This window comes from Aliiroseovarius sediminis, assembly GCF_022678485.1.
Classification (GTDB): Bacteria; Pseudomonadota; Alphaproteobacteria; order Rhodobacterales; family Rhodobacteraceae; genus Aliiroseovarius; species Aliiroseovarius sediminis.
On record NZ_JALBYP010000025.1, the window covers coordinates 1 to 57,332 of the forward strand.

The following is a 57,332-nucleotide window of genomic DNA, read 5'->3' on the forward strand; positions in this document are numbered from 1 at the left end:
GCCCCCGGCACACCCGGCCTTTACGAACTGCGATACGTGTTGGAGACCGGCCGCCGCACCCTTGCGCGGGCATCCGTCGAAGTGGTGGAAAGCGAGGTCGGGATCCGCGGGCCTGCAAAGGTGCGCGCCGGAACGGATGTGGATGTGTCTTGGTCCAGCACGATCAACGGGCGTGATTTCATCACCATCGTGCCGGCAGGGGCCGAAGACAGCGCTGTTGCGGATCACAAACGGGCTGGCAGTGCCACCGAAACCCGTCTGAGGGCGCCCGATGATACGGGCCTTTATGAAATCCGCTATGTACTGGAGAATGGTCGCCGCATGCTGGCAAGCACCCCGCTGGAGGTGGTGGGAGAGGATGCGCCACTGGACGTTGGCGCAGGGCTGTCGGTGCCGAAGACCGCTGCGCCGGGCGAGACGATCACCGTGACATGGACTGGTGGTAGCGACAGCGCCGATCAGCGGATATCCCTTGCAGGAAAAGAGCAGGCGGATTTCGGTTGGATAGCTGTCTTTGCGATCGGAGAGGCAAAAACGATGGACATTATCATGTCCGAAAAACCTGGACTTTATGAAATTCGGTATCTCGATATTTCCGCTAAACAGGTGCTGGGTCGTGCAGTCGTGGAGGTGAAGTGATGCGTCGATTCATTGCCAAGCTGGCGATCTGCTGCGGGGTTGCATTTGCAGCCCCCCCGACATGGGCTGAAATCGACGGGCACGGTCCGGACGCATGGGCAGTCACCGGCGTTGCTGCTGATGACGTTTTGAATATGCGAATGGGGCCAGGGACGCAGTATATGGTAATTGACCACCTTGCGCCGGATGCGCGCGGGCTGGAACAAATCACCTGTGTGCCGCTGTTGATTCCGTCAATATATCACAGGCTGACCGATGAACAGCGCGCAAACCTGCCCCAGCGCTGGTGTCTGATGCGGACCGGCGATTTCAGCAAAGCAGGATGGGTCGCGCAACGCTTCTTGATGGAAGACGGGTTGGAGGAAATCACTGGTCCCGCTGGCGGATCCGACAGCGTAGGTGTCGTGCAAACCATTGGCGATGCGCTGATCGACGGCGCGGCGCATCTGGTGGGCGACCTGTACACCGCGTTTGAAGCGCAGCGCAGCACCGCTGACAACCCCTTCGCGCCAGACAATGCGAGCCGCTACTTCTTTTCCGATCTTGTACCAAGCCTGCGTGGGCATGGGGCTGATGTGCTTTATAATGGACAAGATTTTCAGGGCGAGGTCACACAGATCGCGCCCGATCCTAATCAGCCGATGTTGCGCGGCATGATCACCGTCAATGTTGATTTTACCAATTTCGGCTTGGCGCAGCGGGCTGTGTTCAACCTGCGCGCGGACATCTCGCAGCCCGATGCGCCCATGCGCATATTCCGCGTGCAGCATGGCGAATGGAGCTTCCCCCAATGAAATGAAAGTCCTTTGGGTTGGTGCTTGAGTGCAGCCCCTTGTCGAACTAGGGGCCTGCGCGTTTGACAAGGCGCTTTGGCGACAAAGTTTCAGGGCAGTTGGTGGTCCGTTGTTTGAAACTTTGCGGATTAATCTGTCCCTGACTGACCCCATTGCATCGGTTGTTGAAGAAATCCCCGTAAGCCCGGACAGTGCTCTTGTAAGCGCGGTTGACAGCTAATATTGGACGTTCAACCTCAATTGAAGCGCGGCCGAGTGTCGGGAAGAACACCTGATGAGCACAAAATCCATACCATTTCAAAATCGACGCCGCTGGCTTGCGGTGGCGTTTGCGTTTGCGCTTCTTGTCGTGTCGCTGCTGGTGGTTGGCTTCCCGTGGCTCAACCCGGACCCGCTGGGTATCTCTGGGTTGTTGTTTTTCATTGGGCTGTTGCTGTCGGGTGGGCGGGCGCTGTGGCAAGGGCCAAGCAGATGGATCGTCATGCTGCTGGGCGTTGCGTTAATCAGCTTCCCGTTTGTCGTGATTGCGCATGGTTTTGGCAGTGTCGACATCATGGCGTTTCTTTTTCATCTTGAGTTTGGCGTTGAAGGCGCGGGCATTCTGGAATTTCACAACGAAATCCTGATCGGAACGCTTTCGCTGGGATTGATCACGATGGCCACATACGCTTTGGCCACGCTTTTGCAGCGGCAGATATTACCGTATGCTGTGGTTAGTGCGCTGCTTCTGGCGCTGCATCCGCTGGTGCTTTACGCGGTCAGCCACGCGCAGGCCAGTACGCGCGATAGTGATCTGGCGCAACGGCTTGTCGCGGCGCCTGACTGGAACGGGCGCACGCCCGAAGCCGACCTTGTGGTGATCTATCTTGAGGGGCTTGACGCGGCCTATTTCAACCCTGATCGTTTCAACGATGCGCTGGCCCCGCTTGCGCCATTGCGAGACGAAGCGCTGAACCTGACCGCGATACGCGAGGTCGAGGCGACCGGCTGGACCGTGGCTGGTTTTGTCGCAAGTCAATGCGGACTGCCGTTGCTGCCAAAAGGGTTCCGCACCCACAACAATTATCGCGGTGTGGATGATTTTCTGGGTCACCACCGTTGCCTTGGCGATGTGTTGTCCAAAGCAGGCTATCAGCTTGAATTCCTGAAAGGCGGCGATACGCGGTTTGCCGGATTAGGCAGCTTTCTGCGCCAGCATGGCTTCGATAAGGTGATTGAATTTAGTTATTTCCGCGACACCTATCCGAAAAATATTCTGCAAAAGGCGCAAATAGATTGGGGGGTCGATGACCAACTTCTGTTTGCAGAGGCGCAGAAGCGTCAAGTCGCTCTTTTACAAAGCGATACGCCCTATGGTCTGTTTGTTCAGACGGTGACCACACACGGCGAAATTGTCCATGCCTCGCGCGAATGTATGGTGGACGGGCAGGCCGGTCAGACGCGCGATGTGGCGGGTGTGTTGCCGTGTTTTGGCAAACAGGTGCAACGGTTCGTGGATAATCTGCGCGCGCAACAGGGGGCGCGGCCCTTGAAGCTGGTGATCATGTCAGACCACCTGAACCATGATGACGGGCTAAAGGCCGAGCTGCCACTTGAAACCCGTGCCAATACCGTTTGGTTGATCGACCCCGAAACCCAGCCGCGCGCCATCGACCGCGAAGCCAGCATGATGGATGTCTATCCAACGCTGCTGGATTGGCTGGGGCTTGCGCCGGACGACGGTGGGGCCACGCGCGCCGGGCTTGGCGTTTCGCTATTTTCGCAGGTGCCGACGGTGGTCGAGGAAAAGGGATTTGAGCGTTTGAACGACGAGATTTACGCCAATCCCGAACTGGCAGATGCGATCTGGAACCAAGGTGCCACGGGCGGGACTGTCACAGACGGCAGTTAATCCGCATTTCGTAAAAGGCGCGGAAATTTTCCAAAATGGGGCTGTTTCCATACGTCAGATGGCGTTTGGGGCTGGCCGTCTGAGACGCCCTGCCAAGAGGGTCTCTTGCCCACAAGGCTTCGGATACGTTCTGATTTCCGGCCCCATTTATTTGACCTCATTTTCCTATGGATGTAGAACAAACAGTGAACATATATGGAATCAATGTGTCGTGTATGCGCTTGTTACGTCTTCAAAAGGATTTAGGCCGGAAGCGTCGTCAGCCCGGATCGGCGGCGCCAACCTTGTCGGAAATCTTTCCCGAACCTGCCGTCGACGCGGCTGCGATGGGGTATATGCTGGCGCGTTTGCCGCGCACGGATGCGCCGGTGCTGTGGGTGCAGGATCGTTTGTCGCGGCGCGAAGCCGGGCGTCCTTATCTTTCGGGGATCGGGGCATCGCGACCGATCATCATGGTCAATCTGTCGCGCCCCGCCGATGTGCTTTGGACGATGGAGGACGGGTTGCGCTGTCGCGCGCTTGCCGCTGTTATTGGCGAGGTGTGGGGCGATCCGCCCGCCCTCAACTTTACTGCCACGAAACGGCTTGTCTTGCGCTCGGAACTGGCGGGCGTGCCGTGTTGGTTGATCCGGCGTGCAGCCACACCAAACCTGAGTGCAGCACGGGATCGTTGGCGAATAGGGGCGCTGCCCTCAGCCACCAACCCTTACGACGCACGCGCACCCGGAAAACCGCGATGGGCGCTGGACCTGTTCCGCTCGCGTCAGGCGAAACCGGGCAAATGGGTGGCGGAATATGACCGGGCGACGGATCACCTCTGTCACACTGCCTCAGTTCGCGATGGAACGTTGGCAGAAGGTAAGGGAACGTCAAAGCAACGCGCCACCGGATGACATCCCCCTGATCCTTGCACGCGAAGGGCATCATGGTCCGGTGGTTCATGCCGCAAACCGCACCGCGCTTATGTCGGGCATCCGTGTTGGTGCGCGCGTCGTGGATATGCGTGCGATCTGTCCCGAATTGCATGTGGAATATGCCGACGAAGCCAGTGATCACGCGGCATTGGATCGCCTTACACTCTGGGCGCGACGTTGGTGCCCGTGGACCGTGCGCGATGGGGTCAACGGGTTGATTTTGGACACTACCGGATCAGATCATTTGTTTGGCGGTGAAGCCGCAATGTTGACCGAGATGGAAACTCAACTGTCTTTGCTGGGTCTGACATCGCGTTTGGCTGTTGCGCCAACTTGGGGTGCGGCTTGGGCGCTGGCGCGGTTCGGGCCGGTTCGGCCGATATGTGAGCCGGATCAGATACAGTCCAGACTGGCCCCTTTGCCCGTGGCAGGGCTGCGGTTAAGCGACGAGACTGTGCTGCTTTTGCAGCGTTTGGGCTTGAAAACCATCGGCGCATTAATGGAAGTGCCGCGCCTGCAACTGACCCGACGGTTTGTAAGGGCAGGGCTTGCGTCCAACCCTTTGATGCGTCTGGATCAAGCGATGGGCAAACTGGCCGAGCCGGTTTCCAGCGTCGATGCCAAGCCACGGTTTGTAGTGCAAAGCCGTCTGGCCGAGCCGGTTTTCGATCCAACACCTTATCTGCCGAAGCTGTGCGAGGATCTTTGCGACAGGCTTAGGCAGGCAGGTATGGGGTGTCGTCGTTTGCATTTGGCGGTTTACCGAACGGATGGGGATGTCAGCCATGTGGATATTGGCACCTCTGCCGGCACACATGATCCCGCGCATTTACACAGTCTTTTTCGTGACGAGGTTGAGCGGATAAACCCTGGATTCGGCTTTGATCTGATAGCACTTGAAGCATCCGAAGTTGAAGAAATGCAAGTTATTCAAAACCGTCTTGGCGGTGGCTCGGATGATGATTTGCATCTGACACAGTTGATAGATCGGCTAAGCGCAAAATTCGGACGCCAAGCCGTGTCACGCCCCGTGCTGCGGGAAAGCCATATACCGGAACGCGCCGAAATGCAGGCGCCTGCGCTTGCATCAGCGGCGCAAGCAGCGTCTTCGACTGTGAAAGAACGGCCGGTTCGTGTGCTGGATCACCCCGAAGAAATCCGTGTGCTTTATGCCGTGCCGGAAGGGCCGCCCACGCAGTTCATATGGCGCAGGCAGACACATCGGATCGCCCGTTATGCGGGCCCTGAACGGATCGCGCCAGAATGGTGGAAGGATCGCCCCGGCACCCGGCTTCGTGATTATTTCAAGGTCGAAGATCACAAGGGGCGGCGGATGTGGCTGTACCGCGAAGGGTTGCACACAGATGGGCGCGGCGGTGATCCACGTTGGTTTGTTCATGGATTTTTCGCATGATGAGACCGGCATATGCCTGAGATGGACAACCAGCACCCACGACGCACCCTGACGGGGGGCGGCTTCACGCCCAACGCCCGGGCGGATTTCGTCGAACTGGGCGTGACGACCTGTTTTTCCTTCTTGCGGGGGGCATCGGACGCGGTGGATCTGGCTGCATCCGCCTGGGCGCAGAACTATGACGCTTTGGGCTGTGCCGACTTGAACACGATGGCAGGTGTCGTGCGTTTTCACTCCGAAGCGTTGAAAGCCAATATTCGCCCGGTCATCGGGTGCAGATTGCAGCTTACGACTGACGAAGAATTCCTTGCCTACCCTCGCAATCGTGCAGCGTATGGGCGGCTATGCGCGCTGCTTTCCAAAGGAAAGATGCATACGCCGGATGGAACATGGCAGGCCAAAGGTCACTGTGACATCACATTGGATGATCTGGCAAACCACAGCGCCGATATTCAGCTTATCGCGATCCCCGGCATCGATCTGGAATATTTCAGCACCAACCTACGCCGCCTTAAACGCGCCTTGCCGACGCTGAAACATATCGCTGCAAGCTATCTGTATCGCGGAGACGACAGAATGCGGATCAACCGGCTGGATATGCTGGCAAAGGCGAATAAAATGACCATTCTGGCGACGAATGACGTGCATTATCACACACCGGATCGGCGCCCGTTGCAGGATGTGATGACCTGTATTTTGCACAAGACGACAATCGCCAAGGCAGGGTTTCTTCTAAACGCCAACGCCGAGCGACATTTGAAGTCACCTGCGCAAATGAAGATGCTTTTCGCCGACTGGCCCCATGCCATCCAGGCCACTCGACAGGTTGCGGATGCGTGTCATTTCGACTTGCGTGAATTATCCTATGAATATCCCAAGGAAACCGTGCCAAAAGGGCGCACGCCACAGGAATATCTGGAAGAATTGACATGGACAGGTGCGCAAAGACGCTATCCAGATGGTATTCCGAACAAGGTCAGAGCCGATCTTGCGAAGGAATTGGCTTTGATCGCCAAGCTCAGGATCCCGCAGTATTTTCTGACCATTCAGAATATCGTCAGTTTCGCACGGCATGATTGCACCCCACCCATCCTTTGTCAGGGGCGCGGATCTGCCGCTAATTCTGCTGTTTGTTATGTGCTTGGCATCACCGCCGTTGATCCTGCCCAGAATGACCTGCTTTTTGAACGGTTTATCAGCGAAGAACGGAAAGAGCCCCCGGATATTGACGTTGATTTCGAACATGAACGCCGTGAAGAGGTGATCCAGCACATCTATGACAAGTATGGCCGAAACCGCGCCGCGCTATGTGCCACGGTCATTCACTATCGCCCTCGCATGGCTGTGCGCGAGGTTGGCAAGGTCATGGGATTGTCAGAAGATATAACGACCGCATTAGCGAAAACCATATGGGGATCATGGGGGCGCGAAGTGGGCGCGAAAGAAGCCGCCGAAGCGGGTATTGACCTGAATGACCCCTTGATGTCGCGAACCATCAAACTGGCCGATCAAATGATTGGAATGCCCCGCCATCTTGGGCAGCATGTGGGGGGATTTATCCTGACGGAACATCCGCTAACCCAGACCGTGCCGATCGGCAACGGCGCGATGCCGGAGCGCAGTTTTGTTGAATGGGACAAGGATGACATCAACGAATTGCGCATCCTGAAAGTGGATGTCTTGGCGCTTGGAATGCTGACCTGTATCCGAAAAGCCTTTGACCTGATCGACGCGCATTACGGCAAAAAGCTGACACTGGCGAGCGTCGGACAAGGCGACGAAGCCGTCTATGACATGCTGTGCAAAGGCGACAGTCTGGGGGTGTTTCAGGTTGAAAGCCGGGCACAGATGAACATGCTGCCCCGTCTGAAGCCGCGCGAGTTCTATGACCTTGTCATTCAGGTGGCCATCGTGCGCCCTGGTCCCATCCAGGGGGATATGGTGCATCCTTACCTGCGCAGACGAAGCGGGAAAGAGCCTGAAGAATACCCCTCTCCGGGTTTTGGGCATGATCCGCAGGAGTTGGAGAAAGTTCTCAAACGTACCAAAGGCGTTCCAATTTTTCAGGAACAGGCGATGAAAATCGCGATGGTCGCGGCAGAATTCTCACCGGATGAGGCCAATCAGTTGCGCAAAGCCATGGCCACTTTCCGATCCCGCGGGACCATCGGCGCGCTAGAGGAAAAAATGGTCGGGCGCATGATCCGGCGGGGGTATGACCCAGAATTTGCGCGCCGTTGCTTTAATCAGATCAAAGGCTTTGGCGATTATGGTTTCCCTGAAAGCCATGCCGCCAGCTTTGCGCATCTGGTCTATGTCTCCAGTTGGATCAAATGCCATTACCCGGATGTTTTCTGCGCGGCCTTGCTGAACTCGCAGCCGATGGGGTTTTACGCCCCGGCCCAGATTGTGCGCGACGCGCGTGAACATGACACGACCATTCGCGCTGCCGATGTGAACTTCAGCAATTGGGATAATGTGTTGGAACCGGTCTGCCCCGGTGTCTTTGCCGTTCGTCTGGGGTTGCGGCAGGTCGATGGGGTCCGGCAAGGCATGGCACAACGGATCATAGACGCGCGAGACCAGCCATTCACCGATCTGGCCGATCTGAAAAAACGCGCTTGTGTCGATGCCAGAACCATAAGAAAGCTGGCCGCCGCGGATGCAATGCGTTCAATGACGCTGGACAGGCGACAGGCGCTTTGGGATGCGCGGGCTTTGCGGGATGCCCCCGACCTGCCCTTGTTTTACGAAGGACCGGACGAAGGCGAAGAAGTGCGGTTTGACCTGCCGCAGATGCCCGTCTGTGAACATGTTGTGGCAGATTATCAGACAACCCGGCTTTCCCTGAAAGCTCACCCGATGTCATTCCTGCGCAAAAGCATGCAGAAACAAGGGTATCGCGCGACGTCTGACCTTGAACAGATGCGCAATGGTCAGTCCGTGAAGCTGGCCGGCATCGTCTTGATCCGGCAGCGACCGGGAAGTGCCAAAGGCGTTTGTTTCATTACCTTGGAAGATGAAACGGGCGTTGCCAATCTAGTGGTCTGGCCAAAGGTGATGAAGACGTTTCGCAAGGTGATAATGGGTGCGCGGATTATTGATGTGCGCGGTATGGTGCAGCGGGATGAAGACGTCATCCATGTTGTTGCCCACGAATTAAAGGATCGCAGCGACGCTTTGGACCGGCTTGCAAATGATATGATGGCGCCCCCGCTGGCGCGGGCTGATGAAGTCAAAAATGCCTTAACAAACAGCACACATGGTCATCCTCGAAATGTGCGCGTGATCCCCAAATCGCGTGATTTTCATTAGCCATGCAGAAATCAAGTCACACTGCCGCACTTGGGTGATATGCGTCAGACAACCCAGCTTGCGGGAAGATAACTAGCCACGCCGTAAAGTGACAGCAGGCGAAGGCTCATAAAAAAACCTGCGCACGCTGGGCATTTGAGCAATCAGTGGGATTGTATCCGACTGGCTTGCCCAAAATAAAACTGGCAAATTCGACATTTAAAACCGCAAATTTGAAGTTGGAGCGCCCCAGCTCCTGTAACTCTTCAGTCATCCGGGGGCGGCCGTAGCTTTGCTGACTGAGAAGATGTTGGTCACGAATATCAGCCCGGATCACCATATCATCCATTGCCCGGCAGTCGTTGCTTGCAACGATGAGAGGGGGCTTTGGCTTGCATAGAAGATCGCCGCTTTTCTATCACTTCCCTCACCTCTCGCAGCCGACGGACCTCTTTGCAAATGCGTTCGTTGTCCCGTTCCACATCTTCATGAGGTCCCGACTTCAAATCATCATGCTGGTGCTTCTGAACCCACTTGTTCAGGGTCGAAAGCCCAACACCCAAATCAGCGGAAACCTGAGGGCATGTAAAGCCGCTGTTCGTGGCGACGCGCACCGCATCATGTCGAAACGCTTCAACGAATGGTTGGAAAATAATCCGCTGGTGAAATCTGTATTTGATTTAGGGTTTCATCTGCAGGGGTCAGTAGCTTGATGTCTGGACCAATTGGGGTTGAGGATACAAACATCCCATTCAGCGTCGCGGCCTGCCGGATCGCCATGACACCTTGCAAAGTCGGGTCATCAAAAGACGCAGCCACAACCCGACCGTTCATCAAGCCACGCATAATCGTGTGGCTGATATAGGTGGAAAGCAACAAGGGTTGCGGCAGATCGGTCCTGGTTGCACGCAACCCGATGGCGGCCTCAACAGCGGGAGCGCTGCCGATCAGATAATCAGCGTCAGGATGACGTTGAGCGCGGTTTCGACCAAGTTCAATTGTTGCCGAATGCCGGTATCTGCGCCGAACACGTCGAAAATTGTGACCGCGCTGTCGACAAGACCGTCGCGCAATCCTTTTTCAAGCGGTCCCGGCGGCCGCTGCCGGGGACCAAAGTGCGCCACAAAGCGCGAGGGCCACGATTAAACAGACCGCGGCTGCCCCGTAATGTCTTTTTATAAAACGAACGAGATTTGACACGCGGCTGATACAGATCCTTTCTGCCATGGCGGCGTTGGCCATCATGGTGGGTGTGGCTGCGATTGGCGTCAACCGCTACTTGGTGCGCACTCATGGTGATCTGATTCAGACCAGCCTGCCAGCGATGGAACTGGTGAGTCGGATAGGTGCATCAGTTGAGGTGGTTGGAACGCTTGCCACGGCTTTTGTTCAGGCGGACACGTGCGAAGATCTTGACCGCATTACTGTTGCCCTTCAGGCGACGGTGAAAAACATCGAAGCCGGTGCACAAGAGCTTGCAGCTATAAGCCCAATGCCGCCAGAGCCTGCGTTGGAAATACGGGCGGGCGTGATTGTCGCGCAGGTGGCAAGAAACGGTCACGAGGCGCTTCGGCTTGCCCGGCGACTTACAGAACAAACGCTAGAGATCGCGCGGGTCGGCGCACGGCTGGACGCCGTGATCGAGGCGGAAACCGACCTTGCCCGTCTCAGGATAACGTCGGGTATTATGGACATCTATTCGGAACTCAACGCAAACATGCGCCCGGCATTGGATGCGCTGATTATCCGATGGTGCGCAAATCCTATTTGGAAGGCTGGGAACCCGGCGGCACCAAACCGGAACTGCGCGGCAAGGAAGAATATGTCCGCGTCGATTGGGACACGGCTTGGAGCTTGGCCGCCAAAGCCCTGCTGGACACCGCCACAAACCACGGCAACGAAGCCATCTTCAGCTCGTCCTATGGCGGCTGGTCGAACGCTGGTTCGTTCCGCCCCAACGTGCTTCAGGGTCGTCCGATCAACCTGATCGGCGGTTGCACCAACACCGCTGGCGACTGGTCGGCCGGTGCCGGTCAGGTCCTTCTGCCCCGAGTGATCGACGATATGGAGGTCTATTCCGGCCAGACCGCTTGGGAAGTCATCCGCGACAATACCGAGGTCTTCGTGCTGGTCGGCTGTGACCCGATCAAGAACAACCGCGTCGAATATCGTGTGGCTGACCACGGCATGTACGGTCCTTGGGAACACATTCGCGATGCGGGCGTCAAGTTCATCTCGATCAACCCGCAGCGGACAGCATCGGACGAATACCTTGACGCCGAATGGCTTAAGATCGTTCCCAATACCGATACCGCGCTGTTCCTTGCCATGGCTTATCACGTTCTGGAAAACGGTCTTGAAGACCGCGAATACATGGACAGATACACCGTCGGCGCCGACAAGTGGATCGCTTATGTCAATGGCGAAGACGACGGCACGCCGAAAACACCGGCTTGGGCAGCAGCCATCACTGGCATTGATGAGGCCAAGATCAAGGAACTGGCCGAACGGCTTGCCACGTCTAACACGCAGGTTGCCGGCTCTTGGGCCATTCAGCGTACGCAGCACGGCGAAATGGCCTATTGGTCGCTTGTCAACTTTCAGGCTCTGACCGGCAAGATCGGCAAACCGGGCTCGGGCGTTGGCTTCTCGTGGCACTATGGCAACGACGGCATGCCGCAGGGCGGCAACCGCACACCGGTGGGCATGAGCCAAGGGCGCAACTTCGTCAAGAAGGTCGAAACCATCGTCAGTGTTGACGTCTGGCGGACGGCGGCAACCCGTTGGGTCGACATCGTTCTGCCAGCCGCCTCGACGCTGGAACAGGACGACATCACGTCGGGCGGGACCTACTCGAACGACAAGATCTATACGATGAAGAAGGTGATCGAGCCGGTTGGCGAAAGCCTGCCCGACTATGAAATCTTCGGAGGCCTCGCCGACAAACTGGGTCTCTGGATGCAGTTCACCGAAGGTGAAGACAAGATGTATCACATCAAGCTTGCCTACGAAGCTTCTGGCGCTGCACAAGAGGTGCCGTTCGAAGAATTCTGGGAAAAAGGCTATGCTCGGATGCCGGTGCCGGATGCGGCCCGCAAGTGGACCCGCCACGGCGCGTTTTACTAAGACCCCGAAGGCACACCGTTGCACACCGACTCCGGCAAGATCGAGATGTTCTCGGAAAGCATTTCGGGCATGGATATCGAGGATTGCCCCGGTATGCCGGTCTGGATGGAAAAACACGAGTATCTCGGCAACGCGAAAGAAGGGCAGCTGCATGTCGTCTCGCCTCACCCGTGGTACCGCCTGCACAGCCAGATGGACCAATCCGAGAAACTGCGTGGTCTCTATAAGATCCAGGGCCGCGAGCCGGTTCGGATCAACACCCAAGATGCTGCCGACCGCGGCATCGAAAATGGTGATCTGGTCGAACTTTACAACGATCGCGGCACCGTGATCGTCGGGGCTGTCATCAGCGATGACATCATGCCGGGTGTGGTCTCGCTCTATGAAGGGGCATGGCCGTCGCTTGACAGCAAGGGGCGTTGCAACTCGGGTCTGGTCAACTTCCTGACCTCGACGCAGCGGTCCTCGGGGCTGGCGCAGGCAACCACAGCGAACACCGTGCTGTGCGAGATGCGCAAATGTGAAGACGCCGAAGGTCCGAACATGGCCTATGAAAAACCGGCCATCATCGAGAACATGGAAATTGCAGCCATCGATGACGAAGCCGTTGGGGCCGAACGTCTGGAAGCGCTGACCGAGGCACTTTACGCCGACATGACCCCCGGTGAAAAAATGTTCTTCGAACGCTGCACCGTTTGCCACGCCCCGCGCGATGTGACGCACTAGACGAAGCAGCAATGGAAGGGCATGTGCCGTCCATGTTCGAACGGGCCGGTCTTGAACAAGGCGAACGAGATCTGGTCATGGATTACCTGATGAAGAACGCGGCCGACGCTGCGACCTGATTTGGCAAACAAAAACGAGAGGCCGGTATATCCGGCCTCTCACTCTGATCCCCCGACAGACAAATAAGAAGCGGCAGATACACCTCGTTCGTCTTGCCGGTGGCTGCGGTTGCGATAGCGTCTCGCCACCCTCCGACCTTATGAACGTTACCCAAGCTGCTATCCTTGCATTGGAACAAGTTTCGCAAATCGGGGATAACCATTCTGTTTTTCGGGAAAAATGCGCTGGGCCGGACCACCGCCAAAGCCATATTCCCCCCATGCCGGTAGCGTTGGCGCGTCAGGTCGACGTGGATGAGACCGAACTGGGAATTTCTCCGATGCCCCCAAGCCACCATCGCTGTCTTTGTTGGATATGCGCGCCGGATCATTGGTTGGTGTGCCCGCCGCACAGCACACGCAGGCTTTGTGCTGGGTGCCTTGGGACAGGCTATCCATCAACGCAGGTCAGCCCAGGATCAAATGGTGCATCTACTCGAAGCGCGAATGCAATGTTTACGATTAAGTATACCGAGCCATTGGTAGAGGCCAAAATCGCACGCTTTCGTTGGAAGCGTCGGGGGGGTCTAATGACAACACCTTGGCTGATACGATCAACAATGGCCTGTTCAAAGCTGCGGTCATCCACCGACGTGGTCCTTGGCGCAGCTTTGAGTCCGTTGAACACACTACCCTCCAAGGGATCGACTGGTTCAACAACCGCTGCCCTCTGGAACCTATCCGAAATACCCCGCCAGCAGAAGCCGACGCAAACTTCTACGCAGCTCTGGAACGATCAGACACCGCCGCTTAATGAACACAAATCCGCCTTCAACAAACTTGGCGCGGTTAAGTGTTGCAGGCGGCTGTCACCATCAAGATATTCTACGATGAATCCCTTGTTCTCCTTGTCGAGGTTTAGGTCGGCGGTCCATTCCGTTTGGCTTTCGAAGGTGCGCTAGATGGTCTCTTAGGCAAGGTTGCCTGTGGTGATGGTGGTGGTGCGTGCGCGTTGCAGTTGGTCGCGGTGGAGGCAGGCCTGCTCAACCAAGTTGCCGTGCCGCCCAGTTTGCTCAGGATGCGCACGTCTTCATTCGGCGAGGGGCCCACGACCTCGTCCGTTTCCTGTCCGAACTTGCGCATCTCGGCCATGACGATATAGGCAGACACCTCTGCGGCAGTGGTGCCTTGCCCTTGGTGACCCTATGCGGTCTTTCAGTTCAGTGGGTCAGGCGCTATTGATTGCGTTGGACTTATATCTGGTTGATGATGAAATCAGGCGTGATTGCTGACCGGCCGATGGCTGCGCCTGCGTCCATGCCAGCCAACAACCCGTGGTCCATCACCAGCGCCGTGGCAAAGCCCATGTGTCGTCCGCCCAGTACGTCGGTGTGCAGCGTGTCGCCCACCATTAAAACGCGGGCTGGGGGTAGGGCGGGGTCGTGGCGCGCCAGCGCCAGGTCGAAAATCTCGGGAAATGGTTTGCCCAGAAAACGTGGTGCAATGCCAGTGGCGTCCGCCAGTTGGTGCGCAAAGAAGCCCGGTTCGCGCGACAACCCGCCTTCGCGGGGGGCGACGATGTCAGGGTTCCCCACGATGACAGGGCGGGGACGCGCGCGCAGGGACGCGTCGAGCATCGCTTGCCGCGCATCGGTCCAGCCATCAGCGCCGATCAGCAAAAAGCCCTCGGCCGCATCATAGGCGGCGGGGTCATCGCCAAGAACATACGCGTCGATGCCGGTCAGGTCGTCGGTGCCGTTGGCGGCGTTCAGCATCATGCCCCACTTCAGCGGCGGTGCGTCGGCCAGATGGGCCAGCAGCGCTTCGCGGCTTGTGACGACCTCGGTGGGGCCGAAATCGAAACCCAGACGCTCGTAGCGCCCCATCATCCGCGACTTGGGATACCCGGCGGAATTAGACACTACCATGACCCGCTTGCCCATTGCGCGAAGGGCGGCGATCCTGTCTGCCGCGCCGTCAATCGGCGTCTCGCCTACGTTCAGAACGCCGTAAGCATCGAACAGGATCAGGTCGAACGGGGCCACAATGTTTTCCAGTGACAAGGCGATTTTGGGTTGTGTGTCGAACGTGGCGTCGGGCAGTCGGTGACGGACAGAAACATAAGCGTCAAACGCAGTGTCGGCGTCTGTTGTCATCATCTGATCCACGGCGCGCGCCCTTACAAGATGCGGCGGCGCAGGAAGGCCGACACGACCTCGCCCAGCACCACAAGCGCAAGGATAGCAAGCAGAACCATCGCCGCTTCGGGCCAGTTGAACGTATCAATCGCGCCCTGCAGGATGATGCCGATCCCGCCCGCGCCGACCAGGCCCAGCACGGTGGATTCGCGCAGGTTGATATCCCAGCGCAGGATTGCGACGGCCCAGAAGGTCGGCATGACTTGCGGGATGATCGCATAGACGATCACCTTGAAACGGGATGCGCCGGTGGCCTCAAGCGCCTCGACGGGGCGTTTGTCGATCTCTTCGATCGCCTCGCCCAGCAGCTTGCCGATAAAGCCGATGGACCGGAACATGATGGCCAGAATTCCGGCCACCACGCCGGGGCCGAAGATCGCCACGAACAGCAGCGCCCAGATGATCGTGTTCACCGAACGCGAGGTGACAAGGATCAACCGCCCCAGCCACAGGGTCGCGCGGTTGGGGGTGGTGTTCTGCGCCGCCAGATAAGCGACGGGCAGGGACACCACGACGCCAAGCGCCGTCGCAAACGTGGCGATGTTCACCGTTTCCAGCAGCACGCGCAGGATGGCGCCCAAATTGCTGGGGTCGGGCGGATACATCCGGCCCAGAAGGTCGCCCATCTGCTCGGGCGCGTCCCAGACCCAAACCCAGATCACATCAATTGAACCCAGCGCCCAAGCCAGCAGCAGAGCGCTGAGGGCGAAAGCCGCATATCGCTGCATTCGCTGCTTGAAGGTGAACCGCGACCAGTCCTCGCGCCCGAATTTTTCGGCAATCGTGCTCATCCGATGCGCTTTCTTATCATGCCGCTGACCCCTTCCGAGATCAGGATCGCACCCACTATGACAATGGTGATGGCCAGCGCGAAGTCATAGTCATAACGCCCGAAGGCGTTGGCAAGTGTCGCGCCAATCCCGCCCGCACCGACGATGCCCACCACCGCCGATGCGCGCAGGTTGGAATCAAGCTGATAGATCGACAGGCCGATCTGGCGCGGCATGATCTGCGGGAAGATCGCGTAGACTAAAGTCGAGAGATAGGGCGCACCGGCAGCGCGCATCGCCTCGACCTGGCCGAAGTCGATTTCCTCGATCCGTTCGGCCAGCATTTTGGCGACGAAGCCGATGGAGTAAACAATCAGGGTCAGCACGCCAGCGAAGGGGCCAAAGCCCACCGCCTTCACGAAGATGATCGCGACGATCACCGGGTGAAAGCTGCGCGCGATGATGATGATCGCCCGCCCAAGGTAATAGATCGGCAAGGGTGCGATATTGCGTGCGGCCATGAAGGCAATCGGGATCGACAATGCCACACCACCCGCCGTGGCCAGCAGCGCGATCTTGAGGCTTTCCAGAAACCCGTCGATCAACAGCCCGCTGCGTTCGAAACTGGGGGGGAAGGCGCCGCCGAAAATCCGCTTGGCCCGCCCCAAGCCGTCGGCGACCCGTTCCCAGTTGATCGGCATGCTGGCGCCCACCCAGACGATATAGGTGATCACACCAAGATAAACGGCCCAACGAAGCCAACGGTTGGCAATGAAGGGCGGTTTGCGCCATGTGTCGGGGGCATCGCTCATGACGCTTCTTTCATGTCCGTGCTGCGATCGGCATGGGGGCTGCCGGAATAGATTTGGTCCATTGCTTCTTGATCAAGGCTGTCGGGTTTGTCGTCGAAGATGATCCGGCCATAGCGCATCCCGACGATGCGGTCGGTGTAAATCTTGGCCTCATTCACGTTGTGGATGTTGATCAGCACTGGCAGTTTCAATTCGCCGGCCAGATCGCGCAGCAATCCCATGATCTGCTCGGACGTCTTGGGGTCCAGCGACGCGGTCGGTTCGTCCGCCAGCAGGATTTCGGGGTCTTGCATCAGTGCCCGTACCACGCCGACGCGTTGCCGTTCACCGCCTGACAGCTCATCCGCGCGCTTGTCCGCGTAATGGGCGATGCCGACCCGCTCCATCAACTCAAAGGCGCGGCGAATGTCTTTCTTAGGATAGCGCCGCATAACCGCCGCCCAAGTCGAGATATAGCCCAGCCGTCCTGACTGCACGTTCTCCATCACCGTCAACCGATCAACCAGATTGAAGCTCTGGAACACCATCCCGATCTTGCGCCGGGCGGCACGTAGCTCGCGGCCTTGCAGGGTGGTCAGTTCGGTTCCGTTCAACACGATACTGCCCGAGGTCGGCTCCACCAGTCGGTTGATGCAGCGCAGAAGCGTTGACTTTCCTGCTCCCGACGAGCCGATGATGGACACGACGCTTTCGCCCTCGATCGTCAGGTCGAGGTTTTTCAGAACCGGGTCGCCCTTGCCGTAGCGTTTGACCAGGTCGGTGATTTTCAACATATGCTGACTCCTTGATGGGGCCGATACCATTGCACCGGCCCCGGACATGCAGGTCTTATTCCGCCGCGAGGCCTTCGGGCGTGTATTCGACGCCATTTGCCCGTTGAATTTGGCGGATCACTTTCCACTGGTCCTTATAGGTGATCGGAATGAACTTGCTGACGCCAGTAAATTCCTCGCCCAAGGCCGTGCCTGCGAAATCGAAGCTGAAGAAGGCTTCTTCGATCTTCTCTTTCAACTCCGGTGCCAGATCGTGGGCATAGCCATAGGACGTCGTCGGGAAGGGGTCGCTTTCCCACACGATGCGCACATCTTCGGGGTCATAAAGCCCGCGTTCGGCCATCCGGTCGACAACCTCGGATGCCACCGGGGCCGCGTCATAGTCACCTGCCACGACGCCCAGCATCGACTGGTCATGCGACCCGGAATAGGTCACTTCGTAGTCCTGATCGGGCACAACGCCAAGATCGGGGAACAGGGCGCGCGGCGCAAGGTTACCCGAGTTCGACGTGGGCGAGGTGTGCGCGATGCGCTTGCCCGCCATATCCGGGACTTCTTTGATATCGCTGTCGGCTTGCGTGTAGATTTGCAGCTTGTAACCAAACTGCCCGTCATCCCCGCCCATGATCGCAAAGGGCACCGCACCGGCAAGGTTTACGGCAAACGGCGTGGGGCCAGTGGAAAAGCCTGCGATATGCAGACGGCCCGAGCGCATCGCTTCGACCTCGGCCGAGTTTGACTGCACGGCGAAGAACTGCACGTCCTTGCCGGTCACTTCCTCAAGATGTTCGATGAACGGGTTCCAGATGTCTTCGTAAATCGCCGGGTCTTCCACCGGCGTATAGGCGAAGACGAGCGTGTCGGGATTTTTCAGCGCGCTTTCGTCCGCCGGCGCGTCGGCGACCAGATCGCCGTCTGCATCCGTGTATTGGCTGTCCAGCGCCGCCATTTCGTCCTGCGCCATCGCCGCGCTTGCGACCAAGGCGGCCGCCGCCAGCAACGATGTTCCCAATGCTGTTTGTTTGTGCATTTTTATTCCTCCCAGTTTGTCGTGTCTGGGCCCGGCTCGCCGGGCTCAGTCGCAAGCGATGACACCACCGATATTTGCGATATGCAAGATAAATTCTCTGGAAATTTTGGAAATCCAAAGTAAACCTATGGCTGGACTGGCTACGATGGCGATACCTTGGGAGCGGCAGACCCTTGACCAAGCGGCGATATAAGAAGCAGGAGCGACACGACCAGATTCTGCTGGAGCTGAAGTTGAAACCCCATGTCCGGGTCGCAGAACTGGCCAGACAATTCGGTGTAACCACCGAAACAGTGCGTCGCGATATCGAGGATCTGGGGCGTGAAGGCCTGGTGCAACGCGCCCATGGAGGTGCGTCTGCGCATCATGCGGGCGCGCATCGTGACCTTGACGAACGCCGCCATGAACGTGTTGCCGAACGCGAACGCCTGGGGCGCTTTGCAGCTTCGCTCGTGGCGGACGGTGCGTCGATCATGGTGGATGCAGGCGCTACGACGATGGAGTTTGCGCGGTTTCTGGCCTTCGCGCAAACCCGCGTGACGGTAGTCACCAACAGTTTGCAAGTGGCGATGATTCTAGGGCAAAGCCCCGCATCGACCGTACGTCTGGCACCGGGTGATTATTTGCCGCGCGAGGCTGCCGTTATCGGCACCGAAACGGGTGACTATCTGGCGGGCTACAATGTCGACGCCTGCTTTATCGGCGCCGCTGGGCTAAGCGAGGCGGGCGTAACCGAAGCGGTTGCCGGATTCGCTGCGGTCAAACGCGCCATGATGGGCCAAAGCGCGAAGTGTCATTTCCTGATGGATGCCAGCAAATTCGGCCTGACCCATATGGAACGAGTGGCGAAGCTTGATGCTGTGGGCACCCTGATCAGCGACCAAAGACCGGCTATGTCTCTAGCCGATGCGCTTCAAGCGCGTGGCGTTCGCATGCTGGTTGCGTGACCCGATTGATTTACCAGCACCACGCGTGGTCATTGCGGTAACGGGCTGATCTTGCGCGACCCGTCTCGCCGCAGTTGACAGGTGCCTTTGAAAATGGCTACCGATAAGGGGATGGTTCCCAAACCGGATTGCCGGCGCGGGATTTAAAGGGAACACGGTGCGGTGTGCATATGCACCCAAGTCCGTGACTGCCCCCGCAACTGTAAGCGGTGAGCCGATACGAAGAGCGCCACTGGGCCAAATAGTCCGGGAAGGTTCGTATTCGGCACGGACCCGCAAGTCAGGAGACCTGCCATCGCAACCCAACTTAACCCGGGCGGGGAGTCCGGCATGGAGCATTGTGATGACTGACCGGCCCCGCCGCGAAACCTCAGATTTCCTGCGCCTCCTCACCCCATGCGCGGAGGGCGCCATGCATCTTCATCGAATTCTTCACCAGCTTCACTGTAGCCATCCCGACAAGGGCAGGGCGACCGAACTGGGGCAGCTTGGCTTCATTGAATGGCTAAGTCTTTTGCCGGGCGACAGTGACTTTCACCGCTGCGCTATGGTGGCACATGCTCAGGCCGCGCCGCTGCGACGCGCATCGGTTTCGGTCGCGGTGTTCTGCGATCTGTTGACCGAGGCGACACGGATGCCACCCACACCGCTGCGCTTGAACCTGCCCAAACCGCACCGACGCGGGGGGGCGAAGGCGCGGCGGCAGCTTCATTGATCCATGATCATCAAGCCGCAACGGCCTTGATGCGAGTCACCAAGTATCATGAACGATATCCTGAAAGGAATGTTTCGGCGGGGCTTTCCCCGTCGAACCAACATACACATGAAGAAATTTCCGCCTGAGCGTATCATCTGCCTGACCGAAGAAACGGTTGAAACCCTATATCTGCTAGGCCAGCAAGACCGCATCGTTGGCGTGTCAGGCTATGCCGTGCGCCCCGAAGGTGTTCGGCGTGAAAAGCCGCGGGTATCGGCCTTTACATCGGCCGATATTCCGAAGATTCTGGCGTTGGAACCCGACCTTGTCCTGACTTTCTCGGACCTGCAAGCCGACATTGCCGCCGATCTTCTGCGCGCAGGCGTTGCCGTCATGGGCTATAACCAGCGCGATCTTGCGGGTATCCTTGCGATGATCCGGCATCTGGGCGCAATGGTGGGGCAGGGCGTGCGTGCCGACAAACTGGCCGATCATTATGAACAGCGTCTGGCGGGCATCGCAGCGCGCGCGGATGGCAAGCCGCGTCCGAAAGTCTATTTCGAGGAATGGAACGATCCTATGATCACCGGCATCAAATGGGTGTCCGAGTTGATCGAGATCGCAGGCGGTCACGAGGCCTTCCCCGATTTAGTCGGCGAAGGGGCCGCCCGTGATCGCATTGTCAATTCGGATCAGGTGATTGCCGCCGCGCCGGATGTGATTCTTGCCTCGTGGTGCGGCAAGAAGGTCCGGCCAGAAAAAATCTCGGCCCGCCCCGGCTGGGAGGCAATTCCTGCGGTGCGCGACGACCGGATTATCGAGATCAAGTCCTCGATAATCCTGCAGCCCGGCCCGGCCGCCCTGGGTGATGGGTTGGACGCGATTGTGGCTGCGCTGGCGTAACCTGAGCACCCTTGCGCAAAGCGACCGGACAGCGCACGAAGCAGGGCGGCCAAGTTTTGCGGATCGCTTGTTCTGTTGTGCCCCGCAAATCAGCCTGCTTCAACGTCAGGACGTTGACCAGACCAGAGTTGCAGCGCCCCTTGCCGTCATAGGTCAGCGCTGCCCCTTTCACTGGTTGGGATCATTCTGCCGACCTAATAGGGACCGCTGGCATAGCAGGTCCGCAGGGCGTCTACCCATCGTTTCCGGCATAATCGCGCAGCATCTGCACATCGTCGATGATCGCGCGGCTTTTGTCGATTTTCACACCGAAGGTGCCCAGTCGGGAAAACGCACGCGACAGGCTTTCCGGCTTCATACCCAGACGTCCGGCGATCAGCACCTTGTCATAAGGTAGTTTGATCGAGCAATCTTGCGGCGACCCATCACACAGGCCCAACAGAAACTCAGCCACGCGCTGCGGTGCGGTCTTGGCTTTGAGCTGTTCAAGCTGTGTGACCAATCCATGCAAGTGCGTGAAGGTCGAGGACAGGATCGAAAGCGCGACTTCGGGGTCCTGCTTCACGATCTGAACCAGAACGTTGGTTGGAATGTGCATGATTTCGCAGCCAGTGGCGGCTTCGGCGGACACGGGGTAGGGCAGCTTGCGCAGAGCGACGGCTTCGCCAAAGCTTTCGCCGCGGGTGAAAACGCTGACAACCGCTTCGGTGCCACCGCGGGTCATGCGGTAAAGTTTGACCCACCCGTCCAGCACGATGTGGATTGCGTCGGCGGGGTCTTCCTGCATGAACAGGGTTTCACCACGCTCGTAATGCCGCCATGTGGCTTGCGACAGGATCGCATCCACATGCACGTCGGGCAGGGCGCGCATCAAAAGAGAATTGCGCGCAAGTATCTTGTATTTCTCATGTGGCACTTTGTGTTCCCTTAAACTGGCACCACGTCCGCAGCGGGCTAACCTGTTCCGGCGCGCATAATACCTGCCCTGCTCGTTGTCGTCCACCGGCTGCGTGAATCTGCCACGCTCAGTTCTTGTCTGGTGGTTGGTCGCTGTTGTTGCGTACTTCTGAGACGCGGCCCGCCAATTGTTGTTCCCAGATTTTCACCATTTCTTTGACTCGCTTCATGTAAGCTTCGTTTTCAAAGGTGGGTGTGTCCATATTGTGCAGCTCGGCCAGTTCCAGCATGACTTCGCGATCCGAGATGTCGAATTCGGATACAATGCGTTCAGCCGCAATCCGGCTGTAGCCAAGAGCCTCGAACGCGGATCGTGTGGCGCGTAATGAGCTGTCATAGGTTTCACGGATGACATCGCGACAGCCAACTGACCAAAGGTCATAGACATGATCACGGTCGATCGCGCGGGCGATGACATGCACGTGGGGGTGATGTTCGCATACATAGCGGGTCAGCTTGGTGATCGCGCTTCTTTCGTTGATTGCGACGACAAGGACTTTCGCATCCTCAATGCCTGCCGCATTCAAGACCTCGGGGCGGGTGGGGTCGCCGTAATGCACGGTGATCCCATATTGACGCAGAAGTTTCAGGTGATCGGACGAATAATCAAGCACGGTCGTATCATGTCCGGCGGCCCGTAATCCCCGGTTGATGATGCCGCCAAAGCGACCGTGGCCTGCGACGATGATCGGGGTGTGGGATGCGATCGTGTCCGCCTCGGGTTTGTCGTCTTTCAAATATCGCGGTGCGATAACGCGGTCGTAAAGAATGAACAGCGCCGGGGTCATCAGCATAGACAGGGCCACCACCAACAGAAGGATATCCGCGATATCCTTCGGGATGACGGCGTTGGATACCGTAAAGGTCAACAGCACGAAACCGAATTCGCCCGCCTGCGCCAACCCCAAAGCAAACAGCCACTTGTCGCCCCGCCGCAGCCGAAACGCGCGCCCCAACACCACCAGAATGATGGCCTTCAGTGCAATCAGGCAAAGTGTCAGCCCCAGCACCAGCACGATGTTCTGACTTAGAAGGCCGAAGTCGATGCTGGCACCAACCGTGATGAAGAATATGCCCAGAAAGATATCCTTTAACGGGTCAATATCGGCTTCCAATTGGTGTCGGTAAGAGCTGCGCGCCATAACCACCCCCGCCAAAAAGGTGCCCAAGGCGGGCGTCAAGCCGACCATTGTCATCAAAATCGCAATACCAAGCACCATCATCAGGGCGGTGGTCACGAACAGCTCGGGCAACCGGGCGCGAGCCACGAAGTGAAAGACCGGCGTGGTCAGATAGGTGCCAGAGACGACCACCGCCGCAATCGCTCCCAGTGTGACCATAGCGGTCTGCCACCCGTTCAACCCGTCGACCAGACTCAGATTGTGCCCGCCCAAACCACTGTCGACTGCGGCGGTAACGTCGGCGGTGGTCGGCGGTACGGTTTGAGCCAATTCAGGCACTGCCAGAAGGGGGATCAGCGCCAGAATGGGAATGACCGAAATGTCCTGCATCAACAGGACCGAGAAGCTGGCTTGCCCCCCGTCAGATTTAAGCAACCCTTTCTCGCGTAAGGTCTGATTAACGATCGCGGTCGAGGAAAGGGCCAACACCAATCCGATTGCCAATCCGACGCGCCATTGCAGCCCAAAGGCCAAGGCGACGGCCATTATGACCAAAGTCGTCACGATGACCTGTAAGCCGCCCAATAAGAAAATGCGGGTGCGCAGCGCCCAAAGCGTCTTTGGGTCCATGCCCAATCCGATAATGAACAACATCATGACCACGCCGAACTCGGCAAAATGCTGCAAAGCGACCACATCCGTACCCAGCCAATGCAGAATGGGGCTGATTGCGATCCCCGCGATCAGATATCCCAGCACCGAGCCAAGCCCGTACCTCGATGCAATCGGCACTGCCAAGACCCCAGCCAGAAACAGAGTGAAGGCGATCAACATGAACTCAGCGGTCATGGAGGCTCCTGTTTATGTCTACAATGAAAGGTGGCCCTCGCCATGCTGTTGCGATTGCCATGAAAACGACCAACCGTGTGTAACCCCGATTCCGGACGTGTCTTATTATGAAAATGCGCCGTATCCAGCGGACATTGAAACGCGTGCAGCCCGTGGGGTCAATAGAACGCGCACGCTGCTTTTTACCACGCATTTCATACGCTGCAAACCTTGCCATACCTGCACATTTTTTCCATTTGGCCCTTGCCCCGCCTATTTGAGATAGCTAAACGGGTCGACGGAGACGTGGCCGAGTGGTCGAAGGCGCTCCCCTGCTAAGGGAGTAGGCCCGGAAGGGTCTCGAGGGTTCGAATCCCTTCGTCTCCGCCACTTATTTTGGCTAAAGCGCTTAGATGGAATATCAAATTTGTAGTGCTTCGATTTAGGGTGCATTGTAAGGTGCCAAATTGAGCAAAGCGCTCGGTTTTGACCTAGGTTTGAGTATTGCAGCTTAGACTGATACGTTTGACAATTAAGTGGGCGAACCTTTCAATCCTGATGTTGATCCGGTGTTTGGTTTGGCAAAAAAGCATCTGTCACAGCGGATTTTCACTGCGCCTTCGGGAATGCAAAGTTTTTTGAGGCGGAAGCAACCGTTGGATTATCTTTGGTTCAATGGCGACATAAGCCGAACCGGCAACTCTAAACACTTCATACAAGCGGTTTGTCCATCTTGATTAGAGTTTTCGGTTATTTCCTGTGCCGGTCTTTCCCATTTGTTACCCGGTTAAGCGACCACAAAGGGCTTGCGATATGGCATAGGCGGAAGTGGGTAACCGTCGGTCACTCCTTCAGGCACTTCGTGACTGTGTTTCGCGGCAAACCGGTTGCCGACGCCACAGAAAGGATGCGGCGACCCTTCCGCGCTATCCAACGGCGGATCTTCGATACACTTTCTATCAATATCACCTGTTCTTTCCGCCGCGCTCTTCGGCGCGGATGCTAACGTGGCAGGTGGGTTAATTTCACTTGCTCATAACCCACCCAAGTGGGTCAATTTTGCATGCTGATTCAGACAATGCACTGTAGGGGCCAGAACGGACTCCGTTGCGGTTCAATCTATCCAAATCTAACACGCCAAGTTTTGGAAAATTAAAGCATATCCAGGCCCATACGTATTTCCATTGTCAGACCAGACGAGACGAAGCCACAGGGGTGGGCATCCCATCTGGCGGGCAGGAGCGTCGAGAAAACACTGGATGCGCATCATCAGGATTTTTACTACCGTGCAACCTTAGAGCAGTGGCTTGCGCAATCGGCACCGTGCGAAGCTGATCGGGGAGCGCCGACAGCTCGGTTCGTGAGACCGGTCTGAGTTGCTCAGCACCAAGTTTGACGTGTGAGACAGCGTCACATGACAAGCGGAGAAATGTCTCAAGCGCGGCTGCTATCCGGTCGTTCGTCGCTTCTGTTCTTGGCCGCGCCGTATGCAGTGACAGACACGGGCCAAACCGAACCGCCTCGCCATGATGGAGCACGAGGGCAAGCGTATCAATTGAAACTGCCGCTTAATCTTTTGCATCCATCATGTGCCGCCGTCCTGACCCATACCAACATCAAATCCTAAGGCTGTGAGAAAGACAGCACCAACGGCGGCTGTCGCCAAACCGAAAGAGGGTTGTCCAGCTAGGGGACCCTATAGCTCTCCCCAAGACTGCTCAGATCGGCGAACCGCCAAACGCCTACGAATGAAATTCACGGATCGATCTGGGATTAAGCGCCACTTACCGTCTACTCGGTGTAACTCCTGCGGAGCGCTCAGCGATACTCAAGCACAGCTCTGTTGCTTTGGCCATGTCCTGCACAGAGACCCATTCGAGCGGTCCATGTATGTTTTGCATGCCGGTGAACAAGTTAGGGCAGGGCACCCCTAGTTCGGTCAAACGCGAGCCGTCGGTTCCGCCTCGGATCGGGACGGAAATCTCTGCTATATCAAGTTCAGCAAGTGCTTCGCGTGCAAGGTTTACCGGCGTCATATCATCTTCCAGCCAGTACCTCATGTTGCGGTACTGCGGGGTGATCTGACAGTCGATCTTCGCTCGTGGCTCGGTGGCGGCGATTGTGTCACAAACCTGACGCAAGAGGGCACCTTTGGCGTTTAACCCGTCCATTTCGAAATCACGCAGGATGAAGCGGACAACCATCTCGTCAGCGTTTCCCTTCATATCGACGGCATGGATGAAGCCTTGACGGCCATCCGTGGTCTCAGGCGTCTGCGTCGATTTGGGCAGCGTGTCGACGATTTTAGAGGCAAGATAAATGGCATTGACCAACTGGTCTTTTGCGTTGCCAGGATGAATGGAAACGCCTTTCACTGTGACGACAGCGAAATCGGCCGAGAATGTTTCGTACACAATTTCCCCGACTTCTTTTCCATCGAAGGTGTATGCGAAATCCACGCCCAGATCGGCTGGCAGCCGGTCGTCCACTCCCCGACCGATTTCCTCGTCCGGGGTGAAAGCCAAACGCAGAGTGGGCCGCTGGATGTCAGGGTTGTTCAGTAGATGTCGCGCTGCGGTCATAATGATGGCTATGCCCGCTTTATCGTCGGCTCCCAAAAGCGTCAGCCCCGACGCTGTCACAATGTCGTCTCCGATCTTTTCGCGTAAATAGGGGAATTCCTCGGGTGTAAGCGCCAGATCAGGATCGTCTGGAAATGTTATTGTGCCGCCATCGTAGCGCTCGAGCACCCTGGGTTTTACACCGGTGGCATTGAATTGCGGAGCTGTATCGACATGCGCAAGAAATCCCACACATGGCCCATCAACAGTTCCGGGTATCGTTGCGATCACAGTGCCATAGGTGGTTTTGAACACGTCTTTTGCACCGATCTCGACCAGCTCTTTTTGTAACAGGTCCAGCATGTCATGTTGGCAGTCTGTAGATGGCGCGGACGCACCGTCTTGATCAGACTGACTGTCAATTGCGCAGTAGCGGATTAAGCGGTCTCTCAACTCGATGTCGAATGCGGACATTTGGGCTCCTCAACGGCTAAGCCGTCTGCTGTTGAATTGCGGGTTTATCAGATCGTCCGGTCAGTCGTTTCCCAAGGGATGAAAACACGCAACTGACGTTTTACCGTTGCTCTCGGACAAGGATGGAACCTCTGTCCGGCATCGCTCGGATGCGTATGCACATCGAGCTGCGAACGAACATCCAGGGGGCGGGTTCAATGGATCGGGCAGTTCGGTGTCTTTGGCTTCGGGCGCCTTCAGGGCGCGTCCCACCACTGGGGCGCTGTCGGCCAGAAGCTTCGTGTAAGGATGACGTGGCGCGCGAAATATGTCTTTGGCCGGACCGATTTCGACAACGGATCCGAAATATAGCACCGCGATTCGATCACTGACAGCTTCAACGACCGCAAGGTCATGACTGATGAAAAGATACGTCAAATCGAATTCAGACTTCAAATCCGCCAAGAGATTAAGGACCTGGGCCTGTATCGATACGTCGAGGGCTGATACCGGTTCGTCGAGTATGAGTATGCGTGCATTGGCCGCGAGCGCCCTTGCGATACCTATCCGTTGTGCCTGTCCGCCTGAGAATTCGTGGGGATAGCGGTCCAAGAATTCTTCGCGCAGATTTACACTGGCGAAAATCTCGGCAATGCGCTTGTTTCGCTCGGGCTTGTCCATGCCGTGGAGTCGCTTAAGTGGCGCCTCCATGATCTGGCGGATTGTCTTGCGCGGATTGAGCGATGAAATCGGATCTTGAAATACGTATTGGATGCGCTTGCCAAAGTCCGCCGGGTCTGCGTTGTCCAGCGCTGCTCCTTCGATTTCGATCTGCCCGGTCGTCGGGTTCAACAACCCGACAAGCATACGAGCAAGTGTGGATTTTCCGCAGCCGGATTCGCCCACAATACCAAGAGTATCTCCGTGTTCGACCGTTAGAGTAATGGGATGTACGGCCTTTACCGATCCCGTGGGACCACCGAAAAGAGTGCCGCCCAGGTAGAATGTTTTAGAGAGATCCGTGAGTTTCAAAGCGGCGGTCATTCAGCGGCCTCCTGTAGGGGTGTCACCGGATGCAGACACCGCACCGCGCGGTCGCCTTTGCGTTCGAGTGCGATCTCTCCGGTGCGGCAATCGGCCTGCACACGTTCACAACGATCTGCAAATGCGCACCCGTCCGGCAGTTTGTCGACCACTGGCGGCAGTCCGGGGATCGCTTCAAGACGTCGTTTGCCTTCGCCCAATTGGGGAACGCAAGCCATGAGGCGCGTGGTATATGGGTGGGTAGGCTTGTCGAGGATTGAGGCGGTCGGCCCTTCTTCTACAATGCGTCCCGCGTACATGACCGCGACGCGGTCGCACAGCTGCGCAACAACGCCAAAGTCGTGAGTGATAAAGACAATCGCCAACCCCCGCGAGCGACGAAGGTCATCCAACATCGCAAGGATCTGGGCCTGCACCGTCACGTCGAGAGCGGTTGTCGGTTCATCGGCAATGATGATGTCGGGATCGTTTGCCAGTGCCATGGCGATACCAACGCGTTGGCGCATACCGCCGGACATCTCGTGAGGATAATCCGAAATACGCTTGGCTGCATTCGGCATACGGACCGCTTCGAGAAGCTCGATGGCTTTTTTCTGCCCTTCTTCTTTTCCAATCGGCCGGTGGGCCCGGATCGCCTCGATCAACTGTTCACCCACGCGATAGAGCGGATGCAGCGTCGCAAGCGGATCCTGAAAGATATACGCCACGTTTTTGCCACGCATATCCCGTAGGCGACGATAGGGAGCTCCGATGAGGTCTTCGCCGTCATAGCGCACGGCACCGCCGCTGATGACACCGGGTGGAGAGGCAACCAACCCCATGACAGATAACGCGGTGACTGATTTTCCGGAACCAGATTCTCCGATGATGCCAAGGCATTCGCCCCTTTTGACATGCAGCGAAACACCACCAACGGCGCGGTAAACGCGATCTTTCACATGGAACTGGGTCTGCAAGTTCTGCAACTCCAACAGCCCGTCGCCGGTTGCTGCGGGAACTGGGCCGTCGCGCTTGACCATCGTCGCGGCCATGGGCCGCGAGAGGGCACCGGACTTCAGACGCGGGTCAAGAGCGTCCCGAACCCCGTCGCCCAGAAGATTGATGGACATGACGATAATCAGGATCATCACCCCCGGAACGATGGAGGTATGTGGATTGGTGATCAATGCCGAGCGGGCCTCACCCAGCATCGAACCAAGATCGGCCTGCGGCGGCTGGCTGCCGAGCCCGAGGAACGACAGACCGGCGGTTTCCAGGATCATCCAGCCGATCGTGGTCGACATGGCGATCACGATGACGGGAATCACGTTGGGCAGGATTTCGGTCAGGATGATCCGCGTATCCGAAAGCCCGGCGAGCCGCGCCGCATCCACGAATTCCTTATGCGCGATACCGACTGTGATCCCGCGTATGTTGCGGGCGAAGAAAGGGACATTCACAGCAGCGACGGCCACCAGTGCGTTGAAAAGGCCGGGTCCAAGAGCGGCGACAATTGCCAGCGCCAGAAGAATGTATGGGAACGCCATCAGCATATCGACACCGCGCATGATGACGTTGTCCGTGCGGCCCCCGTAATACCCGGCGATAATGCCGATGGTGGCCCCAAGGGTCGCGGCCACAATGGCCGCTGCGAATCCAACAGCGAGACTCAGTTGCGTACCCCAGAGAAGGCGGCTGAGAAGATCGCGACCAAGGTGATCGGTCCCGAGAATCGCGCCTTCCGAGAAGGGCAGTTTGAAGCGGTTGGCTGTGTTGGTGACATCGGGGTCAGCAAGCGGCAGGATTGGTGTAATCAGCACCAGAAAGACAACCAGCATCAGAACGATGCCACCAGCCAGCGCCAGACGATTGCGGGCGAGAAGTTTTAGAAACACCTTCATGTCTTGATCCTTGGATCGAGCAGACTCTGCGCAACATCGACGGCGATGTTGAACAAAACGTAGCAGGCCGCGACAAAGACGACACCGCCCTGCACCAGCAGAATGTCGCGTTTGAGGATTGCATCGACAAGCATTCGGCCGACACCCGGCCATTGAAAGACGATCTCGATATAGACCGCGCCCGACAGCACGAAGCCCGCCTGGATACCGAGAACAGGAATGATCGACACCATCGCCGCCTTGAGTGCATGGCGCCAGATGACACCACGCTCGTGAACGCCCTTGGCACGGGCCGTACGGATAAAGTCTTGCCGCAGAACCTCGAGCATCGCAGAGCGCGACAGGCGCGCGATGACGCCGGTGGCAACCACTGCCATGGCAATCGCAGGCAGTGTCAGGTGGCTGATCAGAGCACCAAGGTTACGGTCGCCGTAGATCGGCCACATGCCTGAGACAGGAAAGGCCCGCAAGTTCACGGCAAAGAGCAGAATCATCATCATGCCGAGGAAAAAGGACGGGATCGAGATGCCAAGCAGGACGACAAAAGTGATGGCCTTGTCGGCCGCCCCGTATTGATTGGCGGCAGAGATAACGCCAGCAACAATACCGAAAACAGAACACAGCAGAAAAGCGGTGCCGGCCAGGATCAAAGTTGCATTGAAACGCTCAAGAACTTCGTCGATGACGGGGCGGTTCAGGGCAAAGGATGTTCCGAAGTCTCCTTGCAACATATTGCCGAGCCAGATGAAATACTGCTGCACCAGCGACTTGTCGAGGCCAAGCTCGCGGTTCAGCTTTTCGACGTTTTCGGGCGTTGCATAAGACCCAAGGATAGCGGTCGCCGGATCGCCAGGGATCATCGCCATTATAAGAAAGACGATAACCGTGATCCCCAAAAGTACGGGAATCGCCGACAACAAGCGCTTCAGGATGTATCCGGTCATCAATTGCTCCGTATGTTGATAGGGGCGGGAGGGAGAGCCCGTGGCTCTTCCCTCTCTGGACGGATCAGTTCTTCACGACATCGTCGAGAAGCAGGAAGAAGGACGGCTGAAGCGAGAAACCTTCGACGCGGTCACTGGTCACCGCATTCTGTTTCCAGTTGGCCACGAACACCCAGGGCGCATCTTCCTGCACAATGGTCTGCATCTCCTTATAAAGTGCCGCACGTTCGTTCTGATCCGTGGCAGCACGAGCCGCTTCAAGAAGCTCATCCACCTTCGCGTTGGAATAATAGCCCGAGTTGAAACCGCCTTGATCCGGCCATGCGGATGTTCTCAGCGTAAGAAACGGCAGCGTATCGGGATCATTTGTCATCCACGCCATCTGCGCCATATCGGCCTTGCCTTCGAGCCCCGGATTCACGTTGCCAAGAAATGTGTTCCACTCATAAGTCTCGATTTTCACGTCGAACCCGACCGCTTCCAGATCGGCCTGCATCGCCGTGCCCATCGCAATCGGGTCCAGCATGCCCGAGCCACCTTCGGTCACATAAAACGTCAGCTCTGCGCCCTCCATACCGGCTTCGGCAATCAGTTCGCGTGCCTTGTCGGGATCGTACGGATAGGGCTCCAGATCAGGATTGTAGGCCCAGGCAAAGGCCGGCGGTGTGGGGCCTGCGGCAACCTCGGCTGTGCCTTCAAGCACGTCGTTGACGATGGCTTCCTTGTTGATGGCGTAGTTTGCCGCTTGACGGACGCGGACATCCGCGAAGGGGCCTTCTTTTGCGTTCAGTATTAGAAACCACACATGCGGCCCGGCCTGTTCATGAACGGTGTAGGCGTCGCCCTGGAACTCGCTCAGGGCGACAGGTGGAACCTCGACTATCAGGTCGATACCGCCCGCGAGCATCTCTGCCGTGCGGGTATTGGCGTCAGTGATCGGCCGGAAAACGACGGCTTGAAGCGACGGGGCGCCGTCCCAATAGTCAGGGTTCGCCTCGACGATCACGGCTTCGCTAGAGCGCCATTCGGCGAACTTGAACGGACCCGTGCCAGACGGATTACGACCGAATTCCGCGCCATGCTTTTCGACGGCAGCTGGCGAGACGATCAAGCCCGTTGGATACGCGAGGTTCGACAGGAACGGTGCATAAGGCGCATTAAGCGTGAATTTGATGGTAAAGTCGTCAACGACCTCTACGTTCTCTACTGCGGAAAAGAAGAACGACAGCGGAAACGGTCCGGTATCATAGAACGGGTGGTTTTCATCCAGCATTCTGTCGAAGTTGAATTTGACCGCGTCGGCGTCAAAGGTGCTGCCATCATGGAATGTTACGCCTTCACGAAGTGTAAAGATGTACTCTTTGCCGTCTGCGCTGACATCCCAACCGGTCGCCAAGGCAGGCTCAACTTCAAGCGTGCCGTCCTTGTAACGAACAAGACCGTCATAGACGTTCATCAGTATTCTGAAATCGTTGACCGCCGTCACCGCCGCAGGATCAAGCGCTTTCGGCTCGGCAATTTGGCCGACAATCAGAACACCCGGCGGGGTCTGCGCGACGGCACCGGATATACCGCCAAGTGCAAGAGTCAGTGCTGTGCCAGCGGCTATAAGCCCCCGGCGAGTAAAAGAATGAAGCGACATGTGCTTTACCTCCGCGCTGTTTTTTGGCATCTATTTATCATGATAAATTCCATCAGGCCAAATTTTCATGATAAATTCAAGTCTGAATAATAGGAGTTGCTCGCGTGACCATCTCAATCTTGGCATTTGACGAAAATACAAACACTTACGGTGGGGCGGCGGCGACCGGAAGCCTTTGTGTCGGAGGCTGGGTTTTGCGTGGAAATGCCGAATCAGGTCTCAGTGCTTCTCAGGGATCGCTGCCATCCACATTTTGGGGAGATGATGTTCTCGCGCTCATGAAGGACGGAGCAGCCGCGGACACAGCGGTTAATGCCGTCACGGGAGCAGACACTGGTCGGGATGAAAGGCAACTGTCGGCACTGGATAAAACCGGCGGAACGGCTGCCTTTACAGGAGCCGCAAGTATTCAGGTTGCGGGCGTTCGCCAGGCGCGCCACGCCATTGTCGCCGGTAACCTACTGGAGTCCGAAGCGGTGCTGGATGCGTGTCTCGCCGGATTTCTCAAATCCGAGCAACCTTTCGATGTGCGCCTGCTGAGCGCGCTTGATGCAGCCGCGAAGGCCGGGGGTGACAGCCGGGGTCTTTTGTCCGCTGCGCTCCTTGTTGTCAGGCCAGACGCCGCGCCGCTCAGCCTTCGCATCGATCATTCGAATAATCCACTTGTCGATCTGCATGCGCTGCACCGCAAAGCGACGACCGGGGCCTACGCAAACTGGGCGGCCCATGTACCCACGCTGAATGACCCGTTTCGGGCCGAGCCCTATTTAGAGAAAACCGACCAGCCAGTGTAGTCGGCGATCCGCTCGGCCGTCCACGTCTCGACTTTTGAATTTCTGTAATGGTCAGGCCCGGGAGGTCAGGCAGCGATTGATGCTTGCTCAGGCACGGTGATCAAAATACCGCTGCTGCCGCCACTTTCGCCAGACACGCCCACACGATACGCGTATTTTCTCGATCCGTTGTAGTGCCACAGGTCGTCATCAATGCTGCGATCCGGCGCGCACAAAGCCGGAAAAGTCCGACAACGCGACACTTGGCGGACGCACGGTCAGCATGGTGTTGGTTGTCACCAGCGCATCTGCATTGATGAATGGATTGAGCGGGCGCCCGGCCTTCTGTTCAAGCAAAGCCATGCTGTCAGACGCCGTTTGCGCGGGATTCACATTCGCCAATTCGGGGGATGTAGGACGCCACGTTTCCCAAGTGTTGACTGGAATGTGCCTCCTCGACGAGGCCTTCCAATACGGACTTCAATTTTTTCTTCATTCAGAGACAAACCGCTTCATCACCACCGCTTCCTGATCTTGCATTAGACGGCGCGCCATAAGCATGTGTTCTTTCATGATTCTGCGCGCACTTTCGCAATCGCCCGAACGCAGCGCCGATATCAGATTGCTTTGATGCCGATACCCTTGCCGCCAAAGCTCGTCGTTGGGTTCTGTGTAAAGACGCTGATACACCGTCAGGTCTGCAAGGATTTGGGTCATGAAATCCACAAAGAAACCAAGAAGCGCGTTCTCTCCGAATTCAGCAAGCCGGGCGTGGAATTTCAAAGAGGCAACATGCTGCTTCCTTTCTTCGGTGGCGTCCTTGGCGGGAGCGTCGTAGCTTGCCATGATCGCTTCCAGTTCCCCCAGTTGATCTTCCGTGAGCCTCCCGGCGAGAGACGCTGCAAGTTCCGGCTCGATAAGGATACGTATCTGATAGATGTCGTTGATCGAAATCTGCTTGAAGTAAAAATAATTGGCCAGCAGCGCATATGCCCGTTCCGCGCTCACCTCGCCCACGAAACTGCCACCGCCCGGACCGGTCTTGGTTACAACCAGTCCTTGAGCCTGCAAGAGCCGCATCGCCTCGCGGATCGTGCCTTTGGACATACCGAAACGCTTGATCAATTCGGTCTCGCCGGGCAAACGGTCGCCGGGCTGTAATCCCTTTTCGACGACCCAATCCTTGATGGCTTCAGCGACCCGGACAGGACGCGAACGCTTGGATGTAGCAATGGTATGGTTCTGTGACATCAAATTCCTTTGCCAAGTGGCTCGCTTGAGTTTATCCAAAGGAAGCAATTTATCATTATAAATTCAAGGGTGATCATGACGGACGGAGAGTTGGCGCAAGCACGCCTGCACGAAATCGCAGAAGCATCGCTGGAAGGACCGGGTGTTACACGGCTTCCTTGGACAAGGGAACACCGCGACGCAAATAGATTAATTGGTATCTGGATGAAAGATGCGGGTCTGGACGTTTCGCTCGATGCGGCGGGAACGTTGGTGGGACGCTCCCCAAACGCGGGCTCCAAGCCACTCATCCTGCTCGGGTCTCATCAGGACAGCGTGCGTCAAGGAGGACGCTACGACGGCATCATGGGCATCGCCCTTGCGTGTCTTGTTGCACGCCGCTTTCGGGATCGATGGAGCGACCTTCCCGTCGCAATCAGTGTTCTTGCCTTCGCCGATGAAGAGGGTGTCCGCTTTCCGACTGCGCTCATCGGTCCGCGCGCGCTGGCAGGCACGCTTGATCCGTCTGTATTCGAACTGGCAGACGTCGACGGCATCCGCATGTCTGACGCGATGCGCGACTTTGGTCTTGAGAGCGAACGTGCCAGCGCTCTGGCCATGCGAACTCCTCCGGTCAAAGCCTATCTGGAATGTCATATCGAACAAGGACCGATCCTTGAGGACAATGCACTTCCTGTTGGGGTCGTGACAGGGATTTGCGGCATCACGCGCATCGCAGTCACCTTCGCGGGTGAAACCGGGCATGCCGGCACGGTTCCCATGTCCGGACGTCGCGACGCCCTTGTGGGAGCAGCGCAGTTTGTTGACGAGGTCAACCGAACTGTGTCGAATCTTAGCGATCTTCGTGCGACAGTGGGCCAGTTTGATGTTCGCCCAAATGTCGTGAACGCGATTCCGAACGAGGTGCGCCTGACGCTTGAGATACGCGGAACTGATGATGTGAACAGGGCGTCTTTCAAACAGGAGATGCACCAAGTCGCCTCTCGTATCGCAAACACCGCTGATTTGAACCTGATTTGGACGCCCACCTATGACCAGCCAGCGATCGCATGCGACGCTGCGTTGCGCAGAGCGTTGGCTGCCGGAGTTCGACAGACGGGCCATCGCGTACTGGAGCTACCATCCGGGGCGACCCACGATAGCTCTGCCATGGCAGACCTCTGTCCGGTTGGGATGTTGTTTGTTCGGTGTCGGAACGGGGTCAGCCACCGACCTGACGAATTCGCCTCGGCTGACGACATGGCAGTTGCTATTGATGTCTGTGAGACAGCAATTAGGGGCATCGCCGATCAGACAGAGTGAACCGCCCCGGGTTTACCGGCGAGGGTTTGGTTCAATAGTTAGGCTGCTTTTTTCGGCGTGACGTATCCAATGGCGCTGTGGGGGCGGTCAGTGTTGGACCAGTCGACCCATTTCAGGGTTTCCCAAGCGACCTGGCCAACGGACTTCCAGGGGCCGAGGAAGTTGATGACCTTGGTCTTGAAGAGGCCAATGATGCTTTCGGCGAGGGCATTGTCGTAGGAACCCCCGACATTGCCTACCGAGGTATCGATCCCGGCCTCGGCCATCCGCTGTGTTTCGATATCTTGATGACCCGCGCGCTAACCTTATCGGATCGGTCGATGATCGCATTGGAAGAGCTCACGCTCGTCGAAAGTGGCCATATCAAGAAATGGGCTTGCCTTAGCTGTCTGGGCGGATGCGGGGAAGTTATCAGTTTTTCGCTTAGCCCAAACCAGCGACCGCGATGGCGGGTCACCGATGACGTCTGGTCCCGCCCCACTGTGAATCCCGCTATCCCCCAGAAGAACGCATGTGGATGTCATTTCTGGATCAAGAATAGGGAAATAAACTGGTGTCGGGCGGGCGCGGATCAGGGCGGTTCTGTTGCAATTATCGCGCGAAGGACTAGTGGATATCGTGCCCAACAGAGGCGCGCAGGTTGCCGCGCCCGACGTGCAAGAGGCGCGGGATGTGTTTTTTCTGCGCGCAACGGTCGAAGTGCGGATCGCCGAGCAATTATCAGGCAATCTGGACCATTCCGGCGCCGCGGCCTTGCGTGATATCATCCAGCGCGAACGCACGGCCATCGCAGAGGGACGCCTGGCGGATGTGATCCGCCTTTCAGGACTGTTTCACCAAAAACTGGCGGAACTTAATGGATCCAGCGTGTTGCAAAACATCCTGCGGGATTTAATTTCGCGAAGCTCTCTAATAACAGCAGTCTATCGCGACAGTGGATATTTCAACTGCGGTCCGGACGAACATGCTGCGATCGTCGATGCGCTAATGCGTGGAGACAAAGAAGAGGCGTTGCATCTTGTGACGGCGCACATCGAACATCTGCGTGCCGATCTGAACCTCAGCACAGAACAGCAACCTTCCCGGAATCTGCGCGACATTTTCGAATTATAACGGTTGGCAAGGATGCGTAGGCGCGCAGGAATGCCCTCCATCCCGACCCAAGGTCTTTTGCCGGACTTTTGTCCATCAAAGTCTGGCAAATCCAAATCGGCGACGGCAGATGTCAGCCCGTTTTGGTCAAAGCCAGAGATAGCAAGGTAAACGGTAGCTTGTCATATTTGACCCGATCCTGAGCGTCCTGTTCGGCCTCAATCTATTTGCTTGGCAGTGATACGAGCTCCACTGGAAAATCAGCCTCGGTTAATTGTAAGCATATCGATGCGCCCACCTTCCAACCTCATGTCTGACCTGCGATGCTGTGCCCGATAGAGATTGGTGCGGGAGTTCCCCGATGGCGACTACGGGGGAGCTTCTCATGGACTACAGAATGGACATGTCGAGCACCGGGCAGCGGCGCTGGTCGGATGAGATCAACGCAAGGATCGTGGCTGAGAGTTGGAAGCCGGGTGTGACCGTGAATGCAGTTGCGGTGCGGTATCGGCTTCGGGCAAACCTATTGTCGAAATGGCGCAGTCGGGCACGTGATGGTTGGTTGGTTTTGCCGGCGGGCGATGACGACGGCTTTAATTTCGCACCAATTGTGGTCTCGGATCGTGGCGGCGGTGCCATGTGCCAGCGGTTTCTGCGCAGCCGACGAAGCCTGACGCGTCGTCCTGGGCGGCCATAAAGACTGCGATAGGTCGCTTGGCAATCAGGCTCGATGGCACGGCCAGTTCTGCGGCTGCGGTATCATGCACAAGATTGGTGAGGATCGCAGCGAACGGCTGGACATCGTCCCGGCCCAGTTGCGGATGATCGTCACCGTGCGCCCGAAAGATGCCTGCCGGATCTGCACCGATAGAAGTCACCATCGCCTGCCGGTCAGTGGGTCAGCAAATATGCCGACCATCTGCCATTGTAACGCCAGAGCCAGATCCTGGCTCTGGCGGGCCTTGGTTGTGATGACGACGCTGGTGCGCTTGTAGAGCTTGCTCAGAAGGTGGAATAGCAGCGCGCCGCCGGATGGGCTGAACGGCAGATAGACAAGCTCGTTCAAAATGACCAAGTCGATCTTGATGAGCATCTAACTGGTGATAGGCAATCGCCTCAGTCAAGCTGAAAGCTCTTGTCGCACGATATTTGCACCCGCGCTCAATGCGGTTAACTTGCCCCTGGCCACGCTGCGGGACAGGGGCGCCATGCCGCAATTGGTGCAAGGATAAAGCTTGTCGGCATCCACGAATTGAAGCGCTTTTCTCAAGATGTCGGCGACGTCTTCGGGCGTTTCAATGGTATCGGTGGCCACATCAATGGCCCCCACCATCACCTTTTTCCCGCGGAGAAGCTCGATTAGATCCATGGGAACGCGGGAGTGCTGACATTCCAGTGAGATCATGTCGATGGTGGATTTTTGCAGTTTGGGAAAAACGCTTTCGTATTGCCGCCATTCCGCACCCAGGGAATCCTTCCAATCCGTATTGGCCTTGATGCCGTAGCCATAGCAGATGTGAACAGCCGTTTCGCATTTCAGGCCTTCGGCCGCCTTTTCCAAGGCCGCGATTCCCCAGTCGTTCACCTCGTCAAAGAAAACGTTGAATGCCGGCTCGTCGAATTGGATGATATCCACGCCCGCCGCTTCCAGTTCTTTGGCCTCTTGGTTCAGGATCTTTGCAAATTCCCAAGCCAGCTTTTCCCGGCTTTTGTAGTGGTCGTCGTAAAGCGTGTCGATCATGGTCATCGGACCGGGCAGCGCCCATTTGATGGGCTGATCAGTTTGCGCACGCAAGAACTTTGCATCCTCCACGAACACCGGCCTTTGGCGGGACACCGCGCCGACGACTGTCGGGACGCTGGCATCATAACGGTCGCGGATCCTGACGGTCTCGCGTTTTTCAAAATCGACACCGCTGAGGTTCTCGATAAATGTGGTGACGAAATGCTGGCGCGTCTGCTCGCCATCACTGACGATGTCGATGCCGGAATTCTGCTGATCGTGCAAAACCACGCGCAGCGCGTCCTGCTTGCCTTCGATCAATTCCTCCCCTTCCAGTTTCCAGGGCGACCAGAGGGTTTCGGGCTGTGCTAGCCAGGATGGTTTTGGCAGGCTTCCGGCGGTCGAAGTGGGCAACAATCTGTTCATGATGGGGTAACCTTGCATTTCTTGCTGATCAGGCAGCGTGTTGGGTGGACCATTCTTCAAGAATGTCCCGGTAGGGTTTTATGAGTTTTTCTTCAGCGAATTTGCCCTGTTCGGCAGCCAGCCGACCACGTTCTTCCCGATCATAGACGATTTGGGGCAACGAATAATCCAGATGCTTCAAGCTGGGCTGATAGCACTTCCCCGCGAGGGAATTCGCATTGTAGATTTCGGGCCGATAGATCCGTTGAAATGTCTCCATCGTGCTGATCGTGCCAATAAGCTCCAGGGTGGAGTAATCGTTGAGAAGATCGCCGGTGAAATAAAACGCCAAGGGCGCAACGCTGTTTTCGGGCATGAAATAGCGAACCCGTAAACCCATCTTTTCAAAATACTGATCCGTCGCGGAAAATTCATCTTGCCGGTATTCTACTCCCAAAATCGGATGCTCGTTTTCGGTTCGGTAATACGTTTTGCTGCTCGAAACACTCAGGCAGATAACGGGAGGTTTTTTGAAATGTTCCTTGTACCTGGCTGAGTTCACGAAACGCTTGAACAGGTTTCCATGAAGTTCGCCGAAATCCTTGGGTGCGCTGAACTGGGGCCGCCCCTCGTTATGCTGGGGCAGCAGGACGCTGAAATCGTAATCCCGCACATAGGACGAAAAGTTATTGCCCGCGATACCGTCTATGCGTGTGTTGTTTTTGCGGTCCAGGATGGTCGGCTTCAACATTTCGATCAAAGGAAACGCATCCGCGCGGCGTCCATCGCCGATGCTGATTTCGGCGGTGATGATGTCAAGCTCGACGGTGTAGCGATCGGCGTTTGGATTGTCCCAATGCGCCAGCGCGTTGAAGCGGTTGTTGATCATCGTGAACGTGTTGCGCAAGTTCTCTTGTCGACGATTTCCTCTGGCCAGATTGGCAAAGTTCGTCGTGGCGCGTGTGCTATCCGAAGGGTGATAATCTTCGTCGAAACGGATGCTTTTGATCGCGTATGCGAGGTCTCTTTTCATTTTGACATGCCTTCTGAGCGGCTTGAACAGACAAGCCGTGAAAACCAAATAACTCCCCGCGACCAAAGTCGCGAAGCGGCGATGTCACCTTGCGGATTGGCCGCTCCCGACGCGCCCACCGCGGCCGGAACAGGTGATTGATCCAGGCAGGTTTCCTGACTTGCGGATATTCGCCTTGTCCGGCCATTCCGGCGCGAACTTCGCGCCAGTAGCATGCCGGACAAGCGTTCCGCCTACAGTTGCGGGGGCAGTTCCGGATTCGGCGACAGCCTAACCGTATTCCCTTTCACCCGGGGTTTTCCCCGGCACCTTGATCTGCCCGCAAAGTCGGCCGGAATGGTCCTCATGTCAACGCAACCGAAGCGTGGAAATATTCATGTTAAATATGAGGTTAGCGAGGGTTTGGTGGAAATGACCGCGTCACGATCATTTCGTCTTCACCTCTTGATTGTTTTGTCCGATAGATCGACTGCCGCCTAAAAATCCCAGTCTTCGTCTTCGGTCGCGACCGCTTTGCCGATGACATAGGACGACCCGCTGCCCGAGAAGAAATCATGATTTTCACTGTCGGGCGACAATGCGGCAAGGATCGCAGGGTTCACTTCGCAGGATTGTGCGGGGAACAGCGCCTCATACCCCAGGTTTTGCAGCGCCTTGTTGGCGTTGTAATGCAGGAACGCCTTCACGTCTTCGGTCAGGCCAAGATCGTCGTAAAGCTCGGCCGTGTAATGCGCCTCGAGGTCGTAGAGGTCGAACATCAACGAAAAGGCGAATTCCTTAAGATCGGCGCGCTTGGGTTCGGGCAAATGTTCAATTGCGCGCTGGAACTTGTAGCCGATGTAATAGCCGTGGATCGCCTCGTCGCGGATAATCAGACGGATCAGGTCGGCGGTGTTGGTCAGCTTGGCGCGGCTGGACCAATACATCGGCAGGTAAAAGCCGGAGTAGAACAGGAAGCTTTCCAGAAACACCGATGCGATCTTGCGTTTGTAAGGGTCGGCAGTGGCGTTGTATTCCTGCAAGATCAAGCGGGACTTGGCCTGAAGATGTGGGTTTTCTTCGGACCAGCGGAACGCCTCGTCCACCTCTTTGGTCGAACACAGCGTCGAAAAGATCGAGGAGTAGGAGCGCGCATGCACCGCCTCCATGAACGCGATATTTGTCAGCACCGCCTCTTCGTGCGGGGTCTGCGCGTCGGGCAACAACGAAGGGGCGCCGACAGTGTTCTGAATTGTGTCGAGCAGCGTTAGCCCGGTCAAGACGCGGATGGTCAGGGTGCGTTCCGCATCGGTCAGCGTGGCCCAGCTTTGCACATCGTTGGACAGTGGCACCTTTTCGGGCAGCCAGAAATTGACGGTCAGGCGGTTCCAGACCTCAAGATCCTTGTCGTCCTGAATGCGGTTCCAGTTGATGGCGCGGGGCACGGCGGTGGTATGGGGCAAGTCTTTCATGTCAATTCTCACAATGTGCAGGAAACGCAGCCTTCAACCTCGGTTCCCTCAAGGGCACTCTGGCGCAGGCGGATATAATAGATGGTTTTGATGCCCTTCTTCCACGCGTAGATCTGCGCGCGGTTGATATCGCGGGTGGTGGCCTCGGCTGGAAAGAAAAGGGTCAGCGACAGTCCCTGATCGACATGTTCCGTTGCCGCCGCATAAGTGTCGATGATCGGCTCATAACCAATCTCGTAGGCATCGCGGTAGAAGTCCAGATTGTCGTTGTCCATGAACGGGGCGGGATAATAGACGCGACCGATCTTGCCCTCTTTTCGGATCTCGATCTTGCTGACGATGGGGTGGATCGACGAGGTCGAATTGTTGATGTAGCTGATCGAGCCTGTGGGCGGGACGGCCTGAAGGTTCCGGTTATACAGCCCGTGTTTCATCACGCTGTGGCGCAGTTTCGACCAATCGTCGCGGGTGGGCAGGCGCATGTCCTTGAACAGCGCCTTGACCGCATCGCTTTCCGGCAGCCAGTCGCGCGTCGTATACCGCACGAAAAAACTGCCATCGGCATATTTTGAGTCCTCGAAGCCCTTGAAACTTTCTTTGCGCTCTTGGGCAAGCAGGTTTGACGCACGGATCGCATGATAGGCGACGGCGGCAAAGTAGACTGAGGTGAATTCAATCCCCTCTGGGCTGCCATACTGGATGCGTTCCCGCGCCAGATAGCCATGCAGGTTCATTTGCCCCAGCCCGATCGCGTGGCTTTCATCATTGCCCTTGCGCACCGACGGGACCGAGTCGATGGCGGACATTTCCGACACTGCCGTCAACACGCGAATGGCGGTTTCCACTGTGGCGCCAAAGTCGGGACCATCCATCGTCTTGGCGATATTGAGCGATCCGAGATTGCAGGAAATATCGGTGCCCATGACGTCATAGCTCAGATCGTCGTGAAAGGTGCTGGCCTTGTTCACCTGCAGGATTTCTGAACACAGATTGGACATGGCGATGCGCCCGGCGATGGGGTTTGCGCGGTTCACGGTGTCTTCGAACATGATGTAGGGATAGCCGCTCTCGAACTGGATTTCGGCCAGGGTCTGAAAGAACGCGCGCGCGTTGATCTTGGTCTTGCGGATGCGCTTGTCGTCGACCATTTCAGCGTATTTCTCCGTGACGGAAATATCCGAAAACGGGGCGCCGTAGACATGCTCGACGTCATGCGGCGAGAACAGATACATATCCTCGTTTTTGCGCGCCAACTCAAAAGTAATGTCGGGAATCACCACCCCAAGGCTCAGCGTTTTGATGCGGATCTTCTCATCTGCGTTTTCGCGTTTGGTATCGAGAAACCGCAGAATATCAGGGTGATGCGCGTTAAGATAAACCGCCCCCGCGCCCTGTCGCGCGCCCAGTTGGTTAGCGTAGGAAAACGAATCCTCCAGAAGTTTCATCACCGGAATGACACCGGATGACTGGTTTTCGATCCCCTTGATCGGCGCGCCGTGTTCGCGGATGTTGGTCAGCATCAATGCCACACCGCCGCCGCGTTTTGACAGCTGCAGCGCCGAATTGATACCGCGTCCGATGCTTTCCATGTTGTCCTCAAGCCGCAGCAAAAAGCACGAGATCAGCTCGCCCCGGCTTTGCTTGCCCGCGTTGAGGAACGTGGGCGTTGCGGGCTGGAAACGACCCGACAGAATCTCATCCATGAACGCCATCGCTTGGCGCTGATCCCCGCGCGCCAACGTCAGCGCGACCATGACGACCCGGTCCTCATAACGTTCCAGAAACCGTTTCCCGTCGCGGGTTTTCAGCGTGTAGGAGGTGTAATATTTGAACGCGCCAAGGAATGTGGGAAAGCGGAATTTGCGCGCAAAGGCGGCCTTCCAGATCTGGTGCAGAAAGGCGCGTGGATAGGCCTCCAGAACAGCGGCCTCATAATATCCCTCGTCCACCAGATAGCCCAGTTTTTCATCCAGCGAATGAAAGAACACGGTATTCTGGTTCACATGTTGCAGGAAATACTGCCGCGCGGCCATGCGGTCGGCGTCAAAACGGATGTGGCCTGTTTCGTCATAAAGGTTCAGCATCGCGTTCAGCGCATGGTAATCCAACGCGGCGTCTATGCCATTATCGAGCATTCGGTTCTCCAGAATTTGTCCAGCCCGGCACGGATGCAGGCAATGTCGGTTTCCGTTCCGGCCATCTCAAAACGATAGAGCACCGGAACGTTGCATTTGGCGGCGATGACATCGCCCGACAGCGCAAAAGTTGCGCCAAAGTTGCGGTTTCCCGCACCGATCACACCACGAAGCAAGGCGCGGGTGGGCGGATCGTTGAGAAAGCGGATCACCTGTTTGGGCACGGCCCCGCGGCCCGCACCGTCAGCGAATGTCGGGCAGATCAGAACGTATGGGCGGGCAGGGGCTGGCATGGGATCTGCGGGGCGCACCGGAATGCGGTCTGCCTGGATCCCCAGTGCCGCAACCAGACGCGCTGTATTGCCCGAAACCGACGAATAATAGATCAGCCCAGCCATGGCTCAGGCCAACTGGCCGATCATATCGGGGCGAAAACCGGCCCAATGGGCATCACCTGCCACAACGACCGGAACCTGCCGGTAGCCCATATTGGTGACTTCCTGCATGGCGTTTGGATCCTCTGTCAGGTCAACGATGCGGTAATCCAGCCCCCGTTTGTCCAAAGCGCGGGTGGTGGCAGTGCATTGTACGCAAGCAGGTTTCGAATAAACGGTGATGGTCATGCCCTTGTCCTTTTGTTGTGCAGCAAAGGAATTAGGGGGCGCGCAGGATCTTGACCCGGTCAGGGGCATGAGCACAAACACGTCCCCGGACCCTCCGTCCGCGGTTGTCGTATCGTGCTTGGGCAGGTCTCCTGACTTGCGGCTCAATCGCTCTGGCCCGCCTTCCCGACGCGGCTGCGTCAGTGGATAAGGGCCAGAACTTGCCGCTTACAGTTGCGGGGGCAGCGCCGGGTTTGCACCGGCTTCCCTCTTAGCCTGCGACTCGCGCCACAGGAACCAAAGCAACTACATATTGGGGCGTTCAGGCTGAAGGTGTCAATATGCGGTTTTTCAAGTTGTGCTGTATTTTCGATTTCAGGCGAAATCATGTCGCGATTGATCCATCGGCTGAACGCATTCGGCCTATTATGGGGGCCAAGGTGCGGGCCATTGGTCCGATAATTGGGAAGCTGGTGAAAACCCGGCGCTGCCCCCGCAACGGTAACGGAGCATACGGGCGCGAAAATATTACCACTGGGGGAGAGGACCCTTGGGAAGGTATCGCGCTTTGATTGCAAGATCACTCCACAGCCCGGAAACCAGCCTTGTTCGATACGTCAAACCGCGGGTGGCGGGATGGGCGCTGGTATTGGTCTGCGGTTCCTCACCCCACCGCGGCCGGGCCTGGCTGCTCTGCTGTCACTCGCCCCAACCAACGCCGCGGGGCGCGGCAGGAGACACGGAAATGACAAACGCATCTCTGACAGAGCTGTTGACGCGGCGCGTGCCGGGCCATGCGCTGGAACAGGGCTTCTATACGGATCCTTTGATATTCCAGACCGATCTGAAAACGATATTCTATCGCGACTGGCTGTTCGCAATTCCGGCCTGCGAGCTGGAAAAACCCGGCAGCTATGTCACCCATCAGGTCGGGGAATATGGCATCATCATTGTACGCGGTGCGGATCAGGCGATCAGGGCGTTTCACAACACCTGCCGTCACCGTGGGTCGATCCTGTGCAAGGCGGCCAAAGGCAATGCGCCCAAGCTGGTTTGCCCCTATCACCAATGGACCTATGAACTGGATGGCAAGCTGCTCTGGGCGCGGGACATGGGGCCGGATTTTGATCCCTCGACGCATGGGTTGCGAACCGTCCATTGCCGCGAATTGGCGGGGCTGGTTTACATCTGTTTGGCCGATGAGGCGCCTGATTTCGACACCTTCGCTGATCTGGCGCGCCCCTATCTGAAGCCTCATGACCTGACCAACGCCAAAGTCGCCGTCGAGACCACCATCGTCGAAAACGGCAACTGGAAATTGGTCTGGGAGAATAACCGCGAATGTTATCACTGCGGCGCCAACCACCCCGGTCTGTGCCGCGCCTTTCCCGAAGATCCGGTTGTGACCGCCGGGGATGTGGCGTCGACCCCACCACATATCCAGGAACACTGTATCCGGATGGAGGAGCAGGGCCTGCCATCGCGGTTTCAAATGGCTGCGGATTATCAGTATCGCCTTGCCCGGATGCCGCTGCTGCCGGGGGCGAAAAGCCTGACCATGGACCTGAAACCGGCGGTCAACCGCCATATGGGGCGGGTCACGGACGACGGCGCGGGGACGCTGTTGAAATACCACTATCCCAGCACGTGGAACCACTTTCTGCCCGATCATGCGATTTTGTTCCGTCTTACACCGCTCAGCCCGACGACAACGCAGCTGACCACCAAATGGCTGGTCCACAAGGATGCCGTCGAAGGGCGCGATTATGATGTCGCGCGTCTGGCGGAGGTCTGGAAGGCCACCAATGACGAAGACCGACGCGTGGTCGAGGATAATCAGAAGGGCGTCAATTCACCCGCCTACACGCCCGGCCCCTATTCGCCGGTGCAGGAAGAGGCCGTGATGCAATTTGTTGACTGGTATTGTCACAGTTTGGAACGGCGGCTGGACCCCGTTTCATTGGCAGCGGAGTAGACCATGAATGATCTGAGCCCGGTTCCGCCACAGGCGATCTGGAAAGACGCAGAGATGCTGGAATGCGTCTCGGTTATTCCGGAGATGGCCGACACCGCCACCTTTACGTTCAGCGCCCCATCTGGCGCGCTGTTCGATTTTCAGCCCGGCCAGTTCCTGACGCTGGAATTGCCGGTGCCCGGCGGCACGGTGCATCGGACTTATACGGTGTCCTCGTCGCCATCGCGGCCCCGGTCGCTGTCGATCACGGCCAAGGCGCAAAAGGACAGTATTGGCACGCGCTGGATGCTGGACCATCTCGCGCCCGGCGTTCGGATCAGGGCCATCGGCCCCGCGGGACAGTTCAGCCACCTCAATCACGCGGCCGACAAATATCTGTTTATCTCCGCCGGGACAGGCATCACGCCGATGATGTCGATGACAACATGGATGTTTGATCTGGGGGTCGAGCCGGATGTGGTTTTCATCAACTGCGCGCAACGTCCCTCCACAATCCTGTTTCGGGAAAGGCTGGAACACATGGCCAGCCGCGTGCCGGGGATCGATCTGAAATGGGTGGTGGACGCGCCGGATCGCTATGCACCCTGGACCGGCTGTCAGGGCCGGTTCAATCAGTTGATGCTAGGGTTGGTGGCCCCTGATTATCTGGAGCGTGAAGTGTTTTGCTGTGGCCCGGAGCCCTTCATGCAGGCGGTGCGCGATGCCCTGTTCGGCCTTGGCTATGACATGGACCGCTATCACCAAGAAAGCTTTCACGAGCCCGCCGTGACCCAGGCGGATGTGCCCGAGCTGGATGACATCACCCCCGAAGCCGAAGCCAAGGCCGAGGTCTGTTTCGCCCGTTCGGACCGCAGGGTTGCCTGCGCCGAAACCGACACGGTTTTGGCCGCCACGCGCGCGGCGGGGCTGAACATCCCTTCGGGTTGCACCTTTGGGGTGTGCGGAACCTGCAAGGTGCAAAAGCTGTCCGGTGAGGTGCATATGGTCCACAACGGCGGCATATCCGAAGATGACATCGCCGACGGCTATATTCTGGCCTGTTGCTCTCATCCTATCGGGTCCGTGACGATAGATGTCTGACAGACGATGTGTGGCAATGGCTCAGTCGTGCGTGTGCGCCGGGTGGGGCGTTGCCAGCGTAAAATCGGTATAGACAAACCCATCCCGCGTGACCGTTTCGCCGCGCCGCAGATCAAGGGGTGCGGCGAAATCAGGGCTGTTGCTGACCAGCGTGTGGAATTCGCCGTTTTCACCACAAGGATCGACGCCTTGGGGCAGGCCATCCAGAAATGCGGTGTCAAAAGCTGTGCCGCATTGCGCATCGGACAGTTTGGCCGGGTCCAATGTCACGACATGCGCCGCGATCCCCGCTGACAGCATGTCGCGGGCAACGGTGGCTGTATCCAGTCCCCACAATGGGAAATGCGCGTTAAGGTCATGGGCGGTCAGCATCTTTTCGCGCCAGACACGAACGTCTTCAAGCAGGATATCACCAAAAATGTGGTCTTGAAGGCCATCTTTGGCCAATTGGTCCAAGGCCACGTTCATGCGCTCCAGATAGATCTCGTTCGTGCAGCCATAGGGCAGGGGCACCTCGATCAGCGGCAATCCCAGCGCGCGCGCCTGCGCCGCCAGAACGGCGCGGCGCACCCCATGAATGGCTACGCGCCCATGGGGTTCGTTGACCGTCGACAGGACTGCGCGGATGTCGAACCGCCCCGCGCGCCGCGTTTGGTGCAGGGCAAAGGTGGCATCCTTGCCCGAGCTCCAATGCATCACCGCCGGGATCATGCCAGCGCCGCCAGAATTGCATCCAACCCATCGGTCAGTGCGGCAGGGCCGGGTTGCAGAATGATCGGCGACTTGATCTCGACAATGCGATTGTCGCGCACTGCCGGGATTTGGTCCCAACCGGGGCGCGCAATGAACTTTTCAGGCCGCACCTTTTTGCCACACCAAGAGGCCAGTATCACGTCCGGCGCGGCCTCGATCACTTGCTCTGACGTCAAAATACGGTTCTTTGCCTTGGGTTCCGGCGTCAGATGCGGAAAGGCATCGCGCCCGCCCGCGATCTCGATCAATTCCGAAACCCAGCGGATGCCGGAAATCATCGGTTCGTCCCATTCCTCGAAATAGACCAGCGGGCGGGGCTTGCCCTCGGTCTGCTTGCGGATATCGGCGATCCTTTGTTCATACTGTGTCGCCAGCGCCTCGGCCTGCTCCGCCACGCCCACGGTCGCGCCCAAGTGTCGGATCATCGCTAGGATACCTGCCACATCGCGCTGGTTATAGGCCATCACCGTCACGCCTTCGCGCAGCAATTCCGCGGCGATATCGGCCTGTAAATCGGAAAAGGTCAGCACCAGATCCGGCTCCAGCGCCATGATCTTGGGGATGTCAGCCGAGGTGAACGCCGACACGCGCGGCTTTTCCTGACGCACGCGTTTGGGCCGCACGGCGTAGCCCGAAACACCCACGATCCGATCCTGCTGACCCAGTAAATAAAGTGTCTCAACCGTTTCCTCGGTCAGACAGACGATACGTTTAGGGGGGAACTGGCGCATTGGTTGGTCCTTGAAAGATATGTGTTCAGGGCGTTGTTTTGGCCGTGGTTAACCGAAGCACACCCGCGCAAAATACGACCGCCGGACACGTTCGGCCATCGCATATTCGCATCGAGCGGTGCAAAGATTGCGGCCCATATGGGCCATCGCGATCAAGTTACCTCCTCCGCACTCCCCGCCCGGTCTGGTTTCAACAATGTTGGCAGGTCACCTGACTTGCGAATCGCAGCTTGCGCTTGCCTTTCCCCCACTGCATTCCCTCTCTGGTCTTGGCTATTGTTGACCTTGGACACCATCAAGACGATAGAGCCAGAAAGCTGACATCAATGTCAATCTGCAGGGAAGTCGCATTGGGAGGACCGCTCCGTTGTGGCGAAACGCTTCAGGTAAGTAGCTGGTTTTAAAGTGATAATGACTTTAGGAGCTGGCTTGATGGCTGCGTTCGTCTCCGCCACCAAATTCGACAGTACGGAAAGTTGCGTATGGCCGTTTGCGTTTGCGAACCAAGAACCACGCTACTGCTACACAATGGCCCGCCTGATCGAGTGAGCAGGCGGGCCTTGTAGTATTGTCCGTCAAGCGGCTTGTGGTGCGGGGTCAGGCCGTCCATTTTTGGATTTTGGGGTCGTCCAAGAACGCATGCAGGTCGGGGATAGCGTCGTCTGACAACACACGGAAGGGCGCGCGGCAGGGGCCGCAATCGACGCCAAGGTGTTGAAGCGACAGCTTGATGCCAGGCATAACGCCCAGACGGAATAGAACCTCGACATAGTCGCGCGAAATGGCTTGGAGGTCGCGCGCTTGCTCCATATCGCCTTGGGTCATCGCTTCGTCCAGCGCCGCATAGAGTTTGCCAAACACGTTATAGGTCGAGCCGATGCCGCCATCCGCACCGGACAGGGCGCCGGTCATGAATGTCTCGTCTGACCCGAAATAGATGATTTTATTAGGGTGGCGTTTGCGCAGTTGTGACAGGACAAACAGATTCAGGCTGGAGAATTTGATCCCCGCTACGCCGGGCAGATCAAGGATGGCGGACAACTCGTCAACCGAGGATTCACGGCCAATCCGTCCAGGGACCTCATACACGATCAAGGGCAGGTCGGTAGACGCCGCCAGTGCCTTGTAATAATGGAAAATTTCGCCGCTGGTAAACTTGTAGGAATGCGGCGGCAGGGCAGACAGGGCGTCATAGCCAAGACGTTCTGCATTTTGCGCCAACAAGATCGAATCACGCAGCGCGGCCTGGCCCACATGGGCGATCAGCTTCGTGTCCGACCCAGCACACGCATCGGCCACGATCGCTTGTTGCAGGGCCAACTCATCGGTCTGCATCAGGCCGGATTCCCCCGTGCTGCCGCCGACATACAGACCGGCCAGACCTTGGCGCAGGTTGTATTCAACGATGTTGCGCTGGCGTGTTTCGTCCAGCGCCTCGTCATCCGAGAAGCCCGTCAGCAGCGCCGAATACACGCCCTTAAGATCGGTTTTCATGAGATTTTCCTCAGTTTGTATTGGGTGGTGGCGACCTGTGTAGGGCCGGTATCGTGATCTTTGGTTGCCCAAGTGGTTACTGCAGACAGGGCATTTGGTAAAGTATGGTTTGACAATAAAATAATCTGGCCTTACCAAAAGTGCCATCACTGGATCGGAGGACCCCACGTGATCCAAGGCACCACTGATATGGTCACGCCCAAATCCAAGGGCGTCGCGATGGAAGTCGCGGCAGCGTTGGAGGCCCGTATTCAGGCCGGCCTGATCGTCCCGGGCGATCCGCTGCCCACCGAACGCGCTTTGTGTGAAGAATTTGCGACATCGCGACCCACAGTGCGCGAGGCATTGCTGATGTTGCAGGGCAGGGGCTATGTCAGTCTTGAAGCAGGTCATCGCCCCCGTGCCACAAAGCCAACGCTGGATGGCATCCTGACCTCGGCGTTCAGCCATATCGCGAACCTGCTGGGCAACGCCGAGAGCGGTGCACATCTTGAGCAATTGCGTCAATTCATCGAGGCCGCCGCAGCCCGCATTGCCGCGGACAAGGCGACATCTGTCCAGTTGCACCAAATCCGGGCAGCACTGGAACACAACGAACGCAGCATCGGCACCGATCGGTTCGCCCAAAGCGACATCGCCTTTCATCGCGCGATCGTGGCCATCGTCGGCAATCCAATTATCCTGAAACTGCATGATAAATTTGCCAGCGCTATGCTGGCCAATCGCCCCGGTCGGGCCAATCATGACAGGGCAGATACGACATCCTATGAAGAACACCGGGCCATCTATGATGCGATTGTTGCAGGTGATGCGATGCGCGCGGCAGAGCTTACAGATTTGCACCTGATGCGGTCTTACCGCGCAAGACTGGCGGGTGTCAGTACGACATAGAGGGGTGGCGCAACGGCTGCGGCCTGTGACGCCCGTCTTTAAACACGACCCAACAAACACAGCGAGGAGAGAAGAATGCTGAACAAGATTGTAGGAGGAGTTGTCGCGACCCTGATGATGGCGGGCGTGGCCAGTGCCGAGAAGGTCCTGACCTTCGGCACACAGGAAAACGAAGCGTCGCCGATGTATCAGGGCATGGTCGCGATGAACGACGCGCTCAAGGATGTATCTGGCGGCGAAATGTCGCTGAAGCTGTTTGCATCCTCGACGCTGGGTGACTTCAAGGCGATGGTCGCGCAGGCACAGGCGGGCGAACTTGATCTGGTCATGACCGGCTATCCCGACATGAGCTATATCATCCCCGAGCTGAAGCTGATCGGCGCGCCCTATGTGGTGTCCGATTTCGATCACCTGAAAGAGCTGATCGCCGGAGAATTCGGTCAGAAGATGGACGAAGCTTTCACAAAGCAAGGCGTCAAGGTGATGGATGTCTGGTATCTGGGCACACGTCAGACGACCTCGAACCGGCCTATCAATTCGGTCGAGGATATGGAAGGCCTGCGTCTGCGCACGCCAAACGTCCCGTTCCTGATCGCCTTTGCTGAAAACACCGGCGCATCGCCCGCCCCGGTCGCGTTCGCCGAAGTATATTTGGCGCTGCAGACCAACCAAGTCGATGCGCAGGAAAATCCCCTGCCCACCATCGAGGCGATGAAGTTCTATGAAGTACAGGACCACATTGCGCTGACCAGTCACTTTGTTGCGTCGGCAGCCATTCAGGTCGGTATGCCCACATGGGACAACCTGACCGATCAGGAAAAGGAATGGCTGAACGAGGCGATCGCGAAGGGTGGCGAAGTTGCCAACAAGATCGTCATGGATAAGGAAGAAAGCCTGATTGCCGACTTCGAAGCTAAGGGACTGACAATCACGCGGCCTGATACCGGTCCGTTCCGTGATGCCATGCAGCCCTATTACGACGAGTTGGAAGCCCAGTTCGGCGAAGGCAGCATCAGCGCGCTGTTCAAGAAATAAGACAGTCGGCGCGCCGGTCCGTCCGGCGCGCTGCGACCCTTCAGGAAGGCAGGATCGGGCATGCGCGAATATCGGAAATACAGCATCGAGGGATATGCCGCGACGGTTCTGTTCCTTGGGTTGATCATAGTCGTTTTGTTACAGGTATTTGGCCGCACAGGCCTGTTTTCGGCCCCCGTTTGGACTGAAGAATTGGCCCGGTGGATATGGGTCTGGATGGCCTTCATCGCCACCGGCGAAGCCGAGAGGCAGAACGCTCAGTTGCGTATGGGCATTCTGGTCGAGGCCATCATGGGCCGATCCCGTTTCATCCTGTTTACGCTGATCGACCTTGTCTACCTGATCGTCACCTGCAACCTGCTTTGGATCGGTTACAAGACCGTCATGCGTACCTGGTATAACGAAAGCGTCACGCTGCCGTTCTCGGACGCGGTGCTTTACGCCTCTTATCCCATTGCGGCGCTGTTCATCATCTGGCGCGTCGCGGCCCGCATCCGGTGGCAGATCGCCAATCGTCGCCCGTTTAACTTCCGTGCGGAGGACGCCCAATGATCCTGCTTATCGTTTGTTCGGTCTGGCTGCTGATGGTGTTTGTCGGTGTGCCGATCGGGATCGCCATGATACTGGTATCCATAGGTTATTTCTATCACACCGGAATGGGAATGGCCTTTGCCGTGCAGCGCATGGTGGACGGGCTGAACAGCTTTCCCATGCTGGCGGTGCCGCTGTTCCTTCTGGCCGCGGCCATCTTGAATTCGGCCGGTATCACCAACCACCTTTTCGGCTTTGCGCGCGCCCTTGTCGGGCGGTTTACCGGCGGGTTGGGGCATGTGAACGTTCTGGCATCCCTGTTTTTTTCCGGCATGTCCGGGTCGGCTGTGGCCGATGCGGGCGGGCTGGGCAAGATGGAAATCAAGGCAATGCGCGATGCGGGCTATGACGACTCCTTCTCGGGCTCTGTCACCGCTGCGTCTTCGATGATCGGACCATTGGTTCCGCCCTCGATCACCATGGTTCTTTATGGCGTAATTTCAAATACTTCTATTGGGAAGTTGTTTTTGGGCGGTGTCGTGCCTGGCTTCCTCTGCGCCGGTGCGTTGATGGTGATGGTCTATGTGTTGGCCAAACGGCGTGACTATCCCCGTGATCCTATCCAGACGCGCGGCGAAGTCGGGCGCCTGTTCATGAAATCCTTCCCCGCGCTGCTGACCCCGATGGTTATCGTGGGCGGGATCTTCAGCGGTCTGTTTTCCCCGACCGAAGCGGCCGCTGTTACCGTGCTTTATGCCATCCTGATCGACCTGATCTTCTATCGTGAACTGACGTTCCGCCGGTTCTTCGACGCGGTGTACGAGACCGCCGTGACCTCGGCCACCATCGGCACGATCATCGCGGGCGTATCGGTGCTGGGCTTCGTGCTGGCCCGCGAACAAGCGCCGCAGCAAATCGCCAGCTTTTTTCTGTCTTTCGTGGATAGCCCGCTGAGCTTCCTGATTGCGGTCAATGTGATGATCTTCGTTCTTGGCGCGTTTATCGAGACTTTGGCGATCCTTTTGATCGTCGTGCCGGTCCTGATCCCGCTGGCGCTGGGCTTTGGCATCGACCCTGTGCATTTCGGCATCATCGTGGTGTTGAACCTGATGATCTCGACCCTGACGCCGCCGATGGGCATGTCACTGTTTGTCGTCGCCCAAGTGGGCGAGATCGAGTATCACAAACTGGCGCGTGCGATCCTGCCGTGGCTGATCCCGCCGCTGATCGTGCTGACGCTTGTGTGTATCTTCCCCATCCTCGCCACCGGCCTTCCCAACCTGATGCAGTGACCATGACAATTCTAAACGCTTTGAAGAACGGCTTTGTTGCCTCGTGCCAGCCTGTAACCGGTGGGCCGATGGACCACACCGACATCATAGTCGCCATGGCGCGGGCCGCAGTGGATGGAGGCGCCAGTGGCTTGCGCATCGAAGGGGCGGACAACCTGCGCGCTGTGCGCGCCGCTGTGTCGGTGCCGATCATCGGGATCGTCAAGCGTGACTTGGCCGATACACCGGTGCGGATCACGCCGTCCGTCGCGGACGCCGTTGCCTTGGTGCAGGCAGGCGCAGACATCGTTGCTTATGATGGCACCACCCGCCCGATGATTGACCCGCACGCGGATGTTCTGCGCGCGATTTCCAAGGGCGGGGCACTGGCAATGGCCGATTGTTCGACCGTGCAGGATGCAAAGATCGCCGTCGACGCGGGGGCGGCGATCATTGGCACCACATTATCGGGCTATACCGACGAGACACAGACCGACAGCACCGACCCGGATTTTGCACTGGTCGCGGAGTTCGCAAAGCTTGCCGCCTTTGTCATGGCCGAGGGGCGATACAACGCGCCCGATCTTGCCCGCCGTGCGATTGAAGCCGGGGCTGATTGCGTCACCGTCGGCAGCGCCATCACTCGTGTCGAGCACATCGCCCAATGGTTCGCGGACGCCGTTCGCAGCGCCACGGCATGAGCACAGACATGCCGAATGAACGCCCCAGCGGGATTGCGCTGGACCTTGGTGGCACCAAGATCGCGGCGGCTCGTATCCGTGATGGCGTGGTGATCCAGCGTTTGATGCAGTCGACGGATGGCGCGGGCACGCCTGAAAGCCACGTCGCGCGCATGTTCGAAATGGCCCGGGATCTGGGGCTGACAGCAGATGACCGCATCGGCATGGCCGTCACAGGCCGCATTGACGCGGCGGGCTTTTGGCACGCGGTGAACGCCGCGACGCTGACCGATGTGCAGAACGCCAATCTTCTGGACCTTGCACAGACGGCCTTTGGTCGCCCAGTGCCAATCCTGAACGATGCGCTTGCCGCCGCGCTTGCCGAATACCGGTTTGGGGCAGGCCAGGGCAGCCGGGCAATGGCATACATTACTGTCTCGACCGGGGTCGGGGGCGGGATCGTGATGGATGGGCGACCGCTTGTCACCGACAGCGGGCTGGTCGGCCATGTGGGGTTCAGCACCTCGCGCCTCTCGTCGCGTCGCTGCGGCAGCGGTCGGATCGGAACGGTTGAAAGCGTCGCCGGTGGCCGTGCCATCGCCGCTATCGCAGCCGGGCGGGGGCACCGGGTCAGCACCGCGAAAGAGGTGTTCGGCCACTGGCGTGCTGGCGACGCCTGGGCTGTCGAGATTGTCGATACCGCCGCCGCTGCGATCGCCGAATTGATCGGCAACTTGACCGCCATCCTGGGACTCGACCGTGTGGTGCTGGGGGGGAGCATCGGCCTGGCCGACGGGTTTGCAGGGCGCGTGCGCCACTTCATTGCCGACGAGCCCGTACTGTTCCGTGCGGAGGTCACGACCGCGGGTTTGGAACAGGATTCTGTGCTGTTGGGCGCGCTGGTCGGGCGGGGCGAAAGCTAGACCCAGTTACAAGACCGACGCCAGAAACGCCCGTGTGCGTTCTGTTTTCGGGGCCGTGAAGATCTGCTCGGGCGGGCCGTCCTCGATGATCTTGCCGCTGTCGAGTACGCAGACGCGATCTGCGGCCTCGCGGGCAAAGCCCATTTCATGGGTGGCCAGGATCATTGTCATTTTCTGGGCTTTCAGCTTCAAAAGCACATCCAGAACCTCGCTGACCAATTCGGGGTCAAGGGCTGATGTCACCTCGTCAAACAGCATGATACTGGGGCGCATGGCAAGGGCGCGGACGATGGCGACGCGCTGTTGCTGACCACCGGACAACTGGTCGGGATAGGCGTGCATCCGGTCTTTCAGATTGAAGCCTTCAAACAGTTGCGTGACCTCGGGCAGCAGGTCCTTCTTCGACTTCCTGAACACGCGTGACGGTGCCAAAAGCACGTTTTCCAGCGCGGTCATATGTGGAAACAGGTTGAAGCTTTGAAAGACCAACCCGATCTTGCGCCGGATGGGTTGCGGGGCGACATCAGGCAGCGAGATATCCTGCCCGTCGAACCAGATCGCACCTTCATCAATCGGTTCCAGCAGGTTGATCGTGCGCAGAAGCGTCGACTTGCCGGACCCGGACGCACCAATCAGGCAGATCATCTCGCCTTCACTCACATCAAGATCGACACCGCACAGCACCTCGGTCGGGCCGAAGGATTTTGTGACGTTGGACAGTTTAAGGATCGACATCAACTGCGCGCCTTGTTTTGCTTGGCGATCAGGTAATCAGCAAAGCGGGTCACGGGGATCGTGACTGCCAGAAAGATGATCGCAGCCCCAACATAAGGGGTGAAATTCGCCAGAAGGGATTTGTGCACGCCCGCTTGGCGCAACAGCTCGACCGGGCCGATGAACGACAGAAGCGCCACGTCCTTTTGCAAGGCGACCAGCATGTTCATATTGGCTGGCACCACGCGGCGGATTGCCTGAGGCAGCACCACATAGCGCATGATGTCAGTATGCGACAGACCCAACGACTTGGCCGCCGCCCGCTGGCTTTCATGCACGCTTTCGATGCCGGTGCGGAAAATCTCGGCGACATAGGCGGAATAGGTCAGGATCAGCGCGAGCGATCCCCAGATATAGGGGCTGTTCCAAGGGCGTTGCAGGCCCAGACCCGGCACCCCGAAGCCGATGAGGAACACGATCAGAATGACCGGAACGCCCCTGAAGATATCGGTGTAGAGCACCCCGAATATACGCAGCGGAAACAACGCGGGCGCCCGTGCGTCGCGGCACAGCGCAATCAGCAGACCGATGATTGCGATTATTGGGGTGCACCACAGGAAGATCGCAACATCCCAGCGAAAGGCGGCCAGCAGAGATGGGAAGGTCTTTACCAAGATCTCCCAATTGAAGAAACTGGCACGGACGCGGTCCCAACCCGGCGATAGGGGCACGATAACCATGATCAGCGTCACCACAATCGCGGTGCTGATGGTCGCCACCGCAACGGACTTTCGGCGCGCTTTCTGCTCGTGGATTTGGCGGGCCGTTAGGCCCGCGCTTGCATGTTTCATCGGTAAAGTCGTTATTTGATCAGCGGAACGCCGGTGGTTTCCTGCAGCCATTCGGCCTCGATTGCGTCAAGGGTGCCGTCGTCCTTCATTGCCACCAGTGCGTCGTCCACGCAGGGCTTAAGGGGGCTGCCTTTTTCCATCAGGATGCCGAACTGGTCGGGATTCTCGGTGCGGTCGGCG

Annotated in this window: 54 protein-coding genes, 1 tRNA gene, 3 pseudogenes and 4 riboswitches (1 of these 62 running past the window's edge); of the genes and pseudogenes, 26 read left to right on the plus strand and 32 right to left on the minus strand. The window is 57.6% G+C overall.

What is annotated here, in order from left to right; genetic code table 11:
* The 6 genes and pseudogenes from MN186_RS05550 to MN186_RS05575 form a co-directional block, all read left to right on the plus strand.
* Positions 1–639: pseudogene (locus MN186_RS05550) on the plus strand (hypothetical protein); the annotation flags it as partial.
* Positions 639–1,433 (plus strand): SH3 domain-containing protein, encoded by a 795-nt coding sequence (locus tag MN186_RS05555; RefSeq protein WP_242113332.1) that lies wholly within the window; start codon positions 639–641, stop codon positions 1,431–1,433. The pseudogene MN186_RS05550 and the gene MN186_RS05555, both read left to right, overlap by 1 nt.
* A 274-nt stretch (positions 1,434–1,707) precedes the next feature.
* Positions 1,708–3,324: a sulfatase-like hydrolase/transferase gene (locus tag MN186_RS05560; RefSeq protein ID WP_242113333.1), complete on the plus strand. Its 1,617-nt coding sequence runs from the start codon at positions 1,708–1,710 to the stop codon at positions 3,322–3,324.
* 215 nt (positions 3,325–3,539) lie between these two features.
* Positions 3,540–4,217 (plus strand): ImuA family protein, encoded by a 678-nt coding sequence (locus MN186_RS05565; RefSeq protein WP_242113334.1) that lies wholly within the window; start codon positions 3,540–3,542, stop codon positions 4,215–4,217.
* Entirely contained in the window at positions 4,165–5,652 is a 1,488-nt protein-coding gene (locus MN186_RS05570; protein ID WP_242113336.1) for a Y-family DNA polymerase, read from the plus strand. The genes MN186_RS05565 and MN186_RS05570 overlap by 53 nt, the downstream gene beginning before the upstream one ends.
* A gap of 12 nt (positions 5,653–5,664) precedes the next feature.
* Positions 5,665–8,967 (plus strand): error-prone DNA polymerase, encoded by a 3,303-nt coding sequence (locus MN186_RS05575; protein ID WP_242113337.1) that lies wholly within the window; start codon positions 5,665–5,667, stop codon positions 8,965–8,967.
* Between the two features lie 106 nt (positions 8,968–9,073).
* On the opposite strand, the gene MN186_RS05580 is transcribed toward MN186_RS05575, so the two are convergent.
* From MN186_RS05580 to MN186_RS16450, 4 genes are all read right to left on the minus strand, one after another.
* Complete coding sequence (locus MN186_RS05580) at positions 9,074–9,295, minus strand: hypothetical protein (protein ID WP_242113339.1); 222 nt, start codon at positions 9,293–9,295, stop codon at positions 9,074–9,076.
* Entirely contained in the window at positions 9,288–9,560 is a 273-nt protein-coding gene (locus tag MN186_RS16610; RefSeq protein WP_353890312.1) for a hypothetical protein, read from the minus strand. The genes MN186_RS05580 and MN186_RS16610 overlap by 8 nt, the downstream gene beginning before the upstream one ends.
* Before the next feature lie 19 nt (positions 9,561–9,579).
* Positions 9,580–9,825 (minus strand): hypothetical protein, encoded by a 246-nt coding sequence (locus MN186_RS05585; protein WP_242113340.1) that lies wholly within the window; start codon positions 9,823–9,825, stop codon positions 9,580–9,582.
* 68 nt (positions 9,826–9,893) lie between these two features.
* A complete protein-coding gene (locus MN186_RS16450; RefSeq protein WP_255743838.1) occupies positions 9,894–10,019 on the minus strand; it encodes a hypothetical protein in 126 nt (41 codons plus the stop codon).
* 679 nt (positions 10,020–10,698) lie between these two features.
* Between MN186_RS16450 and MN186_RS05590 the strand changes: the two genes are divergently transcribed.
* Both MN186_RS05590 and MN186_RS05595 read left to right on the plus strand, forming a co-directional pair.
* On the plus strand, positions 10,699–12,072 hold the full coding sequence (locus tag MN186_RS05590; protein WP_242113342.1) for a molybdopterin-dependent oxidoreductase: 1,374 nt from the start codon (positions 10,699–10,701) through the stop codon (positions 12,070–12,072).
* Between the two features lie 18 nt (positions 12,073–12,090).
* A complete protein-coding gene (locus tag MN186_RS05595) occupies positions 12,091–12,798 on the plus strand; it encodes a molybdopterin dinucleotide binding domain-containing protein (RefSeq protein ID WP_242113343.1) in 708 nt (235 codons plus the stop codon).
* 1,351 nt (positions 12,799–14,149) lie between these two features.
* Here the strand turns inward: MN186_RS05595 and MN186_RS05600 are convergent.
* The 5 genes from MN186_RS05600 to phnD are packed head-to-tail and all read right to left on the minus strand — an operon-like array spanning position 14,150 to position 18,479.
* A complete protein-coding gene (locus MN186_RS05600; protein ID WP_242113553.1) occupies positions 14,150–15,055 on the minus strand; it encodes an HAD-IIA family hydrolase in 906 nt (301 codons plus the stop codon).
* 20 nt (positions 15,056–15,075) lie between these two features.
* Positions 15,076–15,885 carry a phosphonate ABC transporter, permease protein PhnE gene (phnE, locus tag MN186_RS05605; RefSeq protein ID WP_242113344.1) on the minus strand — a complete coding sequence of 270 codons (810 nt, stop codon included), beginning with the start codon at positions 15,883–15,885 and terminating at the stop codon, positions 15,076–15,078.
* The gene (gene phnE, locus MN186_RS05610; protein ID WP_242113346.1) at positions 15,882–16,676 is read right to left on the minus strand and encodes a phosphonate ABC transporter, permease protein PhnE; all 795 of its coding nucleotides are present in this window, start codon (positions 16,674–16,676) and stop codon (positions 15,882–15,884) included. The genes phnE (MN186_RS05605) and phnE (MN186_RS05610) overlap by 4 nt, the downstream gene beginning before the upstream one ends.
* The gene (gene phnC, locus MN186_RS05615; RefSeq protein WP_242113348.1) at positions 16,673–17,449 is read right to left on the minus strand and encodes a phosphonate ABC transporter ATP-binding protein; all 777 of its coding nucleotides are present in this window, start codon (positions 17,447–17,449) and stop codon (positions 16,673–16,675) included. Before phnC ends, phnE (MN186_RS05610) begins: the two co-directional genes overlap by 4 nt.
* Before the next feature lie 55 nt (positions 17,450–17,504).
* Positions 17,505–18,479: a phosphate/phosphite/phosphonate ABC transporter substrate-binding protein gene (gene phnD, locus MN186_RS05620; RefSeq protein ID WP_242113353.1), complete on the minus strand. Its 975-nt coding sequence runs from the start codon at positions 18,477–18,479 to the stop codon at positions 17,505–17,507.
* A gap of 173 nt (positions 18,480–18,652) precedes the next feature.
* Between phnD and MN186_RS05625 the strand changes: the two genes are divergently transcribed.
* The 3 genes from MN186_RS05625 to MN186_RS05635 all read left to right on the plus strand — a co-directional run bounded on the left by MN186_RS05625 (position 18,653) and on the right by MN186_RS05635 (position 21,026).
* The gene (locus tag MN186_RS05625) at positions 18,653–19,426 is read left to right on the plus strand and encodes a DeoR/GlpR family DNA-binding transcription regulator (protein ID WP_242113355.1); all 774 of its coding nucleotides are present in this window, start codon (positions 18,653–18,655) and stop codon (positions 19,424–19,426) included.
* 95 nt (positions 19,427–19,521) lie between these two features.
* A riboswitch (cobalamin riboswitch) is annotated at positions 19,522–19,737 on the plus strand.
* 101 nt (positions 19,738–19,838) lie between these two features.
* Positions 19,839–20,141, plus strand: a complete 303-nt coding sequence (locus MN186_RS05630) for a hypothetical protein (protein ID WP_242113356.1) — start codon at positions 19,839–19,841, stop codon at positions 20,139–20,141.
* Positions 20,142–20,249: 108 nt separating this feature from the next.
* The gene (locus MN186_RS05635) at positions 20,250–21,026 is read left to right on the plus strand and encodes a cobalamin-binding protein (protein WP_242113357.1); all 777 of its coding nucleotides are present in this window, start codon (positions 20,250–20,252) and stop codon (positions 21,024–21,026) included.
* Between the two features lie 232 nt (positions 21,027–21,258).
* Here the strand turns inward: MN186_RS05635 and MN186_RS05640 are convergent, their stop codons facing one another.
* Positions 21,259–21,942, minus strand: a complete 684-nt coding sequence (locus MN186_RS05640) for a Crp/Fnr family transcriptional regulator (protein WP_242113359.1) — start codon at positions 21,940–21,942, stop codon at positions 21,259–21,261.
* 109 nt (positions 21,943–22,051) lie between these two features.
* The gene (locus MN186_RS05645) at positions 22,052–23,953 is read right to left on the minus strand and encodes a cation:proton antiporter domain-containing protein (protein WP_242113361.1); all 1,902 of its coding nucleotides are present in this window, start codon (positions 23,951–23,953) and stop codon (positions 22,052–22,054) included.
* A gap of 279 nt (positions 23,954–24,232) precedes the next feature.
* Here MN186_RS05645 and MN186_RS05650 point away from each other — a divergent pair.
* Positions 24,233–24,322: transfer RNA gene (locus tag MN186_RS05650), tRNA-Ser, on the plus strand.
* 1,394 nt (positions 24,323–25,716) lie between these two features.
* Here the strand turns inward: MN186_RS05650 and pepT are convergent.
* The 5 genes from pepT to MN186_RS05675 all read right to left on the minus strand — a co-directional run bounded on the left by pepT (position 25,717) and on the right by MN186_RS05675 (position 32,456).
* Positions 25,717–26,967, minus strand: a complete 1,251-nt coding sequence (gene pepT, locus MN186_RS05655) for a peptidase T (RefSeq protein ID WP_242113362.1) — start codon at positions 26,965–26,967, stop codon at positions 25,717–25,719.
* Positions 26,968–27,027: 60 nt separating this feature from the next.
* Complete coding sequence (locus tag MN186_RS05660; protein ID WP_242113364.1) at positions 27,028–27,990, minus strand: ABC transporter ATP-binding protein; 963 nt, start codon at positions 27,988–27,990, stop codon at positions 27,028–27,030.
* Complete coding sequence (locus tag MN186_RS05665) at positions 27,987–29,870, minus strand: dipeptide/oligopeptide/nickel ABC transporter permease/ATP-binding protein (RefSeq protein ID WP_242113366.1); 1,884 nt, start codon at positions 29,868–29,870, stop codon at positions 27,987–27,989. The genes MN186_RS05660 and MN186_RS05665 overlap by 4 nt, the downstream gene beginning before the upstream one ends.
* Entirely contained in the window at positions 29,867–30,814 is a 948-nt protein-coding gene (locus MN186_RS05670) for an ABC transporter permease (RefSeq protein WP_242113367.1), read from the minus strand. The genes MN186_RS05665 and MN186_RS05670 overlap by 4 nt, the downstream gene beginning before the upstream one ends.
* Positions 30,815–30,878: 64 nt before the next feature.
* On the minus strand, positions 30,879–32,456 hold the full coding sequence (locus tag MN186_RS05675; RefSeq protein WP_242113368.1) for an ABC transporter substrate-binding protein: 1,578 nt from the start codon (positions 32,454–32,456) through the stop codon (positions 30,879–30,881).
* A 104-nt stretch (positions 32,457–32,560) separates the two neighbouring features.
* Between MN186_RS05675 and MN186_RS05680 the strand changes: the two genes are divergently transcribed.
* Positions 32,561–33,250 (plus strand): DUF1028 domain-containing protein, encoded by a 690-nt coding sequence (locus MN186_RS05680; RefSeq protein ID WP_242113370.1) that lies wholly within the window; start codon positions 32,561–32,563, stop codon positions 33,248–33,250.
* A 189-nt stretch (positions 33,251–33,439) separates the two neighbouring features.
* Here MN186_RS05680 and MN186_RS05685 read toward each other — a convergent pair whose 3' ends face one another.
* A complete protein-coding gene (locus tag MN186_RS05685) occupies positions 33,440–33,622 on the minus strand; it encodes a glutaminase (RefSeq protein WP_476726583.1) in 183 nt (60 codons plus the stop codon).
* Positions 33,623–33,721: 99 nt separating this feature from the next.
* Positions 33,722–34,480, minus strand: coding sequence for a FadR/GntR family transcriptional regulator (locus MN186_RS05690; RefSeq protein ID WP_242113554.1), 759 nt, complete (start codon positions 34,478–34,480; stop codon positions 33,722–33,724).
* Between the two features lie 75 nt (positions 34,481–34,555).
* Here MN186_RS05690 and MN186_RS05695 point away from each other — a divergent pair, with 75 nt between their 5' ends.
* Positions 34,556–35,782, plus strand: coding sequence for a M20 family metallo-hydrolase (locus MN186_RS05695; protein WP_242113373.1), 1,227 nt, complete (start codon positions 34,556–34,558; stop codon positions 35,780–35,782).
* Positions 35,783–35,820: 38 nt separating this feature from the next.
* Here the strand turns inward: MN186_RS05695 and MN186_RS05700 are convergent, their stop codons facing one another.
* Positions 35,821–36,048 carry an integrase core domain-containing protein gene (locus MN186_RS05700; protein WP_420838902.1) on the minus strand — a complete coding sequence of 76 codons (228 nt, stop codon included), beginning with the start codon at positions 36,046–36,048 and terminating at the stop codon, positions 35,821–35,823.
* Positions 36,049–36,102: 54 nt separating this feature from the next.
* On the opposite strand from MN186_RS05700, the gene MN186_RS05705 reads away from it, so the two are divergent.
* The 4 genes and pseudogenes from MN186_RS05705 to MN186_RS05720 form a co-directional block, all read left to right on the plus strand.
* Positions 36,103–36,543, plus strand: coding sequence for a ubiquitination-like system serine protease family protein (locus MN186_RS05705; RefSeq protein WP_242113374.1), 441 nt, complete (start codon positions 36,103–36,105; stop codon positions 36,541–36,543).
* Complete coding sequence (locus MN186_RS05710) at positions 36,455–36,895, plus strand: GntR family transcriptional regulator (RefSeq protein ID WP_242113375.1); 441 nt, start codon at positions 36,455–36,457, stop codon at positions 36,893–36,895. Before MN186_RS05705 ends, MN186_RS05710 begins: the two co-directional genes overlap by 89 nt.
* Positions 36,896–37,259: 364 nt before the next feature.
* A complete protein-coding gene (locus MN186_RS05715; protein WP_242113376.1) occupies positions 37,260–37,571 on the plus strand; it encodes a transposase in 312 nt (103 codons plus the stop codon).
* A gap of 49 nt (positions 37,572–37,620) precedes the next feature.
* Positions 37,621–37,802: pseudogene (locus MN186_RS05720) on the plus strand (IS66 family transposase zinc-finger binding domain-containing protein); the annotation flags it as partial.
* Between the two features lie 29 nt (positions 37,803–37,831).
* Here MN186_RS05720 and MN186_RS05725 read toward each other — a convergent pair.
* The 7 genes and pseudogenes from MN186_RS05725 to nrdH all read right to left on the minus strand — a co-directional run.
* Positions 37,832–37,967 (minus strand): annotated as a pseudogene (locus MN186_RS05725) (ATP-binding protein); the annotation flags it as partial.
* A 27-nt stretch (positions 37,968–37,994) separates the two neighbouring features.
* Complete coding sequence (locus MN186_RS05730; protein WP_242113378.1) at positions 37,995–39,083, minus strand: methionine synthase; 1,089 nt, start codon at positions 39,081–39,083, stop codon at positions 37,995–37,997.
* Positions 39,052–40,083: a DUF1852 domain-containing protein gene (locus tag MN186_RS05735; protein WP_242113379.1), complete on the minus strand. Its 1,032-nt coding sequence runs from the start codon at positions 40,081–40,083 to the stop codon at positions 39,052–39,054. Before MN186_RS05735 ends, MN186_RS05730 begins: the two co-directional genes overlap by 32 nt.
* An 80-nt stretch (positions 40,084–40,163) precedes the next feature.
* A riboswitch (cobalamin riboswitch) is annotated at positions 40,164–40,363 on the minus strand.
* A gap of 148 nt (positions 40,364–40,511) precedes the next feature.
* Positions 40,512–41,486, minus strand: a complete 975-nt coding sequence (nrdF, locus tag MN186_RS05740) for a class 1b ribonucleoside-diphosphate reductase subunit beta (RefSeq protein WP_242113380.1) — start codon at positions 41,484–41,486, stop codon at positions 40,512–40,514.
* 8 nt (positions 41,487–41,494) lie between these two features.
* Positions 41,495–43,621 (minus strand): class 1b ribonucleoside-diphosphate reductase subunit alpha, encoded by a 2,127-nt coding sequence (nrdE, locus tag MN186_RS05745; RefSeq protein ID WP_242113382.1) that lies wholly within the window; start codon positions 43,619–43,621, stop codon positions 41,495–41,497.
* A complete protein-coding gene (gene nrdI, locus MN186_RS05750; protein ID WP_242113389.1) occupies positions 43,603–44,019 on the minus strand; it encodes a class Ib ribonucleoside-diphosphate reductase assembly flavoprotein NrdI in 417 nt (138 codons plus the stop codon). Before nrdI ends, nrdE begins: the two co-directional genes overlap by 19 nt.
* 3 nt (positions 44,020–44,022) lie before the next feature.
* Entirely contained in the window at positions 44,023–44,244 is a 222-nt protein-coding gene (nrdH, locus tag MN186_RS05755) for a glutaredoxin-like protein NrdH (protein ID WP_242113390.1), read from the minus strand.
* A 104-nt stretch (positions 44,245–44,348) separates the two neighbouring features.
* A riboswitch (cobalamin riboswitch) is annotated at positions 44,349–44,540 on the minus strand.
* A gap of 104 nt (positions 44,541–44,644) precedes the next feature.
* A riboswitch (cobalamin riboswitch) is annotated at positions 44,645–44,845 on the plus strand.
* 123 nt (positions 44,846–44,968) lie between these two features.
* Between nrdH and MN186_RS05760 the strand changes: the two genes are divergently transcribed.
* Both MN186_RS05760 and MN186_RS05765 read left to right on the plus strand, forming a co-directional pair.
* Positions 44,969–46,198: an aromatic ring-hydroxylating oxygenase subunit alpha gene (locus MN186_RS05760; RefSeq protein ID WP_242113393.1), complete on the plus strand. Its 1,230-nt coding sequence runs from the start codon at positions 44,969–44,971 to the stop codon at positions 46,196–46,198.
* A 3-nt stretch (positions 46,199–46,201) separates the two neighbouring features.
* On the plus strand, positions 46,202–47,278 hold the full coding sequence (locus tag MN186_RS05765; RefSeq protein ID WP_242113400.1) for an FAD-binding oxidoreductase: 1,077 nt from the start codon (positions 46,202–46,204) through the stop codon (positions 47,276–47,278).
* A gap of 21 nt (positions 47,279–47,299) precedes the next feature.
* Here the strand turns inward: MN186_RS05765 and MN186_RS05770 are convergent, their stop codons facing one another.
* From MN186_RS05770 to MN186_RS05780, 3 genes are all read right to left on the minus strand, one after another.
* Complete coding sequence (locus MN186_RS05770) at positions 47,300–47,989, minus strand: Dph6-related ATP pyrophosphatase (protein ID WP_242113401.1); 690 nt, start codon at positions 47,987–47,989, stop codon at positions 47,300–47,302.
* A complete protein-coding gene (locus MN186_RS05775; RefSeq protein WP_242113402.1) occupies positions 47,986–48,762 on the minus strand; it encodes a cobalamin-binding protein in 777 nt (258 codons plus the stop codon). Before MN186_RS05775 ends, MN186_RS05770 begins: the two co-directional genes overlap by 4 nt.
* Before the next feature lie 597 nt (positions 48,763–49,359).
* Entirely contained in the window at positions 49,360–50,256 is an 897-nt protein-coding gene (locus MN186_RS05780; protein WP_242113405.1) for an N-acetylneuraminate lyase, read from the minus strand.
* Between the two features lie 168 nt (positions 50,257–50,424).
* Between MN186_RS05780 and MN186_RS05785 the strand changes: the two genes are divergently transcribed.
* The 6 genes from MN186_RS05785 (at position 50,425) to MN186_RS05810 (ending at position 55,587) form a co-directional block, all read left to right on the plus strand.
* Complete coding sequence (locus MN186_RS05785) at positions 50,425–51,147, plus strand: FCD domain-containing protein (protein ID WP_242113408.1); 723 nt, start codon at positions 50,425–50,427, stop codon at positions 51,145–51,147.
* Positions 51,148–51,222: 75 nt separating this feature from the next.
* Positions 51,223–52,182, plus strand: a complete 960-nt coding sequence (locus MN186_RS05790) for a DctP family TRAP transporter solute-binding subunit (protein WP_242113409.1) — start codon at positions 51,223–51,225, stop codon at positions 52,180–52,182.
* A 60-nt stretch (positions 52,183–52,242) separates the two neighbouring features.
* The gene (locus MN186_RS05795; protein ID WP_242113410.1) at positions 52,243–52,734 is read left to right on the plus strand and encodes a TRAP transporter small permease; all 492 of its coding nucleotides are present in this window, start codon (positions 52,243–52,245) and stop codon (positions 52,732–52,734) included.
* Entirely contained in the window at positions 52,731–54,005 is a 1,275-nt protein-coding gene (locus MN186_RS05800; RefSeq protein ID WP_242113413.1) for a TRAP transporter large permease, read from the plus strand. The genes MN186_RS05795 and MN186_RS05800 overlap by 4 nt, the downstream gene beginning before the upstream one ends.
* Before the next feature lie 2 nt (positions 54,006–54,007).
* Positions 54,008–54,685, plus strand: coding sequence for an N-acetylmannosamine-6-phosphate 2-epimerase (locus MN186_RS05805; protein ID WP_242113415.1), 678 nt, complete (start codon positions 54,008–54,010; stop codon positions 54,683–54,685).
* An 8-nt stretch (positions 54,686–54,693) separates the two neighbouring features.
* A complete protein-coding gene (locus MN186_RS05810; RefSeq protein ID WP_242113417.1) occupies positions 54,694–55,587 on the plus strand; it encodes an ROK family protein in 894 nt (297 codons plus the stop codon).
* A 6-nt stretch (positions 55,588–55,593) separates the two neighbouring features.
* Here MN186_RS05810 and MN186_RS05815 read toward each other — a convergent pair whose 3' ends face one another.
* The 3 genes in view from MN186_RS05815 to MN186_RS05825 are tightly spaced (at most 11 nt apart) and all read right to left on the minus strand, a layout consistent with a single transcriptional unit that may run on beyond the window.
* Positions 55,594–56,322, minus strand: coding sequence for an amino acid ABC transporter ATP-binding protein (locus MN186_RS05815; RefSeq protein ID WP_255743840.1), 729 nt, complete (start codon positions 56,320–56,322; stop codon positions 55,594–55,596).
* A complete protein-coding gene (locus MN186_RS05820) occupies positions 56,322–57,152 on the minus strand; it encodes an amino acid ABC transporter permease (RefSeq protein ID WP_242113419.1) in 831 nt (276 codons plus the stop codon). Before MN186_RS05820 ends, MN186_RS05815 begins: the two co-directional genes overlap by 1 nt.
* Positions 57,153–57,163: 11 nt before the next feature.
* Positions 57,164–57,332 carry the end of an ABC transporter substrate-binding protein gene (locus MN186_RS05825; RefSeq protein ID WP_242113421.1) on the minus strand. It continues 653 nt past the right edge of the window, so the window shows 169 of its 822 coding nt (coding positions 654–822); its start codon lies beyond the right edge, outside the window; it ends in the stop codon at positions 57,164–57,166.

Excerpts from the sequence above, each read along its gene's own strand:
- MN186_RS05555 (WP_242113332.1), top strand. The coding sequence starts at position 639 with ATGCGTCGATTCATTGCCAAGCTGGCGATCTGCTGCGGGGTTGCATTT.
- MN186_RS05560 (WP_242113333.1), top strand. The coding sequence starts at position 1,708 with ATGAGCACAAAATCCATACCATTTCAAAATCGACGCCGCTGGCTTGCG.
- MN186_RS05565 (WP_242113334.1), top strand. The coding sequence starts at position 3,540 with ATGCGCTTGTTACGTCTTCAAAAGGATTTAGGCCGGAAGCGTCGTCAG.
- MN186_RS05570 (WP_242113336.1), top strand. The coding sequence starts at position 4,165 with ATGGAACGTTGGCAGAAGGTAAGGGAACGTCAAAGCAACGCGCCACCG.
- MN186_RS05575 (WP_242113337.1), top strand. The coding sequence starts at position 5,665 with ATGCCTGAGATGGACAACCAGCACCCACGACGCACCCTGACGGGGGGC.
- MN186_RS05580 (WP_242113339.1), bottom strand. The coding sequence starts at position 9,295 with ATGGATGATATGGTGATCCGGGCTGATATTCGTGACCAACATCTTCTC.
- MN186_RS05600 (WP_242113553.1), bottom strand. The coding sequence starts at position 15,055 with ATGATGACAACAGACGCCGACACTGCGTTTGACGCTTATGTTTCTGTC.
- phnE (WP_242113344.1), bottom strand. The coding sequence starts at position 15,885 with ATGAGCACGATTGCCGAAAAATTCGGGCGCGAGGACTGGTCGCGGTTC.
- phnE (WP_242113346.1), bottom strand. The coding sequence starts at position 16,676 with ATGAGCGATGCCCCCGACACATGGCGCAAACCGCCCTTCATTGCCAAC.
- phnC (WP_242113348.1), bottom strand. The coding sequence starts at position 17,449 with ATGTTGAAAATCACCGACCTGGTCAAACGCTACGGCAAGGGCGACCCG.
- phnD (WP_242113353.1), bottom strand. The coding sequence starts at position 18,479 with ATGCACAAACAAACAGCATTGGGAACATCGTTGCTGGCGGCGGCCGCC.
- MN186_RS05630 (WP_242113356.1), top strand. The coding sequence starts at position 19,839 with ATGCATCTTCATCGAATTCTTCACCAGCTTCACTGTAGCCATCCCGAC.
- MN186_RS05635 (WP_242113357.1), top strand. The coding sequence starts at position 20,250 with ATGAAGAAATTTCCGCCTGAGCGTATCATCTGCCTGACCGAAGAAACG.
- MN186_RS05645 (WP_242113361.1), bottom strand. The coding sequence starts at position 23,953 with ATGACCGCTGAGTTCATGTTGATCGCCTTCACTCTGTTTCTGGCTGGG.
- pepT (WP_242113362.1), bottom strand. The coding sequence starts at position 26,967 with ATGTCCGCATTCGACATCGAGTTGAGAGACCGCTTAATCCGCTACTGC.
- MN186_RS05660 (WP_242113364.1), bottom strand. The coding sequence starts at position 27,990 with ATGACCGCCGCTTTGAAACTCACGGATCTCTCTAAAACATTCTACCTG.
- MN186_RS05665 (WP_242113366.1), bottom strand. The coding sequence starts at position 29,870 with ATGAAGGTGTTTCTAAAACTTCTCGCCCGCAATCGTCTGGCGCTGGCT.
- MN186_RS05670 (WP_242113367.1), bottom strand. The coding sequence starts at position 30,814 with ATGACCGGATACATCCTGAAGCGCTTGTTGTCGGCGATTCCCGTACTT.
- MN186_RS05675 (WP_242113368.1), bottom strand. The coding sequence starts at position 32,456 with ATGTCGCTTCATTCTTTTACTCGCCGGGGGCTTATAGCCGCTGGCACA.
- MN186_RS05690 (WP_242113554.1), bottom strand. The coding sequence starts at position 34,480 with ATGTCACAGAACCATACCATTGCTACATCCAAGCGTTCGCGTCCTGTC.
- MN186_RS05695 (WP_242113373.1), top strand. The coding sequence starts at position 34,556 with ATGACGGACGGAGAGTTGGCGCAAGCACGCCTGCACGAAATCGCAGAA.
- MN186_RS05700 (WP_420838902.1), bottom strand. The coding sequence starts at position 36,048 with ATGGCCGAGGCCGGGATCGATACCTCGGTAGGCAATGTCGGGGGTTCC.
- MN186_RS05705 (WP_242113374.1), top strand. The coding sequence starts at position 36,103 with ATGATCGCATTGGAAGAGCTCACGCTCGTCGAAAGTGGCCATATCAAG.
- MN186_RS05715 (WP_242113376.1), top strand. The coding sequence starts at position 37,260 with ATGGACTACAGAATGGACATGTCGAGCACCGGGCAGCGGCGCTGGTCG.
- nrdF (WP_242113380.1), bottom strand. The coding sequence starts at position 41,486 with ATGAAAGACTTGCCCCATACCACCGCCGTGCCCCGCGCCATCAACTGG.
- nrdE (WP_242113382.1), bottom strand. The coding sequence starts at position 43,621 with ATGCTCGATAATGGCATAGACGCCGCGTTGGATTACCATGCGCTGAAC.
- nrdI (WP_242113389.1), bottom strand. The coding sequence starts at position 44,019 with ATGGCTGGGCTGATCTATTATTCGTCGGTTTCGGGCAATACAGCGCGT.
- nrdH (WP_242113390.1), bottom strand. The coding sequence starts at position 44,244 with ATGACCATCACCGTTTATTCGAAACCTGCTTGCGTACAATGCACTGCC.
- MN186_RS05760 (WP_242113393.1), top strand. The coding sequence starts at position 44,969 with ATGACAAACGCATCTCTGACAGAGCTGTTGACGCGGCGCGTGCCGGGC.
- MN186_RS05765 (WP_242113400.1), top strand. The coding sequence starts at position 46,202 with ATGAATGATCTGAGCCCGGTTCCGCCACAGGCGATCTGGAAAGACGCA.
- MN186_RS05770 (WP_242113401.1), bottom strand. The coding sequence starts at position 47,989 with ATGATCCCGGCGGTGATGCATTGGAGCTCGGGCAAGGATGCCACCTTT.
- MN186_RS05775 (WP_242113402.1), bottom strand. The coding sequence starts at position 48,762 with ATGCGCCAGTTCCCCCCTAAACGTATCGTCTGTCTGACCGAGGAAACG.
- MN186_RS05780 (WP_242113405.1), bottom strand. The coding sequence starts at position 50,256 with ATGAAAACCGATCTTAAGGGCGTGTATTCGGCGCTGCTGACGGGCTTC.
- MN186_RS05790 (WP_242113409.1), top strand. The coding sequence starts at position 51,223 with ATGCTGAACAAGATTGTAGGAGGAGTTGTCGCGACCCTGATGATGGCG.
- MN186_RS05795 (WP_242113410.1), top strand. The coding sequence starts at position 52,243 with ATGCGCGAATATCGGAAATACAGCATCGAGGGATATGCCGCGACGGTT.
- MN186_RS05800 (WP_242113413.1), top strand. The coding sequence starts at position 52,731 with ATGATCCTGCTTATCGTTTGTTCGGTCTGGCTGCTGATGGTGTTTGTC.
- MN186_RS05805 (WP_242113415.1), top strand. The coding sequence starts at position 54,008 with ATGACAATTCTAAACGCTTTGAAGAACGGCTTTGTTGCCTCGTGCCAG.
- MN186_RS05810 (WP_242113417.1), top strand. The coding sequence starts at position 54,694 with ATGCCGAATGAACGCCCCAGCGGGATTGCGCTGGACCTTGGTGGCACC.
- MN186_RS05815 (WP_255743840.1), bottom strand. The coding sequence starts at position 56,322 with ATGTCGATCCTTAAACTGTCCAACGTCACAAAATCCTTCGGCCCGACC.
- MN186_RS05820 (WP_242113419.1), bottom strand. The coding sequence starts at position 57,152 with ATGAAACATGCAAGCGCGGGCCTAACGGCCCGCCAAATCCACGAGCAG.